The 55,536-nt window shown below is 73.9% G+C and carries 54 protein-coding genes, 1 rRNA gene and 1 riboswitch (1 of these 56 only partly in view); of the genes, 32 read left to right on the plus strand and 23 right to left on the minus strand.

The features are described from left to right. From rrf to ACIOFR_RS32620, 12 genes are all read left to right on the plus strand, one after another. Positions 1-76: ribosomal RNA gene (gene rrf / locus ACIOFR_RS32565) — 5S ribosomal RNA — on the plus strand; the annotation flags it as partial. A gap of 97 nt (positions 77-173) precedes the next feature. Further along, entirely contained in the window at positions 174-785 is a 612-nt protein-coding gene (gene pgsA, locus ACIOFR_RS32570; protein ID WP_401002848.1) for a CDP-diacylglycerol--glycerol-3-phosphate 3-phosphatidyltransferase, read from the plus strand. A gap of 132 nt (positions 786-917) precedes the next feature. Further along, complete coding sequence (locus ACIOFR_RS32575) at positions 918-3,413, plus strand: sugar phosphate nucleotidyltransferase (protein WP_401002849.1); 2,496 nt, start codon at positions 918-920, stop codon at positions 3,411-3,413. Between the two features lie 170 nt (positions 3,414-3,583). Continuing rightward, on the plus strand, positions 3,584-4,666 hold the full coding sequence (locus ACIOFR_RS32580) for a DUF881 domain-containing protein (protein WP_401002850.1): 1,083 nt from the start codon (positions 3,584-3,586) through the stop codon (positions 4,664-4,666). Next, positions 4,663-4,995: a small basic family protein gene (locus ACIOFR_RS32585; protein ID WP_033825430.1), complete on the plus strand. Its 333-nt coding sequence runs from the start codon at positions 4,663-4,665 to the stop codon at positions 4,993-4,995. The genes ACIOFR_RS32580 and ACIOFR_RS32585 overlap by 4 nt, the downstream gene beginning before the upstream one ends. A gap of 126 nt (positions 4,996-5,121) precedes the next feature. Continuing rightward, positions 5,122-6,006, plus strand: coding sequence for a DUF881 domain-containing protein (locus ACIOFR_RS32590; protein ID WP_401002908.1), 885 nt, complete (start codon positions 5,122-5,124; stop codon positions 6,004-6,006). Positions 6,007-6,187: 181 nt separating this feature from the next. After that, positions 6,188-7,081, plus strand: coding sequence for an FHA domain-containing protein (locus ACIOFR_RS32595; RefSeq protein ID WP_401002851.1), 894 nt, complete (start codon positions 6,188-6,190; stop codon positions 7,079-7,081). A gap of 62 nt (positions 7,082-7,143) precedes the next feature. After that, on the plus strand, positions 7,144-7,884 hold the full coding sequence (locus ACIOFR_RS32600) for a MerR family transcriptional regulator (RefSeq protein WP_401002909.1): 741 nt from the start codon (positions 7,144-7,146) through the stop codon (positions 7,882-7,884). A gap of 96 nt (positions 7,885-7,980) precedes the next feature. Continuing rightward, positions 7,981-8,451: a bifunctional nuclease family protein gene (locus tag ACIOFR_RS32605; RefSeq protein ID WP_371495469.1), complete on the plus strand. Its 471-nt coding sequence runs from the start codon at positions 7,981-7,983 to the stop codon at positions 8,449-8,451. A gap of 280 nt (positions 8,452-8,731) precedes the next feature. Next, on the plus strand, positions 8,732-9,418 hold the full coding sequence (locus ACIOFR_RS32610; RefSeq protein ID WP_401002852.1) for a MerR family transcriptional regulator: 687 nt from the start codon (positions 8,732-8,734) through the stop codon (positions 9,416-9,418). 168 nt (positions 9,419-9,586) lie between these two features. Then, the gene (locus ACIOFR_RS32615) at positions 9,587-10,264 is read left to right on the plus strand and encodes a vancomycin high temperature exclusion protein (RefSeq protein ID WP_401002853.1); all 678 of its coding nucleotides are present in this window, start codon (positions 9,587-9,589) and stop codon (positions 10,262-10,264) included. A 72-nt stretch (positions 10,265-10,336) separates the two neighbouring features. Further along, on the plus strand, positions 10,337-11,704 hold the full coding sequence (locus ACIOFR_RS32620; protein WP_401002854.1) for a DNA polymerase IV: 1,368 nt from the start codon (positions 10,337-10,339) through the stop codon (positions 11,702-11,704). A gap of 180 nt (positions 11,705-11,884) precedes the next feature. Here the strand turns inward: ACIOFR_RS32620 and ACIOFR_RS32625 are convergent, their stop codons facing one another. Both ACIOFR_RS32625 and ACIOFR_RS32630 read right to left on the minus strand, forming a co-directional pair. Continuing rightward, positions 11,885-13,363, minus strand: coding sequence for an MFS transporter (locus ACIOFR_RS32625; protein ID WP_401002855.1), 1,479 nt, complete (start codon positions 13,361-13,363; stop codon positions 11,885-11,887). A gap of 187 nt (positions 13,364-13,550) precedes the next feature. Then, entirely contained in the window at positions 13,551-14,774 is a 1,224-nt protein-coding gene (locus tag ACIOFR_RS32630; RefSeq protein ID WP_401002856.1) for a PRC and DUF2382 domain-containing protein, read from the minus strand. 196 nt (positions 14,775-14,970) lie between these two features. Next, positions 14,971-15,076: riboswitch (glycine riboswitch) on the plus strand. A gap of 237 nt (positions 15,077-15,313) precedes the next feature. On the opposite strand from ACIOFR_RS32630, the gene gcvP reads away from it, so the two are divergent. Further along, on the plus strand, positions 15,314-18,211 hold the full coding sequence (gene gcvP / locus ACIOFR_RS32635) for an aminomethyl-transferring glycine dehydrogenase (protein WP_401002857.1): 2,898 nt from the start codon (positions 15,314-15,316) through the stop codon (positions 18,209-18,211). Between the two features lie 108 nt (positions 18,212-18,319). On the opposite strand, the gene ACIOFR_RS32640 is transcribed toward gcvP, so the two are convergent. Both ACIOFR_RS32640 and ACIOFR_RS32645 read right to left on the minus strand, forming a co-directional pair. Then, the gene (locus tag ACIOFR_RS32640) at positions 18,320-18,511 is read right to left on the minus strand and encodes a DUF5999 family protein (RefSeq protein WP_401002858.1); all 192 of its coding nucleotides are present in this window, start codon (positions 18,509-18,511) and stop codon (positions 18,320-18,322) included. Positions 18,512-18,826: 315 nt separating this feature from the next. Then, positions 18,827-19,396, minus strand: a complete 570-nt coding sequence (locus ACIOFR_RS32645; RefSeq protein WP_401002859.1) for a hypothetical protein — start codon at positions 19,394-19,396, stop codon at positions 18,827-18,829. 366 nt (positions 19,397-19,762) lie between these two features. Here ACIOFR_RS32645 and ACIOFR_RS32650 point away from each other — a divergent pair, with 366 nt between their 5' ends. Further along, entirely contained in the window at positions 19,763-21,262 is a 1,500-nt protein-coding gene (locus ACIOFR_RS32650; RefSeq protein WP_401002860.1) for a glutamate-cysteine ligase family protein, read from the plus strand. 177 nt (positions 21,263-21,439) lie between these two features. Continuing rightward, a complete protein-coding gene (locus tag ACIOFR_RS32655; RefSeq protein WP_401002861.1) occupies positions 21,440-22,240 on the plus strand; it encodes a CPBP family intramembrane glutamic endopeptidase in 801 nt (266 codons plus the stop codon). A 59-nt stretch (positions 22,241-22,299) separates the two neighbouring features. Here ACIOFR_RS32655 and ACIOFR_RS32660 read toward each other — a convergent pair whose 3' ends face one another. The 7 genes from ACIOFR_RS32660 to ACIOFR_RS32690 all read right to left on the minus strand — a co-directional run bounded on the left by ACIOFR_RS32660 (position 22,300) and on the right by ACIOFR_RS32690 (position 29,022). Then, entirely contained in the window at positions 22,300-23,127 is an 828-nt protein-coding gene (locus tag ACIOFR_RS32660) for a PhzF family phenazine biosynthesis protein (protein WP_401002862.1), read from the minus strand. A gap of 44 nt (positions 23,128-23,171) precedes the next feature. After that, on the minus strand, positions 23,172-23,708 hold the full coding sequence (locus tag ACIOFR_RS32665; protein WP_401002863.1) for an HAD domain-containing protein: 537 nt from the start codon (positions 23,706-23,708) through the stop codon (positions 23,172-23,174). Positions 23,709-23,798: 90 nt separating this feature from the next. Then, positions 23,799-25,133, minus strand: coding sequence for an MFS transporter (locus ACIOFR_RS32670; protein ID WP_401002864.1), 1,335 nt, complete (start codon positions 25,131-25,133; stop codon positions 23,799-23,801). A gap of 62 nt (positions 25,134-25,195) precedes the next feature. Further along, positions 25,196-25,888, minus strand: coding sequence for a dienelactone hydrolase family protein (locus tag ACIOFR_RS32675; protein WP_401002865.1), 693 nt, complete (start codon positions 25,886-25,888; stop codon positions 25,196-25,198). Between the two features lie 188 nt (positions 25,889-26,076). Next, entirely contained in the window at positions 26,077-27,438 is a 1,362-nt protein-coding gene (locus ACIOFR_RS32680; protein ID WP_401002866.1) for a sugar porter family MFS transporter, read from the minus strand. A 271-nt stretch (positions 27,439-27,709) separates the two neighbouring features. Further along, the gene (locus ACIOFR_RS32685; RefSeq protein WP_401002867.1) at positions 27,710-28,351 is read right to left on the minus strand and encodes an FMN-binding negative transcriptional regulator; all 642 of its coding nucleotides are present in this window, start codon (positions 28,349-28,351) and stop codon (positions 27,710-27,712) included. Then, positions 28,345-29,022 carry a pyridoxamine 5'-phosphate oxidase family protein gene (locus ACIOFR_RS32690; RefSeq protein ID WP_401002868.1) on the minus strand — a complete coding sequence of 226 codons (678 nt, stop codon included), beginning with the start codon at positions 29,020-29,022 and terminating at the stop codon, positions 28,345-28,347. Before ACIOFR_RS32690 ends, ACIOFR_RS32685 begins: the two co-directional genes overlap by 7 nt. 25 nt (positions 29,023-29,047) lie before the next feature. On the opposite strand from ACIOFR_RS32690, the gene ACIOFR_RS32695 reads away from it, so the two are divergent. After that, entirely contained in the window at positions 29,048-30,409 is a 1,362-nt protein-coding gene (locus ACIOFR_RS32695) for an aminotransferase class I/II-fold pyridoxal phosphate-dependent enzyme (RefSeq protein WP_401002869.1), read from the plus strand. Between the two features lie 150 nt (positions 30,410-30,559). Next, positions 30,560-31,735, plus strand: a complete 1,176-nt coding sequence (locus ACIOFR_RS32700) for a GDSL-type esterase/lipase family protein (protein ID WP_401002870.1) — start codon at positions 30,560-30,562, stop codon at positions 31,733-31,735. Positions 31,736-31,834: 99 nt separating this feature from the next. On the opposite strand, the gene ACIOFR_RS32705 is transcribed toward ACIOFR_RS32700, so the two are convergent. Next, positions 31,835-33,193, minus strand: a complete 1,359-nt coding sequence (locus ACIOFR_RS32705; RefSeq protein ID WP_401002871.1) for an NAD(P)/FAD-dependent oxidoreductase — start codon at positions 33,191-33,193, stop codon at positions 31,835-31,837. Between the two features lie 125 nt (positions 33,194-33,318). Here ACIOFR_RS32705 and ACIOFR_RS32710 point away from each other — a divergent pair, with 125 nt between their 5' ends. The 5 genes from ACIOFR_RS32710 to purB all read left to right on the plus strand — a co-directional run bounded on the left by ACIOFR_RS32710 (position 33,319) and on the right by purB (position 37,569). Next, a complete protein-coding gene (locus ACIOFR_RS32710; RefSeq protein ID WP_401002872.1) occupies positions 33,319-34,074 on the plus strand; it encodes a HipA family kinase in 756 nt (251 codons plus the stop codon). Further along, positions 34,074-34,505, plus strand: coding sequence for a DUF3037 domain-containing protein (locus tag ACIOFR_RS32715; RefSeq protein ID WP_401002873.1), 432 nt, complete (start codon positions 34,074-34,076; stop codon positions 34,503-34,505). The genes ACIOFR_RS32710 and ACIOFR_RS32715 overlap by 1 nt, the downstream gene beginning before the upstream one ends. 84 nt (positions 34,506-34,589) lie before the next feature. Continuing rightward, on the plus strand, positions 34,590-35,030 hold the full coding sequence (locus ACIOFR_RS32720; RefSeq protein ID WP_401002874.1) for a MarR family winged helix-turn-helix transcriptional regulator: 441 nt from the start codon (positions 34,590-34,592) through the stop codon (positions 35,028-35,030). 97 nt (positions 35,031-35,127) lie between these two features. Next, positions 35,128-36,045 carry a DUF2797 domain-containing protein gene (locus ACIOFR_RS32725; protein WP_401002875.1) on the plus strand — a complete coding sequence of 306 codons (918 nt, stop codon included), beginning with the start codon at positions 35,128-35,130 and terminating at the stop codon, positions 36,043-36,045. A gap of 84 nt (positions 36,046-36,129) precedes the next feature. Next, positions 36,130-37,569 carry an adenylosuccinate lyase gene (gene purB, locus ACIOFR_RS32730; RefSeq protein WP_401002876.1) on the plus strand — a complete coding sequence of 480 codons (1,440 nt, stop codon included), beginning with the start codon at positions 36,130-36,132 and terminating at the stop codon, positions 37,567-37,569. 45 nt (positions 37,570-37,614) lie between these two features. Here purB and ACIOFR_RS32735 read toward each other — a convergent pair whose 3' ends face one another. After that, on the minus strand, positions 37,615-39,132 hold the full coding sequence (locus ACIOFR_RS32735; protein ID WP_401002877.1) for an MFS transporter: 1,518 nt from the start codon (positions 39,130-39,132) through the stop codon (positions 37,615-37,617). Between the two features lie 130 nt (positions 39,133-39,262). On the opposite strand from ACIOFR_RS32735, the gene ACIOFR_RS32740 reads away from it, so the two are divergent. Then, the gene (locus ACIOFR_RS32740) at positions 39,263-40,063 is read left to right on the plus strand and encodes a VIT1/CCC1 transporter family protein (RefSeq protein ID WP_401002878.1); all 801 of its coding nucleotides are present in this window, start codon (positions 39,263-39,265) and stop codon (positions 40,061-40,063) included. Positions 40,064-40,097: 34 nt separating this feature from the next. On the opposite strand, the gene ACIOFR_RS32745 is transcribed toward ACIOFR_RS32740, so the two are convergent. Further along, positions 40,098-41,012, minus strand: coding sequence for a diiron oxygenase (locus ACIOFR_RS32745; protein WP_401002879.1), 915 nt, complete (start codon positions 41,010-41,012; stop codon positions 40,098-40,100). Between the two features lie 152 nt (positions 41,013-41,164). On the opposite strand from ACIOFR_RS32745, the gene ACIOFR_RS32750 reads away from it, so the two are divergent. Both ACIOFR_RS32750 and ACIOFR_RS32755 read left to right on the plus strand, forming a co-directional pair. After that, positions 41,165-42,163 (plus strand): PHP domain-containing protein, encoded by a 999-nt coding sequence (locus tag ACIOFR_RS32750; protein WP_401002880.1) that lies wholly within the window; start codon positions 41,165-41,167, stop codon positions 42,161-42,163. Between the two features lie 198 nt (positions 42,164-42,361). Beyond that, positions 42,362-42,928, plus strand: a complete 567-nt coding sequence (locus tag ACIOFR_RS32755; protein WP_401002881.1) for a DJ-1/PfpI family protein — start codon at positions 42,362-42,364, stop codon at positions 42,926-42,928. A gap of 58 nt (positions 42,929-42,986) precedes the next feature. On the opposite strand, the gene ACIOFR_RS32760 is transcribed toward ACIOFR_RS32755, so the two are convergent. Next, complete coding sequence (locus ACIOFR_RS32760) at positions 42,987-43,940, minus strand: carbohydrate kinase (protein ID WP_401002882.1); 954 nt, start codon at positions 43,938-43,940, stop codon at positions 42,987-42,989. A 105-nt stretch (positions 43,941-44,045) separates the two neighbouring features. Between ACIOFR_RS32760 and ACIOFR_RS32765 the strand changes: the two genes are divergently transcribed. After that, the gene (locus ACIOFR_RS32765; RefSeq protein WP_401002883.1) at positions 44,046-44,654 is read left to right on the plus strand and encodes a TIGR03086 family metal-binding protein; all 609 of its coding nucleotides are present in this window, start codon (positions 44,046-44,048) and stop codon (positions 44,652-44,654) included. Positions 44,655-44,670: 16 nt separating this feature from the next. Here ACIOFR_RS32765 and ACIOFR_RS32770 read toward each other — a convergent pair whose 3' ends face one another. Further along, on the minus strand, positions 44,671-45,060 hold the full coding sequence (locus tag ACIOFR_RS32770; protein ID WP_401002884.1) for an SCO5389 family protein: 390 nt from the start codon (positions 45,058-45,060) through the stop codon (positions 44,671-44,673). A gap of 164 nt (positions 45,061-45,224) precedes the next feature. On the opposite strand from ACIOFR_RS32770, the gene ACIOFR_RS32775 reads away from it, so the two are divergent. After that, positions 45,225-45,497: a DUF2630 family protein gene (locus ACIOFR_RS32775; protein ID WP_401002885.1), complete on the plus strand. Its 273-nt coding sequence runs from the start codon at positions 45,225-45,227 to the stop codon at positions 45,495-45,497. Between the two features lie 63 nt (positions 45,498-45,560). On the opposite strand, the gene ACIOFR_RS32780 is transcribed toward ACIOFR_RS32775, so the two are convergent. Continuing rightward, a complete protein-coding gene (locus tag ACIOFR_RS32780) occupies positions 45,561-46,061 on the minus strand; it encodes a MarR family winged helix-turn-helix transcriptional regulator (protein WP_401002886.1) in 501 nt (166 codons plus the stop codon). A 120-nt stretch (positions 46,062-46,181) separates the two neighbouring features. Here ACIOFR_RS32780 and ACIOFR_RS32785 point away from each other — a divergent pair, with 120 nt between their 5' ends. Further along, positions 46,182-46,592 (plus strand): organic hydroperoxide resistance protein, encoded by a 411-nt coding sequence (locus tag ACIOFR_RS32785; protein WP_401002887.1) that lies wholly within the window; start codon positions 46,182-46,184, stop codon positions 46,590-46,592. A gap of 108 nt (positions 46,593-46,700) precedes the next feature. Here ACIOFR_RS32785 and ACIOFR_RS32790 read toward each other — a convergent pair whose 3' ends face one another. Then, on the minus strand, positions 46,701-47,483 hold the full coding sequence (locus ACIOFR_RS32790) for an SGNH/GDSL hydrolase family protein (RefSeq protein WP_401002888.1): 783 nt from the start codon (positions 47,481-47,483) through the stop codon (positions 46,701-46,703). Positions 47,484-47,660: 177 nt separating this feature from the next. Between ACIOFR_RS32790 and ACIOFR_RS32795 the strand changes: the two genes are divergently transcribed. Then, positions 47,661-47,819 carry a DUF6126 family protein gene (locus ACIOFR_RS32795; RefSeq protein WP_401002889.1) on the plus strand — a complete coding sequence of 53 codons (159 nt, stop codon included), beginning with the start codon at positions 47,661-47,663 and terminating at the stop codon, positions 47,817-47,819. Between the two features lie 40 nt (positions 47,820-47,859). On the opposite strand, the gene ACIOFR_RS32800 is transcribed toward ACIOFR_RS32795, so the two are convergent. From ACIOFR_RS32800 to ACIOFR_RS32810, 3 genes are all read right to left on the minus strand, one after another. After that, on the minus strand, positions 47,860-48,402 hold the full coding sequence (locus ACIOFR_RS32800; RefSeq protein ID WP_401002890.1) for a hypothetical protein: 543 nt from the start codon (positions 48,400-48,402) through the stop codon (positions 47,860-47,862). 218 nt (positions 48,403-48,620) lie between these two features. Continuing rightward, complete coding sequence (locus ACIOFR_RS32805; protein ID WP_401002891.1) at positions 48,621-49,583, minus strand: M56 family metallopeptidase; 963 nt, start codon at positions 49,581-49,583, stop codon at positions 48,621-48,623. 3 nt (positions 49,584-49,586) lie between these two features. Further along, complete coding sequence (locus ACIOFR_RS32810; RefSeq protein WP_401002892.1) at positions 49,587-50,012, minus strand: BlaI/MecI/CopY family transcriptional regulator; 426 nt, start codon at positions 50,010-50,012, stop codon at positions 49,587-49,589. 301 nt (positions 50,013-50,313) lie between these two features. Here ACIOFR_RS32810 and ACIOFR_RS32815 point away from each other — a divergent pair, with 301 nt between their 5' ends. From ACIOFR_RS32815 to ACIOFR_RS32825, 3 genes are all read left to right on the plus strand, one after another. Continuing rightward, positions 50,314-51,687 carry an LCP family protein gene (locus ACIOFR_RS32815; protein ID WP_401002893.1) on the plus strand — a complete coding sequence of 458 codons (1,374 nt, stop codon included), beginning with the start codon at positions 50,314-50,316 and terminating at the stop codon, positions 51,685-51,687. A 127-nt stretch (positions 51,688-51,814) separates the two neighbouring features. Beyond that, positions 51,815-52,390, plus strand: coding sequence for a TerD family protein (locus ACIOFR_RS32820; RefSeq protein WP_371495390.1), 576 nt, complete (start codon positions 51,815-51,817; stop codon positions 52,388-52,390). 179 nt (positions 52,391-52,569) lie between these two features. Next, a complete protein-coding gene (locus tag ACIOFR_RS32825; protein ID WP_401002894.1) occupies positions 52,570-53,076 on the plus strand; it encodes a DinB family protein in 507 nt (168 codons plus the stop codon). 21 nt (positions 53,077-53,097) lie between these two features. On the opposite strand, the gene ligA is transcribed toward ACIOFR_RS32825, so the two are convergent. After that, positions 53,098-55,125 carry an NAD-dependent DNA ligase LigA gene (gene ligA, locus ACIOFR_RS32830; protein WP_401002895.1) on the minus strand — a complete coding sequence of 676 codons (2,028 nt, stop codon included), beginning with the start codon at positions 55,123-55,125 and terminating at the stop codon, positions 53,098-53,100. A 60-nt stretch (positions 55,126-55,185) separates the two neighbouring features. Then, positions 55,186-55,536, minus strand: partial view of a TetR/AcrR family transcriptional regulator gene (locus ACIOFR_RS32835; protein ID WP_401002896.1) — the 3' portion only. It continues 375 nt past the right edge of the window; the window shows 351 of its 726 coding nt (coding positions 376-726); its start codon lies off the right edge, out of view — the gene reads right to left on this strand; it ends in the stop codon at positions 55,186-55,188.

The raw sequence follows: 55,536 nt of genomic DNA on the forward strand, positions 1-55,536 counted from the left end.
GAACCCGGAAGCTAAGCCTCAAAGCGCCGATGGTACTGCAGGGGGGACCCTGTGGGAGAGTAGGACGCCGCCGAACAATCTTTCAGAGAAGCCCCCCACCTTCCCAGGTGGGGGGCTTCTTTGCTGTATGGTCAATGCCGCACAAGTTGTCGTACGCACCAGGAGGCCCCCAGGTGGAGGTCCAGGAGACGCGGGTCCAGACGGACCGCGTCCTCACCATTCCCAACCTGCTGAGCATGGCCCGGCTGGTGGGAGTCCCGGTCTTCCTGTGGTTGATCCTCTGGCCGGTGTTCGGCGGGCCGAACAACGACGGCTGGGCGGTCGTGCTGCTGATGGCGAGCGGGGTGAGCGACTATCTCGACGGGAAGCTGGCCCGGCGCTGGGGGCAGGTCAGCCGGCTGGGGCAGATCCTCGACCCGGCCGCGGACCGGCTGTACGTGCTGTCCACGCTGATCGGGCTCACCTGGCGGGAGATCCTGCCGTGGTGGGTGACGGCCGTCCTGCTGGCGCGCGAGGTGTTCATCGGTGCGCTGCTGCCGATCCTGGCGCGGTACGGGTACGGGCCGCTGCAGGTGAGCTTCCTGGGCAAGGCGGCCACCTTCAACCTGATGTACGCCTTCCCGCTCCTCCTCCTCGGCAACGGCGACAGCTGGTTCAACCGGACGGCCGAAGTGGTCAGCTGGGCGTTCATCTGGTGGGGCACGGTCCTCTACTGGTGGGCCGGCATCCTGTACGCGGTGCAGGCCGGTCGGATCGTGAAGTCGGCGCGGGCCGCGGCGGCCTGACCCGTCGCCGTGCAACCGAGAGGTTTCACACGGCCCACACGGTGCGTCGGACGGTTTGATCCGGGTAGACAAGCTCTTGAACGGTTTGATGGATCCACAGGGTCCACCACCGAGAAGGAGGACGCACCCGCAATGAAAGCCGTTGTGATGGCAGGCGGGGAGGGCACCCGCCTCCGCCCGATGACCTCAAGCATGCCGAAGCCTCTCCTGCCGGTCGCCAATCGGCCGATCATGGAGCACGTGCTGCGGCTGCTCAGGAAGCACGGCCTCTCGGACACCGTCGTCACCGTCCAGTTCCTGGCCTCCCTGGTCAAGAACTACTTCGGGGACGGCGAAGACCTGGGTATGCACCTCACTTATGCCAATGAGGAAATCCCGCTGGGTACGGCGGGCAGTGTCAAGAACGCCGAGGACGCGCTCAAGGACGACTCGTTCCTGGTGATCTCCGGTGATGCGCTGACCGATTTCGATCTTTCCGAACTGATCGCCTTCCACAAGGCGAAGGGCGCGATCGTCACGGTATGCCTGACACGCGTGCCCAATCCTCTGGAATTCGGCATCACGATCACCGACGACGAGGGCCGGGTCGAGCGCTTCCTGGAGAAGCCGACCTGGGGCCAGGTGTTCTCCGACACGGTGAACACCGGGATCTACGTGATGGAGCCCGAGGTCTTCGACTACGTGGCCGCCGGTGAGTCGGTGGACTGGTCGAGCGACGTCTTCCCACAACTCCTCAAGGAGGGCAAGCCGGTCTTCGGGTACGTGGCCGAGGGCTACTGGGAGGACGTCGGCACCCACGAGAGCTATGTGAAGGCCCAGGCCGACGTGCTGGAGGGCAAGGTCCAGGTCGAGCTGGACGGCTTCGAGATCTCACCGGGCGTGTGGATCGCCGAGGGCGCCGAGGTGGACCCGGAGGCCGTCCTGCGGGGGCCGCTGTACATCGGCGACTACGCCAAGGTCGAGGCCGGCGTCGAGCTGCGCGAGCACACGGTGCTGGGCAGCAACGTCGTGGTGAAGCGCGGGGCGTTCCTGCACAAGGCCGTCGTGCACGACAACGTGTACATCGGCCCGCAGAGCAACCTGCGCGGCTGCGTGGTCGGCAAGAACACCGATGTCATGCGCGCCGCCAGGATCGACGACGGGGCGGTGATCGGTGACGAGTGCCTGATCGGCGAGGAATCGAACATCGCCGCCAACGTCCGGGTCTACCCGTTCAAGACGATCGAGGCCGGTGCGTTCGTCAACACCTCGGTGATCTGGGAGTCGCGCGGCCAGGAGCACCTGTTCGGGGTGCGCGGTGTCTCCGGGGTGCTGAACGTCGAGATCACGCCCGAGCTGGCGGTCCGGCTGGCCGGGGCGTACGCGACGACCCTGAAGAAGGGCGCGACGGTCACCATCGCGCGTGACCACTCGCGAGGTGCGCGGGCGCTCAAGCGGGCCATGATCTCCGCGCTGCAGACCAGCGCGATCGACGTCCGGGACCTGGAGAACGTCCCGATGCCGGTGGCCCGGCAGCACACCGCCCGCGGCAGCGCCGGCGGCGTGTTCCTGCGGACCACACCCGGTGTGCCGGACTCGCTCGACATCCTGTTCTTCGACGAGCGCGGCGCCGACCTGTCGCAGGCCAAGCAGCGAAAGCTCGACCGGGTGTACTCCCGGCAGGAGTTCCGGCGGGCCTTCCCCGGTGAGATCGGCGACCTGCTGCACCCGGCCAGCGTGTTCGACTCGTACGCGGGCAACCTGCTGCGGGCGGTGGACACCACGGGCGTCCGGGAGGCCGGGCTGAAGGTCGTGGTGGACGCCGCGCACGGCAGCGCCGGGCTGGTGCTGCCCAGCATCCTGGGCCGGCTCGGCGTGGAGGCGCTGACGGTCGACAGCGGTCTGGACGAGTCCAGGCCGACCGAGGACGCCGAGGAACGCCGGGCGGCCCTGGCGCGACTCGGCGAGCTGGTGGCCTCCTCGCGGGCGGCCTTCGGGGTGCGCTTCGACCCGGTCGGCGAGCGGGTGTCCTTCGTGGACGAGCTGGGGCGCGTGATCGAGGACGACCGGGCGCTGCTGGTGCTGCTGGACCTGGTGGCGGCCGAGCGCCGCAGCGGTCAGGTGGCGCTGCCGGTGACCACGACGCGGATCGCCGAGCAGGTGGCGGCGTACCACGGGACCCAGGTCATCTGGACGTCCACCTCGCCCGACGACCTGGCGAAGGCGGCCACCGCCGAGGGCACGGTGTTCGGCGGGGACGGACGTGGTGGCTTCGTCGTCCCGGAGTTCAGCGGTGTGCTGGACGGCGCCGCGGCCTTCGTCCGGCTGGTCGGGCTGGTGGCCCGGACGCAGCTCACGCTCAGCCAGATCGACGCGCGGATCCCGCAGGCGCACATCCAGCGCCGCGACGTGGCCACCCCCTGGGCGGCCAAGGGCATGGTGATGCGCTCGGTGGTGGAGGCGGCCGGCTCGCGGCGGCTGGACACCACCGACGGCGTGCGGGTGGTCGAGCCGGACGGGCGCTGGACGCTCGTCCTGCCGGACCCGGCCGAGGCCGTCACGCACCTGTGGGCCGAGGGCCCGGACGACCGGGCGGCCCAGCAGTTGCTGGACGAGTGGGGTGCGGTGGTGGACTCCGCGGGCCGGTAGCACCGGGCAGCCGCACGGGAACGGCGGGGTGGCACGGCCGGGCAGGCCGTCCCACCCCGCCGTCCCACCCCGTCGGCCCGCCCGGGAGATGTCACGATCCGGTCCTGATTCGTGTCCGCCATGTGGGGGTAGGTCGTACGCCCGGTCGGGGACATGGGACGATGTCCCGCATGCCAGCAACGCCGACGCCGAGTGACCGGGACGGACGCTTCGCCCGTCCGGACGCCTCGATGTCCCTGCTGACCACGGTGATGGACCACAGCCTGGACGACGGCTACGCCGAGGCTGCCCGGGCCGCGGGCGTGGAGGGGACCAGCCGCCTGCCGTCCTCCCTGCGCGGCCGGCTCGTCCTGGCGCTCGGGCTGGCACTGGCCACGACCGTCGTCACGGTGGGTGCGGTGACCTCGCACGAGGCCGAGCCGACGCTGGCCAAGGAGCGCGACGCGCTGGTCCACCGGATCAAGGACGCCAACGGGGCGGCGGACGGCCTGCAGAAGCAGGTCGGACAGCTCCGCGACAAGGTCCAGACCACGCAGCAGGACGCCCTCCGGGCCGGCGACGACGGCGGACTGGGCGCGCTGGCGGCCGGGACCGGGACCGGCGAGATCAGCGGGCCGGGGGTGAAGCTGGTCATCGAGGACGCGAACGGCACCAACGGCGGCGGCAACATCAGCAACCCGCGCGAGGCCGAGGGCTTCCGCAACTCCGGCCGCCTCCGGGACCACGACCTGCAGCTCGTGGTGAACGGTCTCTGGCAGGCCGGCGCGGAGGCCGTCGCCGTCAACGGGCAGCGGCTCACCGCACTCTCCGCGATCAGGGCGGCGGGCGACGCGATCCTGGTCGACAACCGGCCGCTGGTGCCGCCGTACACGGTGCTGGCGATCGGCGACGGGAAGCAGCTCGGCCAGGCCTTCCAGGACAACCAGGCCGGGCGCTACCTGCGGATCATCCAGGACAGCTACGGCATCAAGTCGAGCATCTCGGTGCAGAAGAACCTGCAGCTGCCGGCGGCCCTGGGCATCACCCTCCGGTTCGCCCGACCGGACACGCCCGAGACGGCCTCGCCGTCCGCGTCCGCCTCGACGACGCCGTCCGAGCCACCGCCGTCCGCCTCCGCGCCGTCCACGCCGTCCCCCTCGGCGTCGGCGTCGGCGGGCTCGGGCTCCGCGAAGGCGACGCGGACCCCCAAGCCGTCGGGCACCAAGAACGCCACCGCATCGTCCACCGCAGGGACAGGAGCTCCAACACCGTGATTGCCGTACTGGGTCTCGTGATCGGCGTGGTCGTCGGCCTCTTCGTACAGCCCGAGGTCCCCGACGCCGTCGTGCCCTACCTGCCGATCGCGGTGGTGGCGGCGCTGGACGCCGTGTTCGGCGGTGTGCGGGCGATGCTGGACGGGATCTTCAACGACAAGGTGTTCGTGGTCTCGTTCCTGTCGAACGTGGTGGTCGCGGCGCTGATCGTGTTCCTCGGCGACCAGCTGGGTGTCGGATCGCAGCTGTCCACCGGTGTGGTGGTGGTGCTCGGCATCCGGATCTTCTCCAACGCGGCGGCCATCCGTCGGCACGTGTTCAGGGCGTAGGGAGCGCAAGGCGTGGACAAGGACGACAAGCCCGACGTGCGACCCGACCTGCCCGAGAACGAGCCGGAATCCGCCGACCTGCCCGTGGCGGAGCAGCCGGACCGCGAGCCGGTACCGGCCCGGCCGGTGGAGGCGGAGCAGACGGAATCCGAGCCGGTCGGGGAGCCGGCGGCGCAGGAGCCCGCCACGGCCCCCGCAGCAGCGGCCGTACCCGTCCCGCACCCCGAGCCGGAGCCCGAGGCCGGGGAGCCCGGGGCGGCCGGTGAGGAGGAGCCCGCCCAGGAGCCCGGTGACGGCCGGCGGCGGATGCGGGCGGCCCTGTGGCCGCCGCGGATCTCCCGCGGGCAACTGGTGGTGGCGGTCCTGCTGTTCTCGCTCGGGCTGGCGCTGGCCATCCAGGTCCGGTCGACCAACGACCACGACCAGCTGCGCGGCGCGCGACAGGAGGATCTTGTCCGCATCCTCGACGAACTGGACAGCCGCCAGCAGCGTCTCCAGCAGGAGAAGACGCAGCTGGAGCAGTCGATGGCGCAGTTGGAGAACAGTTCCAACCAGGCCAAGGAGGCTCAGGAGCAGACCAGGAAGAAGAGCGCGGAGTTGGGTGTTCTGGCGGGTACGGTCCGGGCGACCGGGCCGGGGATCGTGCTGACCATCGATGATCCCCAAGGGCAGGTGAAGGCAGATATGCTGCTCGACACCCTGCAAGAACTGCGAGCGGCGGGGGCGGAGGCGATTCAGATCAACGATGTTCGAGTGGTGGCCGGCACCTACTTCACGGACGGCGCGTCGAGCGGCGTGCAGATCGACGGCAAGGCCGTGTCGCAGCCGTTCCGCTTCACCGTGGTCGGCAACCCGCAGGACCTGACCCCTGCGCTGAACATTCCGGGGGGCGTGGTGCGGACGCTGGAGAACCACCAGGCGCGCGCCACGATCACCCAGCAGCAGAAGGTCGTCGTGGACGCCCTGGCCGCGCCCGGGCAACTGCAGTACGGCAAGCCGGCGGCGAAGTGACGGGGCGGATTTCGGACGGCCCGTCAACTCCCGTCAGGACCCGGTGGCGGCTCTCCGCCGACGGTCGGTCACACTGGGACACAGCACACGCTCGGTACCTGCCCGATTTCGGGTGCACGTCCGGTCCGAGCCTCTCACCCTGCCCCGCGGGCGGGTCTGTCACACACAAGGGGATTCGCCCGTGAGTTTCTTCGCAAAGCTCTTCGGCCGCAGCAACCGTCGCGACGCGGCGGTCGAGGCGCCCACCGCGCGCCACCGCCGCGCCGACGAGGAGTCCGGTGTGCCGGGGATGCGCCCCGCGCCGGACGCGGACCAGTACGCGCAGCGTCCGCTCTACCGCGACGACAACGCGACCCAGGGCGCGGGCATCTCCACCGAGGGCTTCGGCGCGGCGTACGGCGAGTCGGTTGATTCCACGGGCGCCCCGCGCATAGGTTTCCCGGCAGGACCCTCAACCTCTGGTGGAGGGTTCGCCCCGGACCCCTACGCCGGGCACGTCCAGCCGGGTGTGCCGCGCCAGGAGGCAGTGAACATGGCCGGCTCCTCCCCGTGTCCCCGCTGCGGCAACCAGAACCCGGCCACGGCCAGGTTCTGCTCCAACTGCGGTACTCCGCTGCGTGCGGGCGGGCACCCCGAGGGTGCGGCCGAGACCACCTCGACCATCACGATCTCGGGGCTGGAGTCCTACGACCCCAACGCCACCGGCACCGGCGCCACTCCTGCGCTGTCGCCCGAGGTGCTCGCCGCCATCGACGCGCTGCCGCCGGGCTCGGCCCTGCTGATCGTCCAGCGCGGCCCCAACTCGGGCAGCCGCTTCCTGCTGGACTCGGACGTCACCGAGGCCGGCCGTCACCCGCAGGGCGACATCTTCCTGGACGACGTCACCGTCTCGCGCCGGCACGTGGAGTTCCGGCGCCGCCAGGACGGCGGCTTCACGGTGGCCGACGTGGGCAGCCTCAACGGCACCTACGTCAACCGTGAGCGGATCGAGGAGGTCGCGCTCAACAACGGCGACGAGGTGCAGATCGGCAAGTACCGGCTGGTGTTCTTCGCCAGTCACCACCGGGGGTACTGACCACGACTTCGGCTGGAGCCCGAGTGACCGCTAACACTCCCACTCTCCTCGGATCCTCGTCCGTGCCCGCCTCGCGGCGCACGGGCGAGGTCCGGCGGCGGGGCGACGAGCTGCTGAGCATCGGCGCCGTGCTGGCCCACCTCAGGGACGACTTCCCCGAGGTCACCATCTCCAAGATCCGCTTCCTGGAGGCGGAGGGTCTGGTGGAGCCCAAGCGGACTCCCTCGGGCTACCGGAAGTTCAGCCCGGCCGACGTCGAGCGGCTGGCGTACGTGCTGCGCATGCAGCGCGACCACTACCTGCCGCTGCGGGTGATCCGCGAGCACCTGGACGCCATGGAGCGCGGCGAGCAGCCGCCGGCCCTGCCCGCCGCGGACAACCGGCCGGGGCCGTTGGAGGAGGCCGACCGCGAGCTGGTCGCCGCCCATCCGACGTCGGGCGTCCGGCTGGGCCGGGCGGAACTGCTGGCGGCCGCCGGGTCGAGCGAGCGCGAGTTGGCCGAGTGGGAGGCGTACGGGCTGGTCGCGGCCGGTTCGGACGGCGGCTTCGACGGCGAGACGCTGCAGATCGCCCGACTGGTGGCGGAGCTGGGCCGGTACGGCCTGGAGCCCCGGCACCTGCGGGCGATGAAGGCGGCGGCGGACCGCGAGGTGGCCCTGGTCGAGCAGGTCGTCGCTCCGCTGCGCCGCCACCGCAACCCGCAGACCCGGACTCACGCGGAGGCCACCGCGCGGGAGCTGGCGACCCTCTCGGTGCGCCTGCACGCGGCGATGGTGCAGGCCGGGCTGCGTCCGAAGCCGTAGCAGGCGCGCCCTCCGGCCGCCCCCCGGACGGCCGGAATCGGCCGGGCCGACAGGCTGCGCTTTCATATCGGCGGTGTGGGCCATAGGGTTACGAATGTGAATGAGCTCGACGTCGTGGGTGTCCGGGTGGAGATGCCGTCCAACCAGCCGATCGTGCTGCTGCGGGAGGTCGGGGGCGATCGGTACCTGCCGATCTGGATCGGACCGGGCGAGGCGACCGCGATCGCCTTCGCGCAGCAGGGCATGACGCCGGCGCGGCCGTTGACGCACGACCTCTTCAAGGACGTGCTCGACGCGCTGGGACACCAGCTGACCGAGGTGCGGATCAACGACCTGCGGGAGGGTGTGTTCTACGCCGAGCTGGTCTTCGCGGGCGGTGTCGAGGTGAGCGCGCGCCCCTCCGACGCCATAGCGCTGGCGCTGCGGACGGGTACGCCGATCTACGGCAGCGAGGAAGTGCTGGCCGAGGCGGGCATCTCGATCCCGGACGAGCAGGAGGACGAGGTGGAGAAGTTCCGCGAGTTCCTCGACCAGGTCTCGCCGGAGGACTTCGGCGGGCAGCAGTAGGTGTCCTCCCGTCGGCCCGGCCGGTGGGACGACGACCGGCCGGGGCCCGGCCGGTTCTTTATCTCCGGCCGGAGTCGTCCGCAAGTTGCGCAGGGCCGAGCCCCCGAAGATGCCCACGCTGAGGCTACGGAAAACCACTCGGTGGAGTGACATTGGCGGTGACGCCCGGCGTGGCGATCGTTGACGGGTCTCTGGCGACTGCTTACCGTCAGGGATGGCTCCGGTTCGTTGGGCCACCCGGGGCCCGGACGGCCCGCAGCAGCAGTGGACGGAGGTTGGCATGAGCGGCACCGGCGACGACCTGGCTGCCGGGAGCCTGTGCGCCGTGCACCTCCCGCGCAGCACCCGCGGCCTGCTGGCGCCCCCCCGGGGTGCCGACGCGGCCGAGACCCTGGATCCCGAACGGCCCCGGCTGGGCCGGTTCCCCGCGGTGCAGGCCGGCCAGCCCGCGATCGAGCGGCTCGCCCCGACCTCGGCGCTGCTGGGCTACCGCGGCCCGACGGCGTGCGCGGCCGCCGGGATCACCTACCGGCAGCTGGACTACTGGGCGCGCACCGGCCTGCTGGAGCCCAGCGTGCGGTCGGCGTACCCGGCCGGCGCGCAGCGCCTCTACAGCTTCCGCGACATCCTGCTGCTGAAGATCGTGAAGCGGTTGCTGGACGCCGGGGTGTCGCTGCAGAACATCCGGGTCGCCGTCAGCCACCTGCAGTCCGCCGAGCCGGCCGACTTCGCGGGGCTCACGCTGATGTGCGACGGTGCGACGGTCTACGAGTGCACCTCCCCGCAGCAGGTGGTCGACCTGCTCGGCGGCGGTCAGGGCATGTTCGGCATCGCCGTCGGTGCGGTCGGCAAGGAACTGGAGGTCGCCCTGGGTCGGCTGCACGCGGAGCGGACCGACACCGGCGAGACGCACGTCGGCCACGACCCGGCGGACGAGCTGGCGCAGCGGCGCAACCGGGCCGGCTGACACCGGGGCACCGCCCGCCCCGGCGTGCGGCGGGCTCTGTCCGCGGCAGGCAACAGGACGGTGACCGAGGGCCCGGACGGGGAACCGTCCGGGCCCTTCGGCACGTCGGGACGGGTGGAATCGGTCAAGGCCAGGGGGTGGGGCGGCATGCTCGGCCGGGTGCGTCGGATGCTTCGGAGAGCGGGAGTCGGCAGCAGGCGCGGGCAGCGCCGCTGGTTCCACGCGGCCGTCCTGGGCGGTGTGCTGGCGCTGGCGCCCAGCACCTGGCTCTGGCTGGACGAGGGCGACCGGGTGGGCACGGTGGGCAGCGCGCCGTCGGCGCCGGTCGCGGTGGTGTTCGGCGCGGGCCTGTTCGACGGCGAGCCCTCGCCGTACCTGGCGCACCGGCTGGACGCCGCGCTGGAGCTGTACCGGCAGCACAAGGTGCAGGCGATCCTGGTGACCGGCGACAACGGCCGGAAGGAGTACGACGAGCCGGACGCGATGCGGCACTATCTGATCGAGCGCGGTGTGCCGGAGGTGCGGGTGGTCGGCGACTACGCGGGCTTCGACACCTGGGACTCCTGTGCCAGGGCGCGTCAGGTCTTCGGGGTCGACCGGGCGGTGCTGGTCAGTCAGACCTTCCACGTCCGCCGGGCGCTGGCGCTGTGCGAGGCGGCGGGCATCGACTCGTACGCCGTCGGGGTCGACGAGGGCCACAACGCCACCTGGTACTACGGCGGTCTGCGGGAGATCCCCGGGGCGGGGAAGGCGGCGCTGGACGCCTGGCTGAGGCCGGACCCGCAGTTCCTCGGCCCGCGCGAGGCCGGGGTCTCCCGGGCCCTGGCGGACGCGTCGGCGCGCTGATCCGGCGGGGCTCGACCGGGGCCCGGCCCGTCGCTCGAACGCGATGTCAGACCCCTGCGGGATGATCGACGGGTGCGGACAGTGCCGAGCATCATCCACCTCGACATGGACGCCTTCTTCGCCGCGGTGGAGCAGGCGGCCAAGCCGAGTCTGCGCGGCAAGCCGGTGGTGGTGGGCGGGCTCGGCGGCCGGGGCGTGGTGTCGACCGCCTCCTACGAGGCCCGCAGGTTCGGGGTGCACTCGGCGATGCCGATGGCCCAGGCCCGCCGGCTCTGTCCGAACGCGGCCTTCCTGAGCGGCCGGTTCGAGGCCTACCGGTGGGCCAGCGACATCGTGATGGGGCTGCTGCGGGAGCGCTCGCCCCTGGTCGAGCCGCTCAGCCTGGACGAGGCCTTCGTCGACCTGGAGGCGGGCCCGTACGGTCCGGCGCTGGAGCAGGCCGGGCCGGCCGAGGGGGCCCGGCTGGTGCTGGCGCTGGCGGAGGACCTGCGGGCGGACATCCTGGAGCGGACGGGGCTGACGGCCTCGGTCGGTGCGGCCGGCTCCAAGCTGATGGCCAAGATCGCCTCGGAGCAGGCCAAGCCGGACGGGCTGGTGCTGGTGGAGATCGGCTCCGAGCAGGCCGTGCTCAGTCCGATGCCGGTCCGGGCACTGCCGGGGATCGGCCCGGCCACCGAGCAGGCGCTGCGGCGGGCGGGGCTGACCACCGTCGCCGATCTGGCGGCGGCCGGGCAGGAGGAGCTGGTGCAGTTGCTCGGCCGGGCGCACGGGACGGGGGTGTTCCAGATGTCGACGGGTGTCGACGAGCGCGCGGTGGTGCCCGACCGGGACGCCAAGTCGGTCTCGGTGGAGGACACCTTCGAGGTCGACCTCGCGGACCGGGACCAGATCATGCACGAGATCGACGTGCTGGCGGCCCGCTGCGTGCGCCGGCTGCGGGCGGCCGGCCGCTCGGGCCGCACGGTGGTGCTGAAGGTCCGGCGCTTCGACTTCTCCACCCTCACCCGGTCGGAGACGCTGCGTGGTCCCACCGACGACGAGGAGGTGATCGCGTCCACCGCCCGTCGGCTCGCCCTTCAGGTGGAGACCACGGGCGGGGTGCGCCTGCTCGGGGTGGGCGTCGCGCAGCTCGCGGACTACACCCAGGAGGACTTGTTCGCGCAGGCCGTCCGGGGGGCCGCCCCGGCGGCGGGGGAGGAGGAGCTGCGGCCCGCCGCCGAGCCGCCCCCGGAGGCCCCGCCGGAGGTCCCGGCGGGCCGCCGCTGGTGGCCGGGCGAGGACGTGACGCACGAGCAGTACGGCGCCGGCTGGGTGCAGGGCAGTGGGGTGGGGCGGGTGACGGTCCGGTTCGAGACGCCGGACAGCCCGCCCGGCCGGGTGCGCACCTTCGCCATCGACGATCCGCAGCTGCGGCCGTCCGGGGCGGTGCCGCTGCGCTGAGCGGCGGGCGGGCGCGGGGACCGGCCGGGGTGTCGGGTGTGCGGGTACGACAACGGCCCCGCACCCGTCCCAGGTGCGGAGCCGTCTGCCGGGCCGGGCCGGGGCGGTCGCGATGCCCTCGCGACCGCCGGGGCCCGGTCTCCTCGCGGCCTGTCCCGGACCGCGAGGGTGGACGCCTCGTCAGGCGTCGGTCTTGACCCGCTCGGGGCTGGTGGCGGCCGCCTCGACGGGGGCGCCGACCGGCTTGATCCGGCGGATGGCGAACGGCACGACGGCGGCGACCAGGCACATCACACCGGCCGTCCAGAAGGCGTGCTTGTACGCGTCCAGGGTGGGCAGCAGCACCGGGATCGGCAGGTGCTTGATGGTGTCGCCGGTCAGGATGGCGCCCATCACGGCGGTGCCGACGGCGCCACCGACGGTGCGCAGCACGGCGTTCATGCCGTTGGCGATGCCGCTCTGCTCGACCGGCACGGCGCCGTTGATGTAGGCCGGCATGGCGGCGTAGGCGAGGCCGACGCCGAGGCCGAAGACCGCGGAGGAGAGGTACAGGTCGGCCTCGTGGCCGTGGCGGAGGGCGAGGTAGAACATCGCGACGGCGCCGAGCACGCCACCGAGGACCAGCGGCAGCCGGGGGCCGCGGCGGGCGATGAGCAGCGCGCCGACGGGGGCGGCGACCATCGAGCCGACGGCGGACGGCAGCAGCATCACACCGGCGTGCAGCACGGTGGCGGTGAAGCCGTAGTGGGCGAGCTTCTCCGGGGTCTGCGCGAAGTTGCTGATGACCAGGAAGGAGCCGTACATCCCGAAGCCGATCAGCAGGCCGGAGATGTTGGTGAAGGCGACGGCCGGGCGGGACATCATCTTCATGTCGACCAGCGGGTGGCTGACCTTGGTCTCGATGATGATCCAGACCAGCGCGACCACGGCGGCGACGGCGAACAGGCCGAGCGTGCGGTTGGAGGTCCAGCCCCAGTTGTTGCCCTGGCTGACGGCGACGAGCAGGGCGGAGAGCCAGCCGGCGAGGGTGATGGCGCCGAGCGGGTCCGCGCCGCCCTCCTTGTCGACCACCGGGTCCTTGGGCACCCGCAGGGCGACCAGGGCGACCGCGATGAGGCCGAAGACCAGGCCCATCCAGAAGATGGACTTGTAGCTCCAGTGCTCCAGCAGCAGGCCGGTGGCGACCAGGCCGAGGCCGCTGCCGACGCCCATCGAGGCGCTGATCATCGCGACGCCGCCGGTGACCTTCTCCCGGGGGAGCTCGTCACGCACGATGCTGATGGCCAGCGGCAGCACGCCGCCGCCGGCGCCCTGAAGGACGCGGGCGACGACCAGCCAGGTGAAGGAGTGGGTGCCGACCGCGAGCGCCGAGCCGGCCACCAGGCCGGCCAGCGAGACCAGCAGCATCGGCTTGCGGCCGCGCAGGTCGCCGAAGCGGCCGAGCAGCGGGGTGAGCACGGCGGCCGAGAGCAGGTTGGCCGTCATCAGCCAGGTGATGTTGGACCCGGAGACGTTCAGCTCCTTGGCCAGCGAGGGCAGGATCGGGACGACTGCGGTCTGCACCACGCTGAACGCCAGCATGGCCAGCACCAGGGCGGGGAGCACCCGGGCGCTGGTCGGCTTGTCGGCCGTGATGGTGGGCTGAGATGCCTCACTCACGGTTCTTCCTCCGGTTCTGGCTGCTCGAAGCGGAGTGCTTCAAGCACGAGATAGTGAATCGAATGAAGTAACCATGCCGGTGAATAGTTCAGTGTGTCAAATATCGATCGGTGAAGCTTTGGCAAAGCGAAGGCCCCGCCCCCGCTGCGGCGGGGACGGGGCCAGGCAACGGCGGCTGCCGGAAGGTTCAGGACGGGCGCAGCGGCTCCGGCCGTACGGTGTCCGCCATCGCCCCGTTGCCCGGCGCGGACCGCTGCGCCGTGCCGTTGGACGGCCCGCCCGGGGAGCCGGAGGAACCGACGGTGCCGTCGTGGATCTCCACCTGCTCGCGGCGCAGTTCCTCGCGGACCACCGCCTCCTCGGTGTAGCGCTCCACCACCAGGCGCACCCGCTCGATCGGCGCCAGGTACTTGCGCACCACCGGGCGCTCCTCGCGCAGGGTGACCTCCTCCACGGCCTCGGCGATGTCCTGCTCGGCCAGCGAGGCCCGCTCCGCGTCCGTGACGGGCACCCGCTCCACCCGGACCCGCTCGCGCACCACCGGCACCTTGCGCTCCACCGGCGCGCTGGTGACGTACTTGCGCAGCCGGGCGGTGCCGAGCACGTGCCACTGGGTGGTGATGTCCAGCCGTTCCTCCCGGCAGGTGATCTCCACCGGGGCGCTCGGCGAGCCGGCGGAGGTCCCGGCGCCCTGCTCCGCCGGGGGCCGCTCCACCGTGGGGCGCTCCGCGGCGGGCTGCTCGGCCGCGGGCCGGCGGGGCTCCGCCGCGGGCATCGGCTGCGGGTGGGTCTGCGCGCCGTACTGGGTGTGCTGCTGGGTGTGGGGCGGGGCCGCCGGCTGTGCGGCGGGGCGCTGCACGGTGGGGGTGTCGTCCGGGTGCGCGGGGGCCGGTGCGGCGGCCATCGGCGCGGCGGCCTGCGGCGTCGAGGTGAAGGCGGTCGGTGCGCCCATGGTCTGCCCCTCGGGGGAGGTCGCCGGCGAGGGCGTCGAGGAGACCTTGCCGAAGTCCAGGTCCTTGCTGCGGTCCGAGGCGGCTGCCGCCGCCGCGGCGACGGCCGGAGCCGAACCGTTGGTGACCGAGGCCGGCGGCGCGGGGTTGCCCGTGTCCAGGCCGTAGTAGCGGTAGAGCTGGAGCTCCTGGGCGGGTGAGAGGTGCTGGCCCACTCCGAAGTCCGGGGACTCCTTGATCAGCGACTTGTCGTAGGGCACCCGCAGTTCGTCCCCCGCGAACTCGCTGGTCGTCAGCGGGACGAAGGCGTCCCGGCCGAAGATCCCGGTCCGCACGGCGGCCCACTCGGGCTCACCGGTGGCGTCGTCGAGATAGACCTCGTCGACCGTACCGATCTTGTCGCCGTTGCGGTCGACCGCCTTGTGCCCGATCAGGTCGCGCGGATCGATATCGGTCTGCACGCTGTCCTCCACTCCTGCTCCTGTGAAAGGCCGTCAGGGGCGGATGAAGGAGCTGGCCAGCCGCCACTTCATACGAAATGCCATCTATCGGGCGCAGGCGACCCGAGCGCCGCCGTCCGGGGCACGGGGGTGACCGATCCCTCCTCCTGGGCCGGTGATCCTCGGGATTCGCGCTGGTACCCTGGGCGGCGACCGCCGAGCCCGCTCGGGAGAGTCCCCGAGCCCGGTGTTCCGGGTGGTCGGGGCGCCGAAGGAGCAACTCCTCCCCGGAATCTCTCAGGCATCCGTACCGTGTGGGACAGGTCACTCTGGAAAGCAGGGCAGGAGCGCCGGCGCAGGAGCCGGCGACACCACCCTCACCGACGGTGCAAGCCGACGGACGGTCCTCGGGCCGCCCGTGCGGGCGAAGCTCTCAGGTCCCGATGACAGAGGGGGAGGCCTGTCGGGTTCGTGCGCTCATGGTCCCCGCTGTCCCCAGCGGCGAAGGCCGGTCGGCGCCCGCACCCCAGCCGGTCATCGACCAGGAGGCCTCGACCCCCATGAACGCCCAGCCGATCAACGGTCGCCGCAGCGACGCCACCCTCGCCGAGCTCGAGCAGGCCAGCCCCTTCGAGACCCGCCACATCGGCCCGGACACCGACGCCCAGCAGAAGATGCTGGCGCACATCGGTTACGCCTCGCTGGACGAGCTGTCCGACGCCGCCGTCCCGGACGCGATCAAGAGCCTGGCCGCGCTGGACCTCCCGGGTGCCCGCAGCGAGGCCCAGGTGCTCGCCGAGCTCCGCGCCCTCGCGGCCCGCAACCAGGTGTTCACCTCGATGATCGGCCTGGGCTACTACGGCACCTTCACCCCGCCGGTGATCCTGCGCAACGTGCTGGAGAACCCGGCCTGGTACACCGCCTACACCCCGTACCAGCCGGAGATCTCCCAGGGCCGCCTGGAGGCGCTGCTCAACTTCCAGACCCTGGTCTCCGACCTGACCGGCCTGGACACCTCCGGCTCCTCGCTGCTGGACGAGGGCACCGCCGCCGCCGAGGCGATGGCGCTGGCCCGCCGGGTCACCAAGGTCAAGGGCGGTGTCTTCCTGATCGACGCCGACACCCTGCCGCAGACCGTCGCGGTGATCGAGACCCGCGCCGTGCCGACCGGCGTCGAGGTGGTCGTCGCCGACCTCTCCGGGGGCATCCCGGCCGAGATCGCCGAGCGCGGCGTCTTCGGCGTGCTGCTGCAGTACCCCGGCGCCTCCGGTGCGGTCCGCGACCTGGCGCCGCTGATCGAGCAGGCGCACGGGCTCGGCGCGGTCGTGGCCGTCGCCGCCGACCTGCTGGCCCTGACCCTGCTGAAGTCCCCGGGCGAGCTGGGCGCGGACATCGCGTGCGGCACCTCGCAGCGCTTCGGCGTCCCGATGGGCTTCGGCGGCCCGCACGCCGGCTACCTCGCCGTGCGCGCCCAGTACGCCCGCAACCTGCCCGGCCGGCTGGTCGGCGTCTCGGTCGACACCGACGGCAACCGCGCCTACCGGCTGGCGCTGCAGACCCGTGAGCAGCACATCCGCCGCGAGAAGGCCACCAGCAACATCTGCACCGCCCAGGTGCTGCTCGCCGTGATGGCCTCGATGTACGCGGTCTACCACGGCCCGGACGGCCTGGCCGACATCGCCCGCCGCACCCACCGCTACGCCGCCGCCCTGGCGGAGGGCCTGCGGGCCGGCGGTGTGGAGCTCGTCCACGGCTCGTTCTTCGACACCGTCAGCGCGCGCGTCCCCGGTCGCGCCGCCGAGGTGGTCGCCGCCGCCGCCGAGGCCGGCGTCAACCTGTTCCGCGCGGACGCGGACACCGTCTCGATCTCCTGCGACGAGACCACCACCCGCGAGCACCTGGCCGCCGTCTGGGCCGCCTTCGGCCTCCAGGACACCGAGGTCGCCGAGGCCGCCGACACCCTGCCGGCCGGCCTGCTGCGCGAGGACGAGTACCTGACCCACCCGGTCTTCCACAGCCACCGCTCCGAGACCGCCATGCTGCGCTACCTGCGCCGCCTGTCGGACCGCGACTACGCGCTGGACCGCGGCATGATCCCGCTGGGCTCCTGCACCATGAAGCTCAACGCGACCACCGAGATGGAGCCGGTGACCTGGCCGGAGTTCGGCCAACTGCACCCGTTCGCGCCGGTCGAGCAGGTCGGCGGCTTCCTTAGCCTGATCCGCGAGCTGGAGCACCAGCTGGTCGAGGTGACCGGCTACGACGCCGTGTCGATCCAGCCCAACGCCGGTTCGCAGGGCGAGCTGGCCGGCCTGCTGGCCGTCCGCGCCTACCACCTGGCGAACGGTGACACCCAGCGCGACGTCTGCCTGATCCCCGCCTCCGCGCACGGCACCAACGCCGCCTCCGCCGTGATGGCGGGCATGCGGGTGGTGGTCGTCAAGACCCTGACCGACGGCGACGTGGACGTCGAGGACCTCCAGGCCAAGATCGACCAGCACCGCGATCAGCTCGCCGTGCTGATGGTCACCTACCCGTCCACCCACGGCGTGTTCGAGACCCAGATCACCGACATCTGCGCGGCCGTGCACGAGGCCGGCGGCCAGGTGTACGTGGACGGCGCCAACCTGAACGCCCTGGTCGGCCTCGCCAAGCCCGGCAAGTTCGGCGCGGACGTCTCGCACCTGAACCTGCACAAGACCTTCTGCATCCCGCACGGCGGCGGCGGCCCCGGCGTCGGCCCGGTCGCGGTGCGCTCGCACCTCGCGCCGTACCTGCCCAACCACCCGCTGCAGAGCGAGGCCGGCCCGGCCACCGGCGTCGGCCCGATCTCGGCCGCCCCGTGGGGCTCGGCCGCGATCCTGCCGATCTCCTGGGCGTACGTCCGGCTGATGGGCGGCGAGGGCCTCAAGCGCGCCACCCAGGTGGCGGTGCTGAACGCCAACTACATCGCCAAGCGGCTCGCCCCGCACTACCCCGTGCTCTACACCGGCCCCGGCGGCCTGGTCGCGCACGAGTGCATCATCGACCTGCGCCCGCTCACCAAGGAGACGGGGGTGACCGTGGACGACATCGCCAAGCGCCTGATCGACTACGGTTTCCACGCCCCGACCATGTCCTTCCCGGTGGCCGGCACGCTGATGATCGAGCCCACCGAGTCCGAGGACCTGCACGAGATCGACCGGTTCTGCGCCGCGATGATCGAGATCCGCGCGGAGATCGAGAAGGTCGGCTCCGGCGCCTGGCCGGCCGAGGACAACCCGCTGCGCAACGCCCCGCACACCGCCGCCACCATGGCCGGTGACTGGGAGCGCGCGTACACCCGCCAGGAGGCGGTCTTCCCGGCCGGCGTCAACCCGGCCGACAAGTACTGGCCGCCGGTGAGCCGGATCGACGGTGCGTACGGCGACCGCAACCTGGTCTGCTCCTGCCCGCCGCTGGACGACTACGGCGTCTGAGCGCGGTGACGACGGAGGGCCCCGGAGGATCGATCCTCCGGGGCCCTCCCCGTTGTCCGGTGCGGTCGTCCGGTGCGGTCGTCCCGAGCGGTTTCCCGGGCGCGGCCGTCAGGACGCGAAGGCGAGCGGCCGGTGCGGCGCGATCACCCGGCCGTCCGGCAGCAGCTCGCCGGTGTCCTCGAAGAGCAGGACGCCGTTGCACAGCAGGCTCCACCCCTGGTCGGGGTGGAGCGCCACGGGGACGGCCGCCTCGCGGTCGGAGGAGTCGGCGGTAGGACACTCAATACGGTGCTGGCACATCGTTGTACCCTCGCTTCGCTCGCGATCCACACCCGCCGCACGGCCACCCCCCTGGGCGCCGCCCTGCCGGCGGATCCTGCCGGCCGGCTCAGGTGTGAACCGGCTCCGCAACGGGTAGGACAGCTGGTCCTCCGTGCTGGTTCCCAGTGTCGGTGTCCGGAGACCCCCGCGCAGCCATTTCGTGACGTGCGCCACAAACGGGAGCCCGATTCCACCCGGCCGGTTGTCCTACGGGCGCGGACGGCGCCGGACGGGCCATCGGGGACTGACCCGAAGAGGTCAGTCCCCGATGGCCCGTCCGGGGGGTGTCGGGCTTCAGGGGCGGCCGAGGAGGGCCGGCGCCGCCACCGGCGAGTGGTCGAGTGCGGCGAGCAGTTCGGCGGCCGGGTACACCCGGTGCGCGGTGACGCCGACCGGGGCCGGGGCGAGCGGGATGATCAGGTCCTCGCCCGGGGCCGGGCTGTGCAGCCAGAGGGCGGTCGCGTAGTGGCCCGGCATCGACAGCAACCGTGGCTGGTGCCGGGTGTGCGCCGCGTGGGCGAGCTGCCAGGCCTGTCGCAGGGCGCGCAGCGTGGAATCCGGGTAGGGGCCCGCCGTGAAGTGGGAGAAGGTGTGCCCGCCCGGGGTCTCGACCACCTCGGCCGAGGCCGCGTACTCGCCCGCGCCGTTCCTCACCAGGAACCGCCAGCCGGTCCGCCTGGCCTCGGTGGGGCTGGCCCCCGGGCGCTCCAGGACGTAGACCGCCAGCGGGTGCGCGGGTTGCAGCGGGCCGGGGCCGTGGCGCAGGACCGAGGCGGCGGGCTGTCGGAGCCCGGTCTCGGAGTCGAGGGCGGCCAGCACCGCGCGCAGTGCGCCGGGCGGGGGCTGAGGGGTCTGCAGGGTCATGGTGAGTCGCCTCTCCGTGCGAGATCGGCGTGCGAGTGCGGCATACCGGCATGGCGTCGATGTGGCGGGGCCTGGGCCGTGTCCGGTTGGGCATGATCGCTGTGCGTGCGCGGGCCCGCCGTCGACCAGCCGATGTCGGCGAGGGGGTCGAGTGGCGGGCGGCCGGGCCGGGGCGCAGTGCGAATTCTACTCGAACAGGTGCGCAGGGTGACCTTCTTATCACGTTCGGTGGTGTGGCACAAGTCGGACTGTCACTGAAAGTCGGTCAGGATCCTTGTCCCGACGACGTGTTCGAGACCACGGGCTATCGATCTTCCGGATGGGCATATTGCTTGCACTGTCGACCGAGGGGGAGGGAGGGCACCCATGGGCGAGAAGGTCGTGGCGACCCGCGCGGAACTGTCCGACCGGCAGCTCTACCGGCGCAAGCTCCAGTCCTGTCTGGACGTGCTGGAGCGGATGCTGAGGGAGCAGCGGTTCGACCGGCCCAGGGCGATGATGGGCCTGGAGATCGAGCTCAACCTGGTGGACGAGCAGGGCCTGCCGGTGCTGGGGAACACCAGGGTGCTGCAGTCGATCGCCTCCGCCGACTTCCAGACCGAGCTCGGCCAGTTCAACGTCGAGGTCAACATCGCGCCCCGTCGGCTCGGCGGCCACGTCCTGGAGGACCTGCGCGAGGAGATCGACACCGGGCTGCGCTACGCCGACCGCAAGGCGGCCGAGGTGGGGGCCCGGATCGTCATGGTCGGCATCCTGCCGACCCTCGACCTGGACCACACCGGCCTGGAGGCGATGTCCCACAACGACCGGTACACCCTGCTCAGCGACCAGATCCTGGCCGCGCGCGGGGAGGACATCGCGCTGGACATCGACGGGGTGGAGCACCTCGCGGTGGAGTCGGTCTCGATGGTGGCGGAGGCCGCGGCCACCTCGCTCCAGCTGCACCTCCAGGTCACCCCGGACCGGTTCGCCTCGGTCTGGAACGCGGCCCAGGCGATCTCGTCCGTCCAGCTGGCGCTCGGCGCCAACTCGCCGTTCCTGTTCGGGCGGGAGCTCTGGCGGGAGACGCGCCCCGTCCTGTTCCAACAAGCCTGTGACACCCGTTCGGCGGAGCTCAAGGCGCAGGGCGTGCGCCCCATCACCTGGTTCGGCGAGCGCTGGGTCGACTCCGTGCTGGACCTCTTCGCCGAGAACCTGCGCTACTTCCCGGCGCTGCTGCCGATCTGCGACGACGAGGACCCGGCGAAGGTGCTCGCCTCCGGTGGCGTCCCCAGGCTCGCCGAGATGCGGCTGCACAACGGCACCATCTACCGCTGGAACCGGCCGGTCTACGACATCGCCGACGGGGTGGCACACCTGCGGGTGGAGAACCGCTGCCTGCCCGCCGGGCCCACGGTGACCGACACCCTGGCGAACGCCGCCTTCTACTACGGCCTGGTGCGGGTGCTCGCCGAACAGCCCCGGCCGATCTGGAACCGGCTCTCCTTCGCCCAGGCGGACGAGAACTTCCACACCGCCGCCCGGCACGGCATCGACGCCGTCCTGCAGTGGCCCGGGCGCGGCCGCTCCGCGCGGGGCACCGCGCCGGTGGCCGCCACCGACCTGGTCCTGAACGAGCTGCTGCCGCTGGCGTACCAGGGGCTGGACGAGTGGGGCGTCGAGCCGGCCGACCGGGACCGCTACCTCGGGATCATCGAGCAGCGCTGCCTACGGCGGACCAACGGCGCCTCCTGGCAGGCGGCCACCGTGCACCGCCTGCGGGAGCAGTTCGGGATGGACCCGCAGGCGGCGATCGCCGCGATGACCCGCCGCTACCTGGAGCACATGCGCGGGGGCGAGCCGGTGCACACCTGGCCGGTGGGGTAACACCGTCCGGCGCGGGGCCGGCGTGCGGCCGGGCACGGGCCGGGCGTGCGGCCGGGCGTGGTGGGCGGCCCGGGTTCTCATCCGGCTGTGGAAGGATGATCGGCCCGGAGGCCGCCCAGGCCGCCGGGCCCCGGGGAACGTCGGCCACGGGGCAGAGCACCGCGCGCTGGAGACCAGGTGACCACCGCTTCGACCGAGCCCGACCCGCAGGCCGGATTCGCCCCGGGCTCCCGCCGGCTGCCGGCCGTGGAACTGCTGATCGTCCTCGGGCTCTCGCTCGGGGCCAGCGGGCTCTCCGCCGTCATCAGCTTCGTCGGCTCGCTGACCGAGTCGGTCAAGCTGGGCAGCCAGGTCGCCGTCCTGAACGGGTCCCGGGCGCCCGGCCGGCCCTGGCTGGACCTCGCGTGGCAGCTGTACTACGTCGCCCGCGGCCTGATGCCGGTGGCGCTGGTCGGCTACCTGCTGGTCCGCGAGGGCACGTCGCTGCGGGTGCTCGGCTTCGACCTCACCCGCAAGCTCTCCGACCTGCGGCGCGGCGCGGCCGTGGCCGCCGCGATCGGCGGTTCGGGTCTCGCGCTCTACCTGGCCGCCCAGGCCGCGGGCGTCAATCTGACGGTGGCTCCCTCCGGTCTGCCCGACGTCTGGTGGCGGATCCCGGTCCTGGTCGCCTCGGCCTGGCAGAACGCGATCCTGGAGGAGGTGATCGTCCTCGGCTACCTGCTGCGCAGGCTCGGGCAGCTGGGCTGGGGGTGGCCCGCCGCCGTGGCGACCAGCGCCGTGCTGCGCGGCTCGTACCACCTGTACCAGGGTGTCGGCGGGCTGGTCGGCAACATGGTGATGGGCGTGGTCTTCTGCCTGCTGTACCGCCGTTGGGGCCGGGTGATGCCGCTGGTGGTGGCGCACGCGCTGATCGACACGGTCGCCTTCGTCGGCTACGCGCTGCTCGCGGGCCACGTGAGCTGGCTGCCCACCGGGTGAGCCGGCGGGCAGCCGGTCGTCGGCCGGTCCGTCGGCGGGTGCGGCGGCCGGGCGGGGGCTCAGACCTGCGGCAGGGTCCGGAGGGTGCCGTCCAGGACGGTGACGGCCCGCCCGGCCAGCAGCACCCGGTCGCCGGTGACCTCGCAGCGGACCAGCCCGCCGCGCACCGACGCCTGGTAGCCCGTCACCTTGGTCCGGCCGAGGCGCTCGGCCCAGTACGGCGCGAGCGCGGTGTGGGCGCTGCCGGTCACCGGGTCCTCGGTGATCCCGACCGCCGGCGCGAAGAACCGCGACACGAAGTCGTACCCGGCGGCCGGGTCGTCCGCCGGGGCGGTGGCCAGGACCCCGCGCACCGGCAGCCGGGTCAGGGCGCCGAAGTCCGGTGCCAGGGCGCGCACGGCGTGCTCGTCGGGGAGCAGGACGAGGTAGTCGGCCAGCGCGCCGGTCTCGTACGCGGCGAGCACGGGCCGGCCGAGGGCCTCCTCGACCCCGGGCAGGGTGTCGACCGGCAGGTGGGGGTTGGCCGGGAAGTCCAGGGTGATGGTGCCGTCCGCCTCGGCGAGGGCCCGCAGCAGGCCGCCGCGGGTGTCGAAACGGACCCAGCCCTCGCCGAGCAGCCCGTCGCCCTGGAGGGCGTGGACGGTGGCCAGGGTACCGTGCCCGCACAGGTTGACCTCCTCGACCGGGGTGAACCAGCGCAGCCCCCAGTCGGCCTCGCCGCCGGCGAGCAGCGGGACGGCGAACGCGGTCTCGGAGAGGTTCATCTCGGCGGCGATCCGGCGCATCTGCTCGGGGTGCGGCCAGTGCGGCCCGTCGAGCAGGCAGACGGCGGCGGGGTTGCCGCTGAACGGGCGGTCGGTGAAGGCGTCGATGATCCGGATTCGCATACGGCGAAATCTATCCCTGACCGGGCGTTTCCCGACAATGCCAATCAGTGACGGGTGGACTGGTCGCGGTTCAGGGCCCGCAGACGGGACGCCATCGGCGGCCGGGTCAGCAGCCGGTCCACGTGCCGGCGTTGCAGCCCCTGGCCGGCCTCGATCCGCAGCAGCACCCGGTCGCGCCTGAGGAAGGTCCGGCGCAGCAGGCTGGACGGGATGACGTCGTCGATCCAGGCGAACGGCCGGCCCTCGGCGTACCGCACGATCGGTGCCCACTTGCGGGCGGAGAACACGTCCAGCACCGGCACCTTCGGGTCGTCGGGCTGCGGCACGTACCCGGTGAACCGCACCACGGGCAGCTGCTCCAGGCCGAGCAGCGGCGACAGGTGGAGGTTGGCGTGCTCCTCCCAGGTGGTGGCCCAGACCAGCTGGTACGCGGCGGCGAGCTCGCGCAGCCATGCGCCGTGCACGCCGGAGACGAGCACCGTGTGGCCGAGCAGGTGGTGGCGGTCGAACCCGGTGTCCGGGTACGGGCACTCGGGGTTGAGCACGCCGTCGACGTCGACGAAGAGCAGCGGACGGTGCACGGGCTTCCCCCCGGGGAGTTGGTCGGTATCCACTCGGACGACCGGGCGGCCCGGCCCGGTTGCCCGGCCGGCCGCCCGGGCCCCGTCGCTTCAGGCGACCGGCTCCCCGGCGGTGGCCGGCGCGGCAACGGGCGGAGGGGCAACGGGCGGAGGGGCAACGGGCGGTGCGGCGGCGTGCGGGGCGGTGGCGGCCGGTGCGACGGGCGCCCGGCGCAGCCCGCGGACCTCCGGGAGGACCAGGACGGCGGCGGCGAGTGCGAGCGTCACCAGGGCGCAGGTCCACAGGGCGTCGTCCAGACCCAGGGCGTCGGCGGCGGGCCCGGCCAGCGCGGTGCCGACCGGGGCGAGGGCGAGCGAGCCCAGGTGGTCGTAGGCGCAGATCCGGGAGAACATCGCGGGCGGGATCTCCTGCTGGAGGGCCAGCATCCAGTTGACGCCGAAGACCGTCACCCCGGCGCCGCTGACGAACATGGCGCAGGCCAGGACGGGCAGCGGCGCGTGCAGTGCGAGGCCGAGGGCCGGGAGTGCGAACAGGAACACCCCGTGGTTGCCGGCCAGCAGGATCCGGCTCGGCCGCCAACGGGTCATCAGCACCCCGCCGGCCAGCATCCCGATGCCGAACCCGGACAGCGCCAGGCCCCAGTCCCGGGCGCCGCCCATCCGCTGCTCGGCCGCGACCGCGCCGTAGACCGAGTCCACCGCGTTGATGCAGGCCATCACCACGGAGAACTGCAGCACCACTCCCCAGAGCCATCGGCGGGAGGCGAACTCCCGCCAGCCGGAGCGCAGTTCGCCCAGCATGCCGCCGCCGGACGGTCCCCGGTCACCGGGGGCGGCGCGGAGCAGCAGCCGCAGGCCGGCGGCGACCGCGAAGCCGGCCGCGTCCAGGGCCAGCACCCAGCCGGGCCCGGCCGCGGCGGTCAGCGCCCCGCCGAGGGCGGCTCCGCCGATCTGGGAGCCGTTGAGCGCCATCCGGTAGACCGAGAACGCCTTGCCCGCGTGCGCCGGCTCGACCGCCTCCATGATCATTCCCTCGGCGGCGGGGGCGTAGAACGCCTGGCCGACGCCGCCGGCCGCGGAGAGCAGCAGCAGCGCCCAGAGCGGGACCGAACCGGCGAGCACCAGGGCGGCGAGGAGGCCTTGCGCGAGGGCGTTGAACAGGTTGGCCGCGGCCATCACCCGCTGTCGCGGGATCCTGTCCGCCAGGGCGCCGCCGACCAGCAGGAACGCCACCAGCGGGACCAGCCGGGCCGCGGAGACCCAGCCGACCTCGGCGACGGTGCCGCCGCCCTCCAGGACGGCGAAGGCGGTGGCGATCGGCGCGCCGGCGTTGCCGAGCCCGCTGACCACCGTGGCCGCCGTCTGGATCCGGTAGTCACGGCCCGCCCAGGCGAAGCGGCGGGCGGGGGTTCGGTCGCTGCGCATCGCACGATGATGCGGGGACGGACCGTCCCGCGTCCATCGGATTCGGCGGCCCCGGCGGCCGCTCAGCCGAGGTGCCCCCAGAGGAAGGTGAGGGTGCGCTGCCAGGCGATCCGGGCCTGGAGCGCGTCGTAGGTGCCGCGCGGGTTCTCGTCGTTCATGAAGGCGTGGCCGGCCGGGTAGAAGTGGATCTCCGGACGCCGGTCGGTCGCCTCGCCGATCCGGATCGCCGCCTCGTCCACGGCGGCCGGCGGGTAGGAGCGGTCCTGCTCGGCGTAGTGCCCGAGCACGTGCGCGGTGAGGCCGCGGTAGTCGAAGCCGTCGTCGTCGGGCAGGCCGTAGAACGGCACCACGGCCGCCACCCGGTCACCCTCCCGGGCAGCCAGGACCAGGGCCAGACCGCCGCCCATGCAGAGGCCGACCACGCCGATGGCGTCGCCGACCACCCCGGGGTGGTCCAGCAGGAAGTCGACCGCGCCGCGCAGCTCCCGGGCGGCCCGTTCGGCCGGCAGCTCGGCCTTCATCCGGGCGGCCTCCTCGCGGTCGTGCGCCACCGCGCCGCCGTACAGGTCGGGCGCGAGGGCGACGAAGCCCGCCTCGGCGAAGCGGTCGACCAGGTCGGCGATGTGGCTGGTCAGGCCCCACCACTCCTGGACCACCAGGACGGCGGGGCCCACCCCCTGGGAGGGCAGGGCCAGATAGCCGTGCGCCGGACCCCCGTTGCCGGGGAAGGTGACGTTCTGCCGGGAACTGCCCATGGCCTCTCCGTCGGGTGGGCCGCGTGGCGCGGCGGGCGCGGGCGGCGGCTACGGCCCGCGGGAGCATGCTACTGACGCCCGGTCCCGGTGTCCGGTGATCCGGTCCGGCCGGGTGACGCGACGTCAGCCGGGGACGCCGGCCAGGGACGTCGGCCGGGGGCGTAGGTCGGGGACGTCGGCCGGAGGCGTCAGCCCATCTCCTCCAGGGCCTTGCCCTTGGTCTCCTTGATGCAGAAGGCCACGAACGGGATGGACAGCAGGGCGAACACGGCGTAGATGACGTACGTCGCGGACAGGTTCCAGTCGGCGAGGTCCGGGAAGGTGACGGTGATCGCCCAGTTGGCGAGCCACTGCGCAGAGGCGGCCACCGACAGGGCGAGTGCGCGGATCTTGTTCGGGAACATCTCGCCGAGCAGCACCCAGACCACCACGCCCCAGGAGAACGCGAAGCAGAAGACGAAGACGTGTGCGGCGATCAGTGCCACCGTGGCGTACGTGTCGTCCAGGGTGGCGTTGTCGCCGGTGCCCTCGCGGAACGAGAACGCCCACGCGGCGGTGCCGAGCGCGAGCGCCATGCCGACCGAGCCCGCCAGGGCCAGCGGCTTGCGGCCGATCCGGTCGACCAGGGCCATCGCGACCACGGTGCCGACCACGTTGACGATCGAGGTGGAGAGGCTGATCAGCAGTGAGTTGCTCTCGTTGATGCCCACCGACTGCCACAGGAAGGAGGAGTAGTAGAAGATCACGTTGATGCCGACGAACTGCTGGAAGACCGAGGCCCCGATGCCGACCCAGACGATCGGCAGCAGACCCAGCCGGCCGCCGGTGAGGTCCCGCGCCCGCGGCTTGTTCTCGGTGTGCAGCACCGCGCGGATCTCGGCCACCCGGGCGTCCAGGTCGATCTGCTCGCCCTCCACGTCGCGCAGGACCGCGCGGGCCTGCTCCTCCTGGTGGTTGGCGATCAGGAAGCGGGGCGACTCCGGGATGGCGAGCGCCATCCCGCCGTACACCAGCGCCGGAATCGTCTCCACGCCGAGCATCCACTGCCAGGCCTGGACACCGCCCAGGTGGTTGGTGGAGTCGCCGCCGGCCGCCTGGTTGAGCGCGTAGTTGGCCAGCTGGGAGACGGTGATGCCGAGCACGATCGCCATCTGCTGGAAGGAGGCCAGCCGGCCCCGGTAGGCGGTGGGCGAGACCTCGGCGATGTACGTCGGGGCGATCACCGAGGCGATGCCGATCGCGACGCCGCCGACCACCCGCCACAGGCCCAGCACCTGGATGCTGGGCGGGAACATCGAACCGACGCCGCTGATCGCGAACAGCGTCGCGGCCAGCAGCATGGTCCGCACCCGGCCGAACTGGTCGGCCAGCCGGCCGGCCACCACGGCGCCGCCCGCGGAACCGAGCAGCGCGATGGCCACCACGAACGCCGTCTCGCCGTTGCCGACGCCGAAGTGCTTCTGGATGCCCGTCACCGCGCCGTTGATCACGGCGCTGTCGTAGCCGAAGAGGAAGCCGCCCATCGCGGCCGCGGCCGAGATGAACACCACGTGGCCGAGATGGGCCTCGCCGGACTTCTGGGGTGCGGAGGAGGAGGTGGACAGGGCGGGCTCCCGGGTCCGGCGGCCCGTCTGCTCGGCCGAGTGAACGGAATCCTTCCCATTCCAGCAGCCGGGCGCCGGGATCGCGCGCCGGGAGGCTGACGGTGCGACAGGTCGCCGCCCGCTGCCACCCGATCGGCCGAGGCCGACGGCCCGTCAGCAGCCGGCCTGCCCTGGCCTGCCCCGGCCCGGCCCGCTTAGCCCGCGAGCCGTCGCCCCGTCAGCCGTCGGCCGGGCAGCCGCCGGTGCGCAGCGCGTTGCGCCGCAGCAGCTGGGCCCGGGCGCCGCCGTCCAGCCCCCGGCCGCGCTCGGCGAGCCGGTCGGCGAGGGCGGCCTGCTGCTCGACGGGCTTCTTGTCGTCGTACTTGAACTTCGCCCGGACCTCGTGGACCGTCAGGCGCAGCCCGCGCAGGCCCGACAGCAGGGGGCCGTACGGCTCCCGGCCCGGCGTCACCCGGAGGCCGGGGGTCTCCGGCTGGAAGTGCGCCAGCTGGCGGTCGAGGATCGCGGCCTTGCCGGCCGCGTCGTCGACGATCTCGGCGGAGCAGGAGAACTGGACGGAGGCGTAGAAGCTGGTCGGCGTCCCGGGTTCGCCGCGCCAGTGGCCGGGGACGAAGGCGTAGTCGTCGGTGACCGACAGGGTGACCCGGGGGTCGGCCCGGACGGCCGCCCAGAGCGGGTTGGGGGTGGCGAGGTGGAGCAGGATCTCGCCGCGGTCGGCGTCCAGGACGAAGTGGGTCGGCACCAGGACCGGCCCGTGCCCGGCCGGGCCGTTGGCGGCGAGCAGGCCGAAGTCCCGGCCGGCGGCGAGCCAGGCCCGCCACTCGGCCTCGCCGCCGCGGTCCCAGCCGCGGATCAGCACGCCGCACCGCCGGCCCGGACCAGGTCGCTGACGTGGGCGGGGAGCGGCACGGTGCTGGAGGCGTGCGGCTCGGGGGTGCCGTAGCCGCTGGTGAGGGGGACGACGCCGGACCAGTAGGGGAGGTCGGTGTCGGCCTCGTCGTCGTCCGCGTCGTCCGCCCGGGTCTTGGCGGACACCTCGTCGAGGTCGAGCCGGATCACGGCAGTGGCGGCGAGCTCCTTGGCGTTGGCCGGCCGGACGGCGCGGGAGCGGCCCGGGACGGCGTGGTCCACCAGGGCGTCCAGCGCGAGGGACAGCTCCTCGGGGTCGGTCACCTGGTGGGCGGTGCCGTGGGCCACCACCGAACGGAAGTTGACGGAGTGGTTGAACGCGGACTTGGTCAGGACCAGGGCGTCCACCAGCGTCACCGTGAGGCAGACCGGCAGGCCCTGGTCGGCCCCGGCGGCGCGCAGCGGACGGCTGCCGGTCGAACCGTGGACGTAGAGGCGGTCCCCGACCCGGGCGTAGATGGTGGGCAGCACGACGGGGGTGCCGTCCGGCGCGACGAAGCCGAGGTGGCAGACCCAGGCGCTGTCCAGCACGTTCTGGATGGCCTCCTTCTCCCAGGTGGCGCGGTCCTTGTAGCGGGTGGGGGTGGTCCGGGGCGTCCGTGCGTAGGCCGTGTCCGACATGACAACCTCTATGTACTAGTGCATAATGGCGTTTGTGCTAGGAGAATATCGGGTCCAGGGCAGGCGTGCCAGCGAGATCGCCGCCGACGTCGAACGGGCGGTCGGCAGCGGCGCCCTGCCGCCGGGCACCGCCCTCCCGCCGCTGCGCGACCTGGCGGCCGAGCTGGGCGTCAACCCCAACACCGTGGCCGCCGCCTACCGGCTGCTGCGCGACCGGGGCGTGATCGAGACCGCCGGCCGCAAGGGCAGCCGGGTCCGCGCCCGCCCGGTGAACGCCCCGCGCGACCGGATCCGGATCCCCGTGCCGCCCGGCGCCCGGGACCTGGCCGACGGCAACCCGGACCCTGCCCTGCTGCCCCCGCTCGGCCCGGCACTGGCGGTGGCCGCCGCCGCGGCCGAGCGGCGGCCCACGCTCTACGGTGACCCGATCGCCGACCCCGGGCTGCTGGCCCTGGCCGCGGCCGCCTACCGCGAGGACGGCGCCCCGCCCGGCGCGCTCGCCGTCTGCTCCGGTTCGCTGGACGCGATCGGACGGGTACTGGCCGCCCGGCTGCGCCCCGGCGACCTGGTCGCCGTCGAGGACCCGGGCTGGGGCAGCGTGTTCGACCTGCTGCCCGCGCTCGGCCTGAAGGTGCTGCCGACGGCCCTGGACGACCAGGGGCCGCTGCCCGGCGCGCTGGCGGACGCGCTGGCCGCGGGCGCACGGGCGCTGATCGTCACCAGTCGCGCCCAGAACCCCACCGGGGCGGTGGTCACCGCCGCCCGCGCCGCCGAGCTGCGGGCCGTCCTGGCCGGGCACCCCGACGTGCTGCTGATCGAGGACGACCACGGCCACGGCATGGTCGACCAGCCGTTCCACTCGCTCGCCGCGGCCCCCGGCGGCGACCCGGTGGTCGGCCACCGGGCGCTGATCCGCTCGGCGGCCAAGGCACTCGCCCCGGACCTGCGGGTGTCGGTGCTGCTCGGGGACCAGGACACCGTCGACCGGGTGCTGGGCCGCCAGCGGCTCGACACCGGCTGGGTGAGCCTGCTGCTCCAGCGCACCGTCGCCGAGCTCTGGCGGGCCGGCGGCGCGCCGCCGGAGGTCGTCGCCGCGGGCTACCGCGCCCGGCGCGAGGGGCTGTTGCGGGCGCTGGCTGCGCGCGGCATCCGGGCGCACGGCGAGAGCGGGCTGAACGTCTGGGTGCCGGTGCCCGACGAGTCCGCGGTGACCGCCGCCCTGGTGCAGCGCGGCTGGGTGCCCGCGCCCGGGGCCCGCTACCGGCTGCAGTCCCCGCCCGGGATCCGGCTCACCGTCTCGACGTTGGCTCCCGCCGAGGCCACCGCGCTCGCGGACGACCTGGCGGAGATCCTGGCGGGCCGTGACGGGGGCTCGCGACTGATCTGAACCGACCGGTAACTCTCTGAAATACCTGTGTCGGATACCTAGCGGTAACAAGCGCGCTCATGTCACATTCATCGCGCCACCGGCCGGCGGCCCACCCTCACCCGTGCCTCGCGACCCCACCTTCGCGAGGCCGTTCGCAGGAGTTTCGCCGTGCCCAAGAGCCGACGCACAACCCCACGCACTCCGCGCACCCGTGCGCTGCTGGCCGCAGCAGCGCTCGTCCTGCCCCTGCTGACCGCCCTGGCCGCCCCCGCGGGTGCCGCCGAGGCGGCGGCCCTGCCCACCGCCAGCGTGTCGATGGGCGACAGCTACATCTCCGGCGAGGCCGGACGCTGGCAGGGCAACAGCCTGACCACCTCCGGCAGTCGCAGCGGCACCGACCGGGCCTACAGCGGCGGCGGGTACGACCCGTCCCGGGTGTACGGCGCCACCTACGCGAGCGGGTGCGACCGCTCCGACGTCGCCGAGATCCGCAGCGCCGCCACGATCAGCCAGAACCAGATCAACCTGGCCTGCTCGGGCGCGGTCACCACGAACGTGTTCCGCGCCGCCAACGGCGGTCAGTCCTACAAGGGCGAGGCCCCGCAGGCCGACCAACTGGCCGTCGTCGCCCGGCAGTACAACGTCAAGCTGATCACCCTGTCGATCGGCGGCAACGACCTCGGCTTCGCCGACGTGATCTCCAGCTGCGTCCAGGACTACCTGATCTGGTACTCCTACTGCCACGACGACCAGCAGGGCACCGTGGACGCGGCGATGGCCGGTGCGATGGCCGGCGTCGGCAAGTCCGTCGACGAGATCCGGGCGGTCATGAGCGCGGCCGGCTACGCCGCCGGCAGCTACCGGATCGTGCTGCAGTCGTACCCGTCGCCGCTCCCGCGCAGCAGCGAGAACCGCTACCCGGAGAGCGGGTGGAGCAGGGCCAACACCGGCGGCTGCCCGTTCTGGGACCAGGACGCCGACTGGGCCCGGGACAGCCTGGTGCCGCAGATCTCCTCCGGCCTGGCCGGGGTGGCCGCCGCCAAGGGTGTGCAGTTCCTCGACCTGCGCGACCTGCTGCAGGGCCGTGAGATCTGCTCGAAGTCGACCAAGCTGGCCACGTCCTCCAGCGCGCCGTCCGCGACCACCAGCGAGTGGGCCCGCTGGCTGGACATGGGCACCTCGACCCAGGGCACCCTCCAGGAGTCGTTCCACCCGAACTACTACGCGCAGCTCGCCCTCGGCCGCTGCCTGACCCTGCTCAACGCCCAGCCGAGCGGCAACTGGTCCTGCCGCAACACCGCCGGGAAGGACACCACCGGGGTGTACCTGGCCGCCCGGAGCTGACCCCCGACCCTGCTGTCGCGGCCGGTCCGCGAACGCCGGCGCCGCCGCCCCCGACGGGACGGCGGCGCCGGTGCGGCGGGCCCGGACCGGGCCCCGGGCTCAGCCCTTGGCCAGCAGGGCCTGGGCGTGCTCGCGGACCTGGTCCTTCGTCAGGTAGGCGTCGGTGTACTCGAAGTCACGCAGCCGGGCGGGCTGGCGGGCCAGGAACCCGGTGCGGACGAAGTCGTCGCCGGCGGTCGCGTTCAGCAGCCAGTTGGCGCCGGCCCGGAACTTGGCCACATTGGTCCGCATCGCCATCAGGTGGTAGCCGCGGGCCACCAACTGGGCCGGTACGCCGTGGAGTTCGATACCGACCGGCTTGGACACCGCGTCCTTGCCGCCGAGGTCCACCACCAGGCCGAGGTCGCGGTGGTAGTAGGGCTCCAGCGGCTGGTTGCGCAGCGCCGCCACCAGGTTGTCGGCGCAGGCCCTGCCCTGGCGGGCGGAGTGCTGGGCGGTGGGCGGGCAGACCGCGCCGTCCCCCTTCGCGAGGTCCGGGACGGCGGCCGCGTCGCCGAGCGCGAAGACGCCCTCGAACTGCGGCACCCGCATCTCGGCGGTCACCGCGATCCGGCCGCGGACGGTCTCCGCGTCCAGGGTGCCGATCAGCGGGCTGGCCGCGACCCCGGCCGTCCAGATCAGCGTCCGGCACGGCAGCACCCGGCCGTCGGTGAACTTGACCGTCTCGGCGCCCACCTCGGCGACCGAGACGCCCAGCGAGACCTCGATGCCGCGCTCGCGCAGGATCTGCAGCGCGGTGACGCCCAGCTTGTCGCCGAGCTCGGGCATCAGCTTCGGTGCGATGTCGATCAGGTGCCACTTGATCAGCCGCGGGTCCAGTCGCGGGTAGCGGCGGCTGGCGGCGGTGGTCAGGCGCTGCAGGCAGGCGGCGGTCTCGGTGCCCGCGTACCCGCCGCCGACCACCACGAACTGCAGCCGCGACTCGCGCTCACGCTCGTCCCGGGTGGCGGAGGCCAGGTCGAGCTGGGCGATGACGTGGTCGCGGACGTAGGTCGCCTCGGCGAGCGTCTTCATGCCGCGGGCGTAGTCCGTCAGGCCGGGGATGTCGAAGGTGCGGGTCACGCTGCCCGGCGCCAGGACCAGGTAGTCGTAGCGCTCCGCGGTGACCTCGTCCGTGATCTTGCGGACCACGCAGACCTTCGAGCGCGGATCCACCCCGATCGCGCCGCCCGGGACGATGTGGGTGCGGCGCAGGGATCGGCGCAGTGAGACGGCCACCGACTGCGGGGTCAGCACACCGGCCGCGACGTGCGGGAGCAGCGGCAGGTAGAGCTGGTAGCTGAACGGTGCGATCAGCGAGATCTCCGCCTCGGAGGGGGAGAGCTTGCGTTCCAGTCGGCGTGCGCACTCCAGGCCGGCGAAGCCGCCGCCCGCGATCAGGATCCGAGGTCGCTCCATCGTCCATCCCTTGTGTGCCGGTTCATGCCGTATCAGGACAGTTGTCCGCAACCCTTGCACGGACCGTGCCGCGCTGCCACCGCAGGCGCGCCCGGCAGCGGGCTGACGATCGGTAGGCTGGCCGGATGCTCTCCGAGGTGACGGCGGTCCGCTATGCGACGCCACTGCGTGAAGGCGGCTCGATGCCCGGCCTGGTCGAGGCCGACGACCGCCGGCTGTACGTGCTGAAGTGGGTCGGCGCCGCGCAGGGCCGCAAGGCGCTGGTCGCCGAGGTGCTGGCCGGGGAGCTGGGCCGGCGGCTCGGGCTGCCGGTGCCGGAGCTGGTCCGGATCGACCTGGACCCGGTGCTCGCACGCAGCGAGCCCGAACAGCAGATCCAGGAACAGATGAGGGCCAGCGGCGGCGTCAACCTGGGGATGGCCTTCGTCAGCGGCGCGCTCAACTTCGATCCGCTCTGCTTCGACGTGGACGCCGCGCTGGCCGGGCGGGTGCTCTGGTTCGACGCGCTGATCGGCAACGTCGACCGCTCCTGGCGCAACCCCAACCTGCTGGTCGCCGCCGGCGGCCTGCGGCTGATCGACCACGGCGCGAGCCTCATCTTCCACCACCACTGGGCGGGCGCCGCCGGCTGGGTCGGCAGGCCGTACGACGCCTCGGACCACGCCCTGCTCGGCGCCGCGCCCGACCTCGGGTCCGCCGACGCCGAGCTCGCGCCGCTCGCCGCCGGGGCGCTGGCCGACGCGGTCGACGCGATCCCCGACGAGTGGCTGGCCGAGGAGCCCGGCTTCGCCGGCCCGCAGGCCGTACGGGAGGCCTACCTCGACCAGCTCACGGCCCGGCTGGCGGGCCCGCGCGACTGGCTGCCGGAGGTGAAGGGCTGATGGAGGCACTGACCGGACGCGCTGCGACGGACCGGGAGGGGAGCCGGGCCGTGGAGCGGCACGACTACGAGTACGCGGTGCTGCGCGCCGTGCCGCGGGTCGAGCGCGGGGAGTTCGTGAACATCGGCGTCCTGCTCCACTGCCGCCGGACCGACTTCCTCGGCGCCAGGACCCACCTCGACCAGGGGCGGCTGCTGGCCCTGGACCCGGTCGCCGACGTGGCCGGGGTGCGGCGCGCGCTGCACGGGATCGAGGCGGTCTGCGCGGGCGGTCCGGCCGCCGGGCCCGCGGCCGCGGACGGCCCCGGCCGCCGGTTCCGCTGGCTGACGGCGCCGCGCAGCGCCGTGGTGCAGCCCGGGCCGGTGCACACCGGCCTGACGGCCGACCCGGAGGGCGAGCTGCGGCACCTGTTCGAGCTGCTGGTGCTGTGACACCCGCCGCGGCGTCCGGTGCCACCGGCACTTGCCGCGGTCAAAGCTGGAGCAGGTGAACCTTTTCGGCGTAACCTGGCCGACATGGGCACCACAGCGACCACCCCGGCTCCGTCCACCGTCGACCTGATGGAGGCGGTGGCAGCCGTCGGCGCCGCGTACTTCCAGGACTTCGCGCTGGCCGCGGGACGCAACGGGCTGAACTCCTCGCAGGCCAAGGCGCTGAAGGCCGTCCAGGAGCCGGTGCCGATGCGTGCGCTGGCCGGTCGGCTCGGCTGCGACGCCTCCAACGTGACCGGCATCGTGGACCGGCTGGAGGCGCTCGGCCTCGCCCGCCGGGAGACCGCGCCCGGTGACCGCCGCGTCAAGATCGTCGCGATCACCCCCGAGGGCCGCACCATCCTCGACCGGATCCGGGACGACATGACCCGGGCCCACGAGGCCTTCGCCAGCCTGGACCCGGACCAGCGGGTCGCCCTGGACGGGCTCTGCCGGCAGGTCCTGCCGCTGCTCGCCGGCCGCTAGGGCTGGTCTGACGAGCCCTGGGTCCTGCCCGCAGGCCGGCGGGCGCTGTCGGACCGTGCGGCTATCCTCCCAGCCGGAGCGAGGGGAGCGGCACGCGATGGCTGACTGGACGGTCACCGGCCTGGGCTGGCACGACGGCGTCCCGCGCCTGAGCGCCACCGACTGGCGGCGCGAGCACGCGCGGGAGATCACCGCCGGGCTGCGGATCGGCTGGCGGGTGTCCGGGCCGCGCCGGTGCACCGGCGTGCGCAGCTCGCGCGGCAACCGCCGGTGCCCGTACCGCGAGGAGGTCGCGCCGGAGGGCGGCACCAGCCAGTGCGAGAGCTGCCAGCGGGCCGATCCGGGGCTCGCCCTCGCCCGCGACCGGATCCTCGACGACGGCCGCACCTACCGGCTCTACCTCGCCTGGTTCGGCGCGGGGCTGCTCAAGGTCGGCCTCACCGGTGAGCACCGCGGCATCGCGCGGCTGCTCGACCAGGCGGCCCCGGTGTTCACCTTCGTCGGCCGGGGTCGGCTCCCGGCCGTCCGCCGGGCGGAGCTGACCGTCGCCCAGGCCGGGCTGGCCCGGGAGCGCGTCCGCAGCTCGGTGAAGTCCGCCGCCTGGTGGGGACTGGCCGAGGTCGCCGACCGACGCGCGGAGCTGCTCGCCTGCCGCCGCGAGGTGCTGCCGCTGCTCGCCGGGCACGGGATCGAGCTGCTGCCCGACGGCCCCCTGGTGGACCAGGTCGCACTGTTCGGCCTGGCCGGGGGCGCGCCGGCCGCGTACCGGAAGGTCACCGCGCTCAGCCCCGGCGCCACGCTGGTCGGCACCGTCCGGCCGGCGATCGGCAGCCATCTGTTCATCGACCCGCAGGGGCCGGGCGAGCACCCGGACGACCAGCCGCTGCTGCTGGACACCCGGCTGCTCGCCGGATGGGCGCTCGCCGCCGCGGACGACGTCCGGCGCTGTACGGGCCTGGGCCTGCGGGACTGCGTCCGGCCGCCCGACCCGGGGGAGCAGGACGCGCTGTTCTGACGCGGTGGGCCGCACCGCCGGGGCCGCGCGCCCGGCGGGTTGCCCGCGGACCGCCGTCGGCCGGTGTGACCTCGACTGTTAGGCTTGCGAAGCGTGAGCGCGAAGCCCCAGATCCCCAATGTCCTGGCCTCCCGGTACGCTTCGGCGACCCTGGCCCAGCTGTGGTCCCCCGAGCACAAGGTGGTCCTCGAGCGCCACCTGTGGCTCGCCGTCCTGAAGGCCCAGCAGGACCTCGGCATCGAGGTCCCGGCCACCGCCGTCGCCGACTACGAGCGGGTCGTCGACCAGGTCGACCTGGAGTCGATCGCGGCCCGTGAGCGGATCACCCGCCACGACGTGAAGGCCCGGATCGAGGAGTTCAGCGAGCTCGCCGGGCACGAGCAGATCCACAAGGGCATGACCTCGCGCGACCTCACCGAGAACGTCGAGCAGCTGCAGATCCGGCAGTCGCTGGAGCACGTCCGGGACCGCACGGTCGCCGTCCTGGTCCGCCTCGGCCGGCTCTCCGCCGAGCACGGCGAGCTGGTCATGGCCGGCCGGTCGCACAACGTCGCCGCCCAGGCCACCACCCTCGGCAAGCGGTTCGCGACCGTCGCGGACGAGCTGCTGGTCGCCTTCCACCGGCTGGAGGAGCTGATCGCCCGCTACCCGCTGCGCGGGATCAAGGGCCCGGTCGGCACCGCGCAGGACATGCTCGACCTGCTCGGCGGCGACGCCGACAAGCTGGCCGAGCTGGAGCACCGGGTGGCCGGCCACCTCGGCTTCGCCAACGTGCTCACCAGCGTCGGCCAGGTCTACCCGCGCTCGCTGGACTTCGAGGTGCTCACCGCCCTCGTCCAGCTCTCCGCCGCGCCGTCCAGCCTGGCCAAGACCATCCGGCTGATGGCCGGCCACGAGCTGGTCACCGAGGGCTTCAAGGCCGGCCAGGTCGGCTCCTCGGCCATGCCGCACAAGATGAACACCCGTTCCTGCGAGCGGGTCAACGGCCTCGCCGTCATCCTGCGCGGCTACGCGTCGATGACCGCCGAGCTGGGCGGCGACCAGTGGAACGAGGGCGACGTCTCCTGCTCGGTGGTGCGCCGGGTGGCCCTGCCGGACGCCTTCTTCGCCTTCGACGGCCTGCTGGAGACCTTCCTGACCGTCCTGGACGAGTTCGGCGCGTTCCCGGCCGTGATCGAGGCCGAGCTCGACCGCTACCTGCCGTTCCTGGCCACCACCAAGGTGCTGATGGGCGCGGTGCGGGCCGGTGTCGGCCGGGAGGTCGCGCACGAGGTCATCAAGGAGCACGCCGTCGCCTCCGCGCTCGCGATGCGCGAGGGCGCCCGGGAGAACGCGCTGCTCGACCGCCTCGGCGCCGACGACCGGATCCCGCTGGACCGGGCCGCGCTCGACGCGCTGCTGGCGGACCGGCTCTCCTTCACGGGCGCGGCCGGCGCGCAGGTGGCCGAGGTGGTGCGGCGGGTGCAGGCCGTGGCCGACGCCCACCTGGCGGCCGCGAAGTACGCCCCGGGCGACATCCTCTGACGGCCGGCACCGGCGGCAGCCGGTGCTCCGTCCGGACGGCCCCGCTCAGCCCTGAGCGGGGCCGTCGGTCTCTCCGGCGGCGGCCGGGCGGCCCCGCCCCGGCCCGATCGGCGGGGTGGTCGTCCCGCAGTACCAGTCGCAGTCCGGCTCGGCCACCGGCCGGTCCGGCTCCAGCGCGTCGCTGCGCACGGTGGCGAGCGCCAGCAACCCGCCCGCCGTGAGGAGTCCGGCGCAGATCAGCATCGCGGTGCCGAAGGCGTCGTCGACCTCCGCCGGCACCTGGTACGACTCGCCGCTCAGCCCGGACAGGGCCGGCAGCGCCGCCACCGCCAGCAGCCCGGCGGCCCGCGCGGCGGCGTTGTTCACCCCGCTGGCGATGCCCGCGCGCCGCACGTCGACCGCCGCCAGCACGGTCGCGGTGAGCGGGGCGACCAGCAGCGTCATCCCGGCCCCCAGCACCGTCACGGCGGGCAGCACGTCCGTCCAGTACGAGGCGCCCGGCCCGATCCGCAGCATCAGGAGCACCCCCGCGGCGCAGATCATCGGCCCCAGGAAGAGCGGCAGCCGGGGCCCGATCGACTTCCCCAGGCGGCCCGCCCGGCTGGACAGCGCCAGCATCAGCACGGTGATCGGCACCAGCGCCACCCCGGCGGCCAGCGGGCTGAACCCGGAGACCGTCTGCAACTGGACGGTGAGCAGCAGGAAGATGCCGCTGAACGCCGCGTACACGCACAGCGTCACCAGGTTGACCGCGGTGAACAGCCGGGAGGCGAAGAGGTCCAGGGGGAGCATCGGGTTGCTGCTCCGGCGCTCCGCGACCACGAAGGCGGCACCGAGCAGCACGCCCGCCACCCCGGCGGCCAGTGACCATCCCGCCAGCCCCTCGGTGAGGGCGTACGTCACCCCGGCGAGCGACAGGGCCGCCAGCGTCGCACCGCGGACGTCGAAGCGGCCCGGGTCCGCCGGGTCCCGGGTCTCCGGCACGTGCCGGGCCGTCACCAGCACCACGACGGCGGCCAGCGGCACGTTCAGCAGGAAGATCCACCGCCAGCCGGGCCCGTCCACCAGCCACCCGCCGAGGAACGGCCCGACGGCGGCGGCCACGCCGCCCAGCCCCGACCAGGCACCCACCGCGCCGGCCCGGTCGTCCGGATGGAACACCGCCTGGAGCATCGCCAGCGAACCCGGGGTGAGCAGCGCGCCGCCGACCCCCTGGAGGGCGCGGGCGAAGATCAGCACCTCGATGTTCGGGGCGGCCGCGCACACCGCCGAGGCCGCGGCGAACCAGCCGACCCCGATCAGGAAGACCCGGCGCCGCCCGTAGCGGTCGCCGAGCGATCCGCCCAGCAGGATCAGCGCGGCGAGCGTCAGCAGGTAGGCGTTGACCGTCCACTGCAGGGCCGCCAGCGAGGCGTTGAGGTCGGTCCCGATCCGGGGGAGGGCGACGTTGACGACCGTGCCGTCGAGCATCGCCATGCCCGATCCGAGCACCGTGGCCAGGACCACCCACCGGCCCCGCGCCGTTCCGAGCCGGATGTCGCCTGCGGCGCCCTGAGTGTCCACCACCCGATCCTCCGCCCCCCGCCGGGCGGGCGCACCCCCGGGGCCGGTCGTCCCGGGCGCCCGACGCCGCAGGCCGATCCGACAGGATCGACCGGACAGGACCTAACCTGGCCGACGAGGAGGTGCTGACATGACGTCACCCGCGGGCGGTCCCGACTGGGCGGTGCTCGCGCCGCGCTGGGACCCGGCCGAGCGCAGCGACGCCGAGGACCGGGCCGCGGAGGAGGAGCTGTCGGCGATCGGCCGCACCGCCGACCGGGTCGCCGGGGGCGGGATCCGGGCCGCGGTGCTCGGGGTGAACGACGGGCTGGTCACCAACCTGTGCATGGTCCTCGGGGTGGCGGGGGCCTCCGTGGACGTCGGGACGGTACGGCTGTCCGGGCTGGCGAGCCTGGTCGCGGGAGCGCTGTCGATGGCGGCCGGCGAGTGGGTCTCGGTGCGCAGCCAGGTGGAGGTGGCCCGGGGCATGGAGGACGCGTTGCAACGGGCCTGGCGGCGTTCCCCGCCGGTGGTGCTGGCGCAGCTGAGCGGCTCCATGCGGGCCCGCGGCCTGGACCCGGAGACGGCAGCGCGGGCGAGCCGCGGCGTGGTGTCGGCGGGCCGCGGCGCGCGGAGCACCAGCCTGCGGATCCTGTACGGCGTCAGCGCCCAGGACGCGGGCACGCCGGTGGTGGCGGCGGTCAGCTCGCTGCTGCTGTTCGCGCTCGGCGCGCTCGTTCCGCTGCTGCCGTGGTTCTTCACGGCGGGCGGTACGGCGGTGGCCGCCTCGACCGCGCTGACCGCCCTCGCCTCGCTGGTGGTCGGTGGTGCGCTGGGCCGCGGGTCGGGCCGCAGCGCGGCCTGGACGGCGGTGCGCCAGCTGCTGATCGTGGCGGTCGCCTCCGCGGTGACGTTCGGCCTGGGGCGGCTGGCCGGCTCGGCGGTGCTGTAGGAGCCGCGCCGCCCTCGAACCCCGGCCGGCCCGGTCAGCGGGGGGCGAGCAGCGCCGCGCGGCGCCACATCGGCTCCACGCTGCGGTCGATGATGCCGAGCTCGGTGAAGAAGGCGACCGCCTTGCGCGCCCAGTCGACCCGGGCGTCGCGCCAGTACGGGTTGAGGTGCGCCGCCCGCTGTGCCGCGGCCGGGTCCAGCCCGGCCCGCGCGTACACCCGGGGATGGACGATCTCCGCCACCGACTGCTGCGCCAGCACGGCGAGGCCCCGCCTGAACACCGCCCGGCGGGGTGCGCTCATCCGGGCCCAGCGCCGCTCCAGCTCCGGTTTGGCGTACCCGATGTGCCGGGCCTCCTCGATCACGTGGATCCGGGCGACCGCGCGGGCCAGCGGTTGCAGGTCGTCGTCGCGGATCATCTCGCGCTGCATGGCGTCGGTGAACTCCTCGACGAATATCGCGCCGGCGAAGGTCATGGCGGTGTCGTTCACCAGGAAGTGCAGCCGGCCCAGCCGCTCGGCGCGGCGGCTGGGCCGCGCGGAGGGGTAGCCGACGGTGCTGATGTAGCGGGCGAACATGGTGGAGTGCCGGCACTCGTCGGCGACCTCGGTGAGCGCGTACTGGGCGTGCCGGGTGGTCAGGTCGCTCGCGTAGACGTGCCGGACCAGGCCCTCCATGAGGATCAGCTCGAACCAGATGCCGGCCGAGGTGGTGCTGGCGAACTGGTCGACGCTGAGGCGGGCGCGCTGCTGCGGGCCGAGCGAGTGCCACAGTGGGGTGCCGTGGAGCGAGACGCGGTGTGCGGGGAGCGCGAAGTGCTCCGGGTCCACGGGGGCGTTCCAGTCGATCTCGGTGAGCGGGTCGTGGGAGTGCTTGGCGGAGGCGCGCAGCAGCCGTTCGGCGTGCTGCTCGCGGTCCTGCGGACGGGCGGCGGTGGAGGCGTCACGCATCGGTCGGCTCCGGTGGGGGCAGGGGCAGGGAGGCCGGCGGTCCCGCGTGCGGCCATGCCAAGGAGTGAAGCAGTTATACACGGTGTCAACAAGGGTTCTGTGTCGGATCTCTCGCCGAGCGCGGCCCGGTGACGCCGGGCCAGACTGGCGGTATGGACCCGGTCACCGCCCTCGAACGGATCGCCTTCCTGCTGGAACGGGAGCTGGCCTCGCCGTACCGGGTGAAGGCCTTCCGTGCCGCGGCGCAGGCCGCGGCCGTCCTGCCCGCCGGGCCGCTGGACGCCGCCCGGGCCGCCCGGGAGCCCGGCATCGGCCCGGTCACCGCCGAGGTGATCGCCCAGGCCTCCACCGGCCGCACCCCCGACTACCTGACCGAACTGGAACAGCGGGCCGGCCCACTCGCCGACGGCGGCGAGGAACTGCTCGCCGCCCAGCGCGGCGACTGCCACCTGCACTCGGACTGGTCCGACGGCGGCAGCCCGATCGGCCTGATGGCCCGCACCGCCCGCGACCTCGGCCACGCGTGGGCGGTGCTCACCGACCACTCACCCCGGCTCAAGGTCGCCCGCGGGCTGAGCCCCGAACGCCTGCGGCAGCAGCTGGGCGTGGTCGCCGAGGAGGGCGGCGGCCTGGCACCGTTCCGGCTGCTCACCGGGATCGAGTGCGACATCCTCGACGACGGCTCGCTCGACCAGGAGCCGGAGCTGCTGGCGGAACTGGACGTGGTGGTCGCCTCGGTCCACTCCAAACTCCGGATGGACCGGGCGGCGATGACCGCACGCCTGCTCGCCGCCGTCCGCAATCCGCGGGTCGACGTGCTCGGCCACTGCACCGGTCGGCTGATCGCGGGCCGGACGCGCCCGGAGTCCGCCTTAGACGCCGAGGCCGTCTTCGCCGCCTGCGCGGAGTCCGGGACGGCCGTCGAGATCAACTGCCGCCCCGAGCGCCGCGATCCGCCCGCCCGGCTGATCGCCCTGGCGGCCGAGGCCGGCTGCCTGTTCTCGATCGACACCGACGCCCACGCACCCGGCCAGCTGGACTGGCAGGCGTACGGCTGTGCCCGGGCCGCCGACGCCGGGCTGGACGCCGAACGGATCGTCACCACCTGGCCCGTGGAACGGCTGCTGGACTGGGCCGGCGCCCACGGATGACGGCGGGGGGCGCATCGGGCGCGCGCGGAGCGCCGGTGCTGTGCGCCGTGCGCCTCGTTGCCCGTCGGGCGGTCAGCGGGCAGTGTGTGTCGCGGTCGACCCGGTAGGGCTCGCGTGGCCCGCGCGGCCGGTGCGCCTGCGTGCGGTCCGCGTGGCCCGTGCGGTCCGTGTGGCGGAGGAAAGGACGGAATCCCCGGCATGGCAGCCAAGATCCTGATCGTGACCGGTGACGCGGCGGAGTCACTGGAGGTGTTCTACCCGTACCAGCGGCTGCGGGAGGAGGGCTACGAGGTACACATCGCGGCGCCGAGCAGGAAGCGGCTGCAGTTCGTGGTGCACGACTTCGTGGACGGCTTCGACACCTACACCGAGAAACCCGGCTACACCTGGGAGGCCGACCTGGCGGTGGCCGAGGTCGACCCGGCCGACTACGTCGCGCTGGTGCTGCCGGGCGGCCGGGCCCCCGAGTACCTGCGCAACGACGCCGAGGTGCAGCGGGTGGTGCGGCACTTCTTCGAGCTGGACAAGCCGGTCGCGCAGCTCTGCCACGGGCCGCTGATCCCCCTGGTCGGCGGCACCCTGGCGGGCCGGCGGACGGCCGCGTACCCGGCGCTGGAGCCCGACGTGACGGCCGGCGGGGCGGGCTACGTCGACGGCGAGGCCGTGGTGGACGGGGTGCTCGTCTCCGGGCGGGCCTGGCCGGACCACCCGGGCTGGATGAGGGCCTTCGTGGAGGTGCTGCGGGAGAAGGCGCCGGTCGACTGAGGCGGGGGCGGCGGGCGGCGGGCGGGGGTGGTTCGGCCGGTCGGCAGGGTCGGTCGGGTCAGCCGGGCCAGTCGGTCAGCAGGTCGACGCGGGGCGGGTTGGCGCCCGGCACCGAGCAGGTCAGGGCGGCCACCCGGCCGGCGAACCGGCACGCCCGGGCCGCCCGGTCGAGGGTCAGTGCCCCCAGCCGGCCGCCCAGCAGTCCCTGGCCACCGAGGTGGTGCAGCAGGCCGGCGGTGAAGGCGTCGCCCGCGCCGACGGTGTCGACCACCGTGACGGGCTCGGCGGGCAGCGTCACCCGTGCGCCGTCCAGTGAGACGAGCGCCCCCGCCGCGCCCAGGGTGACCACCACCAGCCGCACCCCCGCGGCGTGCCAGCGGTCGCAGGCCTCCTCCGGTGCGGCCCCCGGCATCAGGTGGCCGAGGTCGTCGTCGCTGAGCCGGAGCACGTCCGCCAGCTCGCACCAGCGCGTCAGCCGTTCCCGGTAGGCGGCGGGCGCGACCAGCAGCGGCCGGACGTTGGGGTCGACCGAGACGGTGGCGCTGCGGGCCGCGCGGGCCAGGAACTCCTCCACCACCGCGCCGCCCGGGGCCCGGACCAGGGCGAGCGAGCCGGTGTGCACGCAGTCCGGGTCGAGCGCCGGTTCGGCGGCCAGCTCGGACGCCGTCCACTGCCAGTCCGCGGTGCCCTCGGCGTGGAAGGAGTAGTCGGCCCGGCCCCGGTCGTCCAGGTCGGCGACGGCCAGGGTGCTGGGTTCGGCGGCCGTCACGCAGCCGCTCAGGTCCACGCCCGACTCCGCGAGGTGCGCCCGGAACAGCCGGCCGAACACGTCCCCGGACAGCCGGCCGAGGAACCGGGTGGGCGTACCGAGCCGGGCCAGTGCCACCGCCGTGTTGGCCGGGCCGCCGCCCGGGTGCACCCGCAGTGCGAGCTCGCCGTGCGTCCCGCGCCGGCTGTCGGTGAAGGCGTCGGCGACGCACTCCCCGAGGACGGTGATCCGGTGGCGGGACATGGCGGCTCCTCGGGTCGCGGCGGCCGGACGCCTCCGGCCGGGTCACATCATCCTCCGCGCCCCCCACGGTGTGCCGCCGAGGGTCATCGGGGGCACTGTGTGGGTATGGCATGCCAACACGAGCGGAACGCCCACCGGGACGTGCTGGACCGCTACACCGAGGCCGTGACCGAGTTCGACCGGCTGGTCGGCATGGTCCTGCGGCGCCAGTGGGAGCTGCCCACGCCGTGCTCCGGGTGGACCGTCCGCGATCTGGTCAACCATCTGACGGCCGAGCAGCTGTGGGTGCCCGAGATGCTGGCCGGCGCGACCGTCGCACAGGTCGGCAGCTACTTCGACGGAGACGTGCTGGGCGCCGACCCGGGCGGTACCTGGGCCACCGCGTACGCCGCCGCGGCCGTGGCCTTCGCCGCCCCCGGGGCGCTGGACCGGACGGTGCACCTCTCGTACGCGGACCGGGACGGCCTGGGCTACTGCCGGGAGATGGCCGTGGACGCGGTGGTGCACGGCTGGGACCTGGCCCGGGCGCTCGGCGGCGCCGGGCGGATGTCGCCCGCGTCCGCGGCCTTCGCGCTGGCCGAGGTGCGGCGCTACGGGGACCTCTCCGCCACCGGGATGTTCGCCCCTGCCGTGCCGACCGGCCCGGACGCCGACCCGCAGACCAGGCTGCTCGGCCTGACCGGCCGGGATCCGGGCTGGTCGCCACCGGGCTGATCCCGGCGGTGCCGGCTCAGCAGTCCCGGAACTCCGGCGACTGGTTGAGCAGCTGCGAGCGCACCGAGGTGAACCGCCGGTAGGTCTCGCCGTGCTCCGCGCCGGGGTGGAAGACCGCCACCCGGTGGCAGTTCTGGAAGGCGAGCCGGACCCCGAAGTGCCGTTCCAGGCTGCCCCGGATCGCGTCGCTGGCCAGCGCGCGCAGTAGCTGGCCGCGCTCCGGTTCCGAGGGGGCGGTCGTGTTGTCGGCGAACTCGGCCGTGCCGCAGCGCAGTTCGGCGGCGAGGTCGGAGATCAGCCGGTACGCGTAGGGCAGCGAGGTGCGGACGGTGTCGACGAACGCGGTCTCGTCGACCTCGTCGCGCTCGGCCTGGGCGAGCAGGGTGGGGGAGACGTCGAGGGACATGGGCCAGCTCCTTTTAGAAGTGAAAGTCATTTCCAATTTTGGGATCCTGCTGGTCCGCTGACGAACTGTCAAGCCGGGACTGGGCCGTCCGGGTCGGCGCCCCGCTGCGGTCGCGCCCGGCGGCCCCCGTTCCTAGGCTGGAGGCGGAACCGAGGAGGCGCCGCATGGCACAGCAACCGGACCTGGGGGGTGGGGCGGACCGGCGGATCCTGGAGCGGATCGGCGAGATGGTCGCCGCCGAACGGGAGCTGCGGGCGCTCCTCGCCGAGGGGCGGATCGACCCGGAGACCGAACGGCAGCGCCTGCACGACATCGAGCAGCAGCTCGACCAGTGCTGGGACCTGTTGCGGCAGCGGCGGGCCCGCATGGAGGCGGGGGAGGATCCGAACCTGGCGAGCGTGCGCAGCGTCGAGGAGGTCGAGCGCTACGAGTCCTGAGCGCTGCGCATCCTGAGCGCCGGGTGCTGGGCGCCGGGCGCCGGGCCCGGCTCCGGCGGGTGCTCAGGCCTCGTCCAGCAGGGCCTCGTCCAGCAGGGCCTCGTCCAGCACGGCCGCGTCGAGCGCGGCCGTGACGCGATCCAGCAGGGCGCGCAGTTCGGTGAGGTCGGAGAGCGGGAGGCCGGTCGAGCGGCTGATCCGGCGCGGCACCTCCAGGGCGCGCTCGCGCAGCGCGTCGCCGGCCGGGCTGAGGCTCACGGTGACCGAGCGCTCGTCCTCGGCGCTGCGCTCGCGGCGGACCAGGCCGGCCGTCTCCAGGCGCTTCAGCAGGGGGGAGAGCGTCCCCGAGTCCAGGCGCAGGCGCTCGCCGATCTGCTTGACCGGCAGGTCCCCGTGCTCCCACAGCACCAGCATGACGAGGTACTGCGGGTAGGTCAGGCCGAGGTCCTTGAGGGCGACCCGGTAGACGCTGCCGAAGGCCCGCGAGGCGGCGTGCAGGGAGAAGCAGATCTGCCGGTCGAGGCGCAGCAGCTCCTCGTTCGGGAGGTCGGGGAGCGTGGTCATGGGTCCAGGGTACCGAGTCCACTCCGCGCGATTGAGTTGTGCCCAATTGAATCGTGTGCTCTACTTATGGCCATGGGCAGCCCGGGACCCCGGAGCCGCCGAGGCGAGAAGGGAACCGGAATGGACGCGCTCTACACCGCTGTGGCCACTGCGAACGGCCGCGAGGGACGCACGGTCAGCTCCGACGGCCAGCTGGACCTGGCGCTGGCGATGCCGCCGGCGCTCGGCGGCAACGGCCAGGGCACCAACCCCGAGCAGCTGTTCGCGGCCGGCTACGCCGCCTGTTTCGCCAGTGCACTCGGCCTGGTCGGGCGGCAGGCGCGGGTGGACACCGGCGAGGTGTCGGTGACGGCCGAGGTCTCCATCGGCAAGGACGGCGCGGGCTTCGGCCTCGCCGTGACCCTGCGGGTCGAGCTGCCCGACGCGCTGGCCGGTGAGACGGGCGAGCTGCTGGTCAAGCAGGCGCACGAGGTCTGCCCCTACTCCCGGGCCACCCGCGGCAACATCCCGGTCGAGCTCGTCGTCGAGTAGTCGGACGGCGCGGGCGGCTGCGCCCGCGTACGCCGGAGGGCCGTACCACCGCGGTGGTACGGCCCTCCGGCGTACGCGGGCCCGGGACGGGCGCAAGCCCGGCCGCCCTCAGAGCGGGAGCAGCTCCGGACGCTTGGCCTCGACGTTGTCGCCCGACGACTCGCCCCGGATCCGGCGGCCCACCCAGGGCAGCAGGAAGGTGCGGGCCCACTGCAGGTTCTCCCGGCGCTGCTCGGCCGGGGTCGGGGCGGGGCCGGCCGGCCACGGCGCCTCCGGGTCGGCGGCGGTCGGCAGCCCGAGCGAGCGGGCCGCGAGCAGGGCGACCCGCTGGTGGCCCTCGGGGGACAGGTGCAGCCGGTCGTCGCTCCAGGCCCGGCGGTCGTGCACCGAACGCAGCGACCAGAGGTCGGCCACCACGCAGCCGTTGCGGTCGGCGATCGCCCGCAGGTGCACGTTGTAGGTGGCGATCTTGCCGCGCAGGTGGCGCAGCACGGGCACGTCACGGGTGTCGAAACCGGTGCAGACCAGCACGGTGCCGGCGCTGCGCCGGAGCTCCACCACGGCGTTCTCGAACCGCTCGGCGACCTCGTCCGGGTCGCTGCCGGGGCGCAGGATGTCGTTGCCGCCGGCGCAGAAGGTCACCAGGTCCGGCCGGATCCGCCGTACCTGCGGCACCTGCTCGGCCGTGATCTGGTCCAGCAGGCGACCGCGGACCGCCAGGTTGGCGTAGCGGAAGTCGCCGTCCCGGTGCCGGTCGGCGAGCATCCCGGCGAGCCGGTCGGCCCAGCCGGCGAACTGGCCGTCCGGGCCGGGGTCGTTCAGGCCTTCGGTGAAGGAGTCGCCGAGGGCGACGTAGGAGCGGAGGTCAGGGGTCTCCCGAAGATCGGCCATGACGTCGATAGTTCACCTTGTGAAGTGAGTTACGCCACCGTAGGTGGGGGCCGCGGTGCGTGATCTCCGCCACGGCTCCCGGACGGGCGGCTGCGGCGGGCGGTGCGGCCGTACGCTGGGAGGCCGTGCGGTCCGCTCCGGGGCCGCCACGCCCCGGCCCCAGCAGGAGTCCCGTCGATGCCCGACGCCACCCGGTCCGAGACCACCCGGTCCGACGCCGTCCTCGACGAGAGGGCCAGGCGCAAGGCCATGATGATCAGGGCCTCGATCTACATCGCGGGCACCCACCTCTTCGCGGGCTTCGTGATCCTGCTCTTCGCGCTCGGCAACCGCTGACCGGGCGCGCCGCGGCCCCCCGGGCCCCGGGAAGCGCGGCTCAGAACACCGCCTCCAGGAGGCCGGCCACCACGCCGACCGCGATGCCCAGCAGCGGCACGCCGACCAGTCCGGCCAGGGCCGCGAAGACGTAGCCCTCCCCGTCCTGGAGGCGGCCGTGCCGGGCGCAGGCGAACAGCCAGGCCGCGAGGGTGCCGCCGACCACCAGGACGAGCCCGGCCGCGATGCCGTACTTCACCGCCGGCTCCGCGGACGGCTCGTACGCGGCGCCGTGGCTCAGCCGCACGGCGAGGCGGGTGCCCGGCCGGTGGTCGGCCGCCGCGCCGCGCAGCACCATCGGGCGGACGGCGTCCGCGGAGCCGCCCGCCGGGGTGAAGTCGCCGCGGCAGTCCCGCCCGTCGTCGTAGCCCTCCGTGTCGTACACCTGGTAGCAGCGGGCGACCACCAGGTCGCCGCCGGGCGGGCCGATGCCGAGGGCCGCGCCCATCCGCTCCCCGGTCAGGAGCCAGCCGCCCGCACCCGTCCCCACCAGGCAGGCCACTGCCGCCAGGACCGCTGCCGCCCGTGCCAGTCCACGCCACACGGCGTCCCTCCCCACTCCCCGGGAGCTCCCCATCCTCCCGGTCGCCGCCCTCGCGTTCCACCCCGCACCGGTCCGGGCGCCCAGGGCGGGCGGGTCATCGGCCCCGTGTGCGGAGGATCGACCGCCGTGTCCGGCCCGGCCCCGAACGGACCGTCAACGGACCTGCCCCGGGCGGTGGTTCGCCGGGTGCGCTCAGAGTGGCGTGGCGGCCTTGACGTTCAGAGTGGCGTGGCGGCCTTGAGCAGGAGCAGCAGGGCGACGGCGGCGTTGAGCGAGGACGCCGCGGAGACCGCCGTGCCCGCGGCGGCGACCATCGCGGCCAGGCCGGCCCGGCTGTGCGCCGGCGGCCAGCCGGTGGTGCGCGGGCCGGGCTCCAACAGGGCGGCCACCCGGCGCGGTACCGGCCCGGGGCCGGCGAAGGCCGGCAGGCCCGGCAGGTCGCCGGGCCCGGCCGCGTCGAACGGGCCGGAGATCAGCGCGGCCCTGGCGACGGCACGGGCGGTCAGCCGGCGGTCGCCGACCGACTGGGCGGCCTCCTCGTCGGCCCACCGCTCGGTGCTGTAGGCCACGGCCAGCCGCAGTGGGCGCAGGCAGGGGTTGACGCAGGCGGCGAGCCGGGTGGCCAGCAGGTACCGGTGGTGCCGGTGGGTCAGGTGGGCCCGTTCGTGGGCCAGCAGGACGGTCCGTTCGGCGGCGCTGAGACCGGCGAGCATGCCGGTGGAGACCACGACCCGGCCGGTCGGGCCGGGCAGCGCGTAGGCGTACGGGCGGTCGTCCGGGAGGACCGCGACCTCGGCGCCGGCGTCGGTGTGGGCGGCCAGCCCGGCCAGGGCCTGGCGGCAGCGGGTCCGGATCCGCAGGTGCCGGCGCACGGTGCGGGCGCAGGCCGCGACCACCACGAGCAGGGCGACGACGGCGGAGAGGCCGACCGTGCGGTGGAACGGGACGGCGTCGCGGACCTCGGGGTCGGACCAGCTGTCCGGCAGCGGGTTGCCGGGGATGTGGGCGGTGCCCACCACGAACAGCAGGCTGAGGCTGATCGCGCAGCTGGCCGCCATCACCACCGCGATGGCGGTGAGCAGCCGGGCCGCCGTGCGGGGGTGCAGGTGCTGTTCGGCGAGCCGGGCGATGGGCAGGGCGGTGAGCGGCAGGACGAGCGGGAGGAAGACGAACACGCCCACGGCTCAGGCCCCGGAACCGTCCGCGGCGCTGTCGAGCAGGGCCCGCAGCAGTTCCTCGTCCTGGGGGAGCAGTGCGCTCACGAAGCTGGCCAGTACCGCGTCCCGGTCCGCGTGGGTGTCCAGCACCCGGCGCATCCGCAGGGCGGCGAGCCCCGCCGCGTCGGAGGCGGCCAGCCAGTGGTACGAGCGGCCCGTCCGGGAGCGCGACACGGCCTTCTTGGCGTGCAGCCGGGACAGGATGGTCATCACGGTGGTGTAGGCGAGGTCGCCCTCCAGCTGCTGCTGGACCCAGCCCGCGGTGACCGGCTCCGCGGCGGTCCGCAGGGCGGCCAGCACCTGGGCCTCCAACTCGCCCTGGCCGCGCCGGCGGACACGCGGGAAGGCGACCGCGCCCGGCGGTCGGTGGTGGTCTGGGGTGGCGTCGCGCACGGCGGTGGTCCCTCCGGTCCTGCGGCTCCGGGCTGCCGGGGCGCTCGGGGCCATTCTACTGAGGCGCCGTGAGCCACCGCCGCACGGTGCGGGCATGGGTGCCGAAACGTGGAGGGATTGTCCGGGATGGGCGGTATGCTCCCATTCGTCTTCGTCCGGTCCGCGCGGTCGGGCCGGCCCGGCGGGCGGACGGACCGTCAGGCCGGCGACCCGCCGCGACCGGCGGCCACGGTGAAGGGGGTAGGTGCGGATGGCGGGGCGGCGCAGCCACCGGAAGGCGGTGCTCTGGAGCGTGGCCAGCGTGCTCGCGCTCATCCTGCTGGCGGGCGCGGCCACCTACTACCGGCTGGACGGCAACCTCAGGATCTTCGACGACGGCGCGCTGAGCCCGGACCGCCCGGCGGCCGCCGGCCCGGACGCGGACGGGCGCACCCCGGTCAACGTGCTGCTGATCGGCTCCGACTCGCGGGACGGCGCCAACCGCGACCTCGGCGGCGGGGTGGAGAGCGGCGCCCGTTCGGACACCACCGTCCTGCTGCACGTGTACGCCGACCACCGGCACGCCGTCGGTGTGTCGGTGCCGCGGGACTCGCTGGTGGACGTGCCGGCCTGCCGGCTGCCGGACGGCAGCTGGACCGGACCGCGCAGCGGGGTGCTCTTCAACAGCGCCTTCGAGGTCGGCGGCGCCGACCAGGGCAACCCCGCCTGCACCCAGAACACCGTGGAGAAGCTGACGGGCCTGCGGATCGACCACACGATCGTGGTGAACTTCGCCGGCTTCGCCGCCATGACCAGCGCCGTCGGCGGGGTCGAGGTGTGCGTGCCCAAGGCCGTCCACGAGGGTGACCTCAACCCGAACCTCGGCCGGCCCGGGCGGCTGCTCTTCGCGCAGGGCCGGCAGAAGGTCCAGGGCCAGAGCGCGCTGGACTACGTCCGGCTGCGGCACGGCATCGGCGACGGCTCGGACATCGGCCGCACCAAGCGCCAGCAGGCCTTCCTCGGCTCGCTGCTCCGCCAGGTCAAGGACGCGGGCATGAACCCGGCCGCGCTGCTGCCGCTCGCCGACGCCGCCACCGGGTCGCTGCTGGTCGACCCGGGCCTCGGATCGGCGGCGAAGCTCCTCTCGTTCGCGCTGTCGCTGCGCAACATCGAGCTGCGCGACGCGCGGTTCCTCACCGTGCCCTGGCGCTACGAGGGTTCCCGGGTCGCGCTGGCGCAGCCGGACGCCGGGCAGCTGTGGGCCGCGCTGCGCGCGGACCGGCGGCTGGACGGGTCGGACGGCGCGGTCGGGCCCTCGCCCGGCTCCCGGGGTGTCCGGCTGACGATCCGCGACGCCACCGGTGCGGCGGGCCCGGCCGCGCGGGCGGCCGACCTGCTGACGGCGGAGGGGTACACGGTCCTGGACGCGGCCGACGGCCCGGCGCCCACCCGCGCGGTGACGGTCGTGCGGCACGGCCCCGGGGAGGCGCAGACCGCCCGGGAGGTGGCGGGGCTGTTCCCCGGCGCCGTACTGGAGTCCGTCGCGGAGCCGGGCCTGGTCGTGGTGCTGGGCCGGGACTTCGCCAAGGCTCCGCCCTCGCCGAGCCCGACGGCGCCGGGCCGGCTGCCGGCCTCGGTGACGGCCTCGGGCCGCTCGGCGGCGGACGACCCGTGCACCGACCTCTCCTACGGCTGACGGCGTACCAGCGTGCGGATGGGCCCGGCCGATTCACGTGCGATCTACAGTGCTGTAGATTCAGCAGTGCGCTGAGATGCAGGTAGCCGGCCGCTCGCGGCCCGGCACGGGGTAGCAGGAGGACACCATGGGAGTCTCGCTCGCCAAGGGCGGCAACGTCTCGCTGACCAAGGAGGCCCCGGGCCTCACCGCGGTCATCGTCGGCCTGGGCTGGGACGTCCGGGGCACCACCGGCGCCGACTTCGACCTCGACGCCAGCGCGCTGCTGTGCAACGAGGCCGGCCGGGTCCTCGGGGACCAGCACTTCGTCTTCTACAACAACCTCCGCAGTCCGGACGGTTCGGTCGAGCACAGCGGTGACAACCTCACCGGTGGCGGCGACGGCGACGACGAGCAGATCAAGGTCGACCTCGCGGCCGTGCCCGCCCAGGTCGTCAAGGTGGTCTTCCCGGTCTCCATCTACGATGCCGAGGCCCGCCGGCAGAGCTTCGGCCAGGTCCGCAACGCCTTCATCCGGGTGGTCAACCAGGCCGACGGCAGCGAGGTCGCCCGCTACGACCTCACCGAGGACGCCTCCACCGAGACGGCCATGGTCTTCGGCGAGCTCTACCGCTACGGCAACGAGTGGAAGTTCCGTGCCATCGGCCAGGGTTACGCCTCCGGCCTGCGCGGCATCGCCCTGGACTACGGCGTCAACGTCTGACCGGCGACGCCGCCGACCGCGGCCCCGGCCCCTGCGCGGGGCCGGGGCCGCGGTCGTGTCGTGGGTCGTCTCCCGGTGGGCCCGCGGCCGGTGCCGCGGGCGGCCTCTGGTAGAACTCGACCGATGCACCGCCGTCGAACGAACCGGGCCCGCGGCCGGGTTCCGGGAGGAGAACCGCCGTGACCACCGAACGCATCGGCCCGCCGCTCACCGGCGGGGAACGCGAGATGCTGCGCGCCTTCCTGGACTTCCACCGGGCGACCCTGGCGATGAAGTGCGACGGCCTGACCGACGAGGAACTGCGCCGGGCGTCCATGCCGCCCTCCACGCTCTCCCTGCTCGGACTCGTCCGGCACATGGCCGAGGTCGAGCGCACGTGGTTCCGCCGGGTCGTCAACGGCGAGTCGATCCCGCTGGTGCACTCCGACACCGACGACTACCAGGTCGCCTACGACGCCACCGGTGCCACCCGCGCGGAGGCCTTCGCGGCCTGGGAGGCCGAGGTCGAGCACTCCCGCCGGATCGAGCACGAGGCCGAGTCCCTGGACGTCCTCGCGTACAACGCCCGGTGGGAGGAGGACGTGTCGCTGCGACTGGTGATGCTCCACCTGATCCACGAGTACGCCCGGCACAACGGCCACGCCGACTTCCTGCGCGAGGGGATCGACGGGACCGTCGGCGCCTGACGGACACTCAGGAGGCCTTCGTCAGGCGGGCTCCGGGGCACCGAGCAGGTCGGCGAACTCCTCCGGGCTCAGCACCCGCACGCCGAGCTCCTCCGCCTTGGCCCGCTTGGAGCCGGCCCGCTCACCGGCGACCAGCAGGGCCGTGCGCCGCGACACGCTGGAGGAGGCCTTGCCGCCGGCGCGTTCGATCAGCTCGTTCATCTCCGTCCGCGACAGCTTCGCGAGGGGGCCGGTCATCGTGCCGGTGACCACCACGGACTGCCCGGACAGCGGCCCGCTGGCCGGCTCGCCGGCCGTCCCCGCGGCGGCGGCCGGCGCCGTCTCGGCGGTGCCCACGCCGAGGGCGGCGAGCCGGTCCAGCACCCCGGCCAGCTCGACCAGTTCGGCGACCACCACGGTGGCCTTCTCCGGGCCGATCCCGTCCACCTCGGCGAGCGCCTCGGCGTCGGCGGCGCGGATCGCCGCCATCGAACCGAAGTGCGCCGCGATCCGGCGGGACATCGAGCGGCCGGTGCCGCGCACGCCGAGCGCGCAGAACACCCGGTGCAGCGGCTGCTCCCTGGCGGCGGCGAGCGCGGCGAGCAGGTTGTCCGCGCTGGTGTCGCCCATCCGCTCCAGGCCCAGCAGCTGCTCCCTGGTCAGGGTGAAGAGGTCCGCCAGGTCGGCGACCAGCCCGGCGTCGACCAGCTGCACGGCCCGCGTCCCGCCGAGGCCCTCGATGTCCAGCTGATCCCGGCCGGCGGCGTAGCGGATCGAGGCGACGGCCTGGCAGCCCCGGCCCCGCACGCAGCGCCAGCGCTGCTGCGAGGTGTCGATCGCGTCGCCGCAGCGCGGGCAGGCGGACGGGAACACGATCTCCCGCTCGGTGCCGGTGCGCAGCTCGACCAGCGGCGCCTCGACCCGGGGGATCACGTCGCCGGCGCGGTGGACGAAGACCTGATCGCCGAGCAGCAGGCCGCGGCGGGTGATGTCGGCCGGGTTGTGCAGGGTGGCGTAGGCGATGGTCACGCCGTCCACCTCGACCGGCTCCAGCACGGCGCGCGGTGCGATGACGCCGGTGCGGCCGACGTTCCACTCCACCTCCAGCAGCCGGGTGACCTTGTGCACCGCCGGCAGCTTGAAGGCGACCGCCCAGCGGGGCGCGCGCGAGCCGGAGCCGGCCGCCTCCTGGTCGGCCGCCGCGTCGGCCTTGACCACGATCCCGTCGATGCCGAAGGGCAGCGTGCCGCGCAGCGCCGCGATCGCGTCGATCCGGGCCTGCACCCCGGCCACGTCCGCGCACTGCAGCGGCTGCGCGGCGGTGCTCGCCGCGGTGTTGGCGCCGAGCCCGGCGATCCGGGCGAGCAGCTCGCTGTGCGCCAGGTCGGCCGGGCCGATGGCGTCGTACGCGAAGAAGGTGAGCTCGACCCGGTAGGCGCGGTCCTTCGCCCGCAGGGTGCCGGCGGCGCCGTTGCGCGGGTTGGCGAACGGCGTCGCGCCGTGCGCCAGGCGCAGTGCGTTGGCGGCCTCGAACTGGCCCTCGGTGAGCAGGACTTCGCCGCGCAGCTCGATGTCCACCGGCTCGCCGAGGGTGTCCGGCAGGCCCAGGACGGTGCCGATCGCGTGCGAGATGTCCTCGCCCGCCAGGCCGTCGCCGCGGGTGACCAGCTGCATCAGCCGGCCCGCCCGGTAGCGGGCGGCGACCGCCAGGCCGTCCAGCTTCGGCTCCACGCACCAGCCCGCCACCGGGCGGCCGAGCCGGCGCTCCAGCGCGGCGGCCCACAGCGTCAGCTCCTCGGCGGAGAAGACGTTGTCCAGGCTGAGCATGGGCACGGTGTGCGGGACGTCGCCGCCGGCCGCGCCGCCCGCGACCTTGCCGGTCGGGGAGTGCGGCAGGACGTGCTCGGGGTGCGCGGCCTCGTACGCCTCGATCGAGCGGACCAGGGCGTCGTACTCGTCGTCGCCCAGCGGCGTGCTGCCGTCGGCGTAGTAGGCCGCGGCCGCCCGGACGGCGGTGGCGACGGCATCGGCATAGGCGGTGGGGGAGGCCGGAACGGCTGCGTCCAACATGGGGAACATCATCTCGAACGGCACTGACAGCGGCCCCCGACGGTGCAGGTCGGCGGCGGTTCAGGCGTCCCGGCCCGGCGCGGCCCGGAGCCGTTCGAGCCGGGCCGCGGCGGCGGAGAGCAGCAGCTCCAGTGCGAGCGGGTAGCCGCTGCGCCGCATGTCGGTGACCAGCAGCCGGGCGGTGGCGGCGATGTGGGGGTGGGTCTCGGCGGGCAGCCGGGCGTAGTGCCGGTGCCAGACGTCCAGGTCCGCCGCCCGGGCCGGGCCCGGCAGCGCGGCGGCGGCCGCGTCCTGCGCGGCGAAGGCCAGCCCCTGGTCGACGAAGGCGTGGTAGATCGCCACCGCCTCCGGGTCGGGGAAGCCCGCGCCGCGCAGGATGCCGAGGATCGTCTCGACGGCCCTGGTCTCGTT

The sequence above is a fragment of the Kitasatospora sp. NPDC088346 genome, from assembly GCF_044740765.1.
GTDB lineage: Bacteria > Actinomycetota > Actinomycetes > Streptomycetales > Streptomycetaceae > Kitasatospora.

What these genes read in the sequence shown, in the direction of transcription:
- ACIOFR_RS32575 (WP_401002849.1), top strand. Translation starts at nt 918, where the DNA reads ATGAAAGCCGTTGTGATGGCAGGCGGGGAGGGCACCCGCCTCCGCCCG.
- ACIOFR_RS32580 (WP_401002850.1), top strand. Translation starts at nt 3,584, where the DNA reads ATGCCAGCAACGCCGACGCCGAGTGACCGGGACGGACGCTTCGCCCGT.
- ACIOFR_RS32610 (WP_401002852.1), top strand. Translation starts at nt 8,732, where the DNA reads ATGAGCGGCACCGGCGACGACCTGGCTGCCGGGAGCCTGTGCGCCGTG.
- ACIOFR_RS32615 (WP_401002853.1), top strand. Translation starts at nt 9,587, where the DNA reads ATGCTTCGGAGAGCGGGAGTCGGCAGCAGGCGCGGGCAGCGCCGCTGG.
- gcvP (WP_401002857.1), top strand. Translation starts at nt 15,314, where the DNA reads ATGAACGCCCAGCCGATCAACGGTCGCCGCAGCGACGCCACCCTCGCC.
- ACIOFR_RS32640 (WP_401002858.1), bottom strand. Translation starts at nt 18,511, where the DNA reads ATGTGCCAGCACCGTATTGAGTGTCCTACCGCCGACTCCTCCGACCGC.
- ACIOFR_RS32645 (WP_401002859.1), bottom strand. Translation starts at nt 19,396, where the DNA reads ATGACCCTGCAGACCCCTCAGCCCCCGCCCGGCGCACTGCGCGCGGTG.
- ACIOFR_RS32650 (WP_401002860.1), top strand. Translation starts at nt 19,763, where the DNA reads ATGGGCGAGAAGGTCGTGGCGACCCGCGCGGAACTGTCCGACCGGCAG.
- ACIOFR_RS32660 (WP_401002862.1), bottom strand. Translation starts at nt 23,127, where the DNA reads ATGCGAATCCGGATCATCGACGCCTTCACCGACCGCCCGTTCAGCGGC.
- ACIOFR_RS32670 (WP_401002864.1), bottom strand. Translation starts at nt 25,133, where the DNA reads ATGCGCAGCGACCGAACCCCCGCCCGCCGCTTCGCCTGGGCGGGCCGT.
- ACIOFR_RS32675 (WP_401002865.1), bottom strand. Translation starts at nt 25,888, where the DNA reads ATGGGCAGTTCCCGGCAGAACGTCACCTTCCCCGGCAACGGGGGTCCG.
- ACIOFR_RS32690 (WP_401002868.1), bottom strand. Translation starts at nt 29,022, where the DNA reads ATGTCGGACACGGCCTACGCACGGACGCCCCGGACCACCCCCACCCGC.
- ACIOFR_RS32695 (WP_401002869.1), top strand. Translation starts at nt 29,048, where the DNA reads ATGGCGTTTGTGCTAGGAGAATATCGGGTCCAGGGCAGGCGTGCCAGC.
- ACIOFR_RS32705 (WP_401002871.1), bottom strand. Translation starts at nt 33,193, where the DNA reads ATGGAGCGACCTCGGATCCTGATCGCGGGCGGCGGCTTCGCCGGCCTG.
- ACIOFR_RS32710 (WP_401002872.1), top strand. Translation starts at nt 33,319, where the DNA reads ATGCTCTCCGAGGTGACGGCGGTCCGCTATGCGACGCCACTGCGTGAA.
- ACIOFR_RS32715 (WP_401002873.1), top strand. Translation starts at nt 34,074, where the DNA reads ATGGAGGCACTGACCGGACGCGCTGCGACGGACCGGGAGGGGAGCCGG.
- ACIOFR_RS32720 (WP_401002874.1), top strand. Translation starts at nt 34,590, where the DNA reads ATGGGCACCACAGCGACCACCCCGGCTCCGTCCACCGTCGACCTGATG.
- ACIOFR_RS32725 (WP_401002875.1), top strand. Translation starts at nt 35,128, where the DNA reads ATGGCTGACTGGACGGTCACCGGCCTGGGCTGGCACGACGGCGTCCCG.
- ACIOFR_RS32740 (WP_401002878.1), top strand. Translation starts at nt 39,263, where the DNA reads ATGACGTCACCCGCGGGCGGTCCCGACTGGGCGGTGCTCGCGCCGCGC.
- ACIOFR_RS32745 (WP_401002879.1), bottom strand. Translation starts at nt 41,012, where the DNA reads ATGCGTGACGCCTCCACCGCCGCCCGTCCGCAGGACCGCGAGCAGCAC.
- ACIOFR_RS32750 (WP_401002880.1), top strand. Translation starts at nt 41,165, where the DNA reads ATGGACCCGGTCACCGCCCTCGAACGGATCGCCTTCCTGCTGGAACGG.
- ACIOFR_RS32755 (WP_401002881.1), top strand. Translation starts at nt 42,362, where the DNA reads ATGGCAGCCAAGATCCTGATCGTGACCGGTGACGCGGCGGAGTCACTG.
- ACIOFR_RS32760 (WP_401002882.1), bottom strand. Translation starts at nt 43,940, where the DNA reads ATGTCCCGCCACCGGATCACCGTCCTCGGGGAGTGCGTCGCCGACGCC.
- ACIOFR_RS32765 (WP_401002883.1), top strand. Translation starts at nt 44,046, where the DNA reads ATGGCATGCCAACACGAGCGGAACGCCCACCGGGACGTGCTGGACCGC.
- ACIOFR_RS32770 (WP_401002884.1), bottom strand. Translation starts at nt 45,060, where the DNA reads ATGTCCCTCGACGTCTCCCCCACCCTGCTCGCCCAGGCCGAGCGCGAC.
- ACIOFR_RS32775 (WP_401002885.1), top strand. Translation starts at nt 45,225, where the DNA reads ATGGCACAGCAACCGGACCTGGGGGGTGGGGCGGACCGGCGGATCCTG.
- ACIOFR_RS32780 (WP_401002886.1), bottom strand. Translation starts at nt 46,061, where the DNA reads ATGACCACGCTCCCCGACCTCCCGAACGAGGAGCTGCTGCGCCTCGAC.
- ACIOFR_RS32785 (WP_401002887.1), top strand. Translation starts at nt 46,182, where the DNA reads ATGGACGCGCTCTACACCGCTGTGGCCACTGCGAACGGCCGCGAGGGA.
- ACIOFR_RS32790 (WP_401002888.1), bottom strand. Translation starts at nt 47,483, where the DNA reads ATGGCCGATCTTCGGGAGACCCCTGACCTCCGCTCCTACGTCGCCCTC.
- ACIOFR_RS32795 (WP_401002889.1), top strand. Translation starts at nt 47,661, where the DNA reads ATGCCCGACGCCACCCGGTCCGAGACCACCCGGTCCGACGCCGTCCTC.
- ACIOFR_RS32820 (WP_371495390.1), top strand. Translation starts at nt 51,815, where the DNA reads ATGGGAGTCTCGCTCGCCAAGGGCGGCAACGTCTCGCTGACCAAGGAG.
- ligA (WP_401002895.1), bottom strand. Translation starts at nt 55,125, where the DNA reads ATGTTGGACGCAGCCGTTCCGGCCTCCCCCACCGCCTATGCCGATGCC.